A 57,671-nucleotide genomic window follows, 5' to 3' on the forward strand; every position below is an offset into this window, starting at 1 on the left:
TGAGTGCTGAGTGCTGAGTGCTGAGTGCTGAGTGCTGAGTGCTGAGTGCTGAGTGGGGGCGTTAGAGGGTGTTGGGATGGTTTGGGTGTGACGGCTTCGAAGATGGGGTGAAAGGCCGAAGCCTTCGGCTTCCGCGCTTTGCGCGTATTAGGCCGGCCTGTGGCCGGCCGTTGGGCGCCGCAGGCGCCCGGGTTGCCGCCTCACGCCTTACGCCTCACGCTCGAAGCCGCAACACCCCAAGCCACCCCGGCATCCTCTAACGCCCCTCCGATTCACACCCGGCCCCGCCGACCCGCACCCTCTCAGCACTCAAAACCAAAGCTTCTGAAGACAATAGGCACACACATACGCTAGACTGAGCTCATGAAGACGCTAGTCTGGAGCTCAGAGAAGAACCAGAAACTGATCAAGGAGCGGGGCGTCTCGTTTGAGGACGTCCTGTTCGCGCTCCAATCCGGCCGGTTGCTTGATGACCTGATTCACCCGAAGCAGGAACAGTATCCCGGGCAACGGCTGATGATTGTGGAAATCGATGACTACGCCTGGTTGGTGCCCTACGTCGAAAGTGAGAGTGAACTGTTCCTGAAGACAATCATTCCCAGTAGAAAAGCGACCCGGAAATACCTGGCAAAGAGGTCCCCATGAGCAAAAAACAGCTCGACAAAGAGGAACAGGCGCTGGTGGATGCCTTTGAGGCTGGAGAGTTCCAGTCGGAACTCACCGAAGCCCGTGTGAAAGAGCTCCAGGAGGCGGCGGACGCCACGGCCCGAAAAGACAAGCGCATCAATATCCGTATCTCCAGTCGAGACCTTGAACTGCTCAAGCGCCGGGCCTTGAAAGAGGGGCTGCCTTACCAGTCCCTGGTTGCCAGTATCCTGCACAAATACATCGCCGGAAGCCTGAAAGACATCGAGTCCGACAACAACCATCGCTGATCCCAGTCACTTGCGCGAGTAATTCGGAAGGCGCCTCTGTGGTAGCGGCGTCCGCCTCGATCAACGCTTGGCCAGAGCCGTTAGCGGGCAGGGAGGCACCGCACGTTCACCGGCTCCGAAGGTGAGGCGTAAGGCGTAAGGCGTGAGGTGAAAGGCCGAAGCCTTTGGCTTCCGCGCTGCGCGCGATCCGCCCGGCCGGCAGGCCGGCCGTTGGGCGCCGTAGGCGCCCGGGTTGCCGCCTCACGCCTTACGCCTTACGCCTTACGCCTTACGCCTTACGCCTCACGCTCGAAGCCGCAACACCCCAAGCCACCCCGGCATCCTCTACCGCCCCTCCAGTCCACGCCCGGCGCCAGCCGAATGCCCAGCCCCTCCGATCAACCCCGGCCCCTCCGACCCGCACCCTCTCAGCACTCAGAACTCAGCACTGAGAACTCCCTTCCCCCCCTTGCCCAGAACCACCCAAACCCGGCAATCTGGCGACATCCCCAACAAAGGCCGCATCCCCGAATGAAAGTCCTCCTCACCGGCGCCAATGGTTTTATCGGCCGCCATGTCCTTGAGCAGCTGCTGGCGGGCGGCCATCAGGTCCGTGCGCTCAGCCGTCGGCCGGTGCTTGGCGTGGGTGAAGAACGTGAGGGGCTCGAATGGCAGGTCATTGATGACATCGGGCCGGAGACGGACTGGACCGATGCCCTGCGGGGCGTCGAGGTGATCATTCACCTGGCCGGCCACGCCCATCGGGCGGAGGGCGGGGATGATGACACGGCCCATGAGCGGATCAATTTTCACGGTACCCGCCGACTGGCGGAGTCAGCGGCCGGTCATGTGCGTCGGCTGATCTTTCTCAGCTCCATTGCCGTCCATGGCCTGCGGGAAAGCGACGCCGCCATCGACGAAGAAACGCCGCTGCGGCCCGCCAGTGCCTATGCCGAATCAAAGGCGCGGGCGGAGGAACATCTGGCCAGTGTGCAGGAACGAGGCTGGATGGAGACACTGTGCTTGCGTGTTCCGCTGGTGGTGGGGCCGAATGCACCGGGCAATCTCGGCCGGCTACAGGCAGCGGTGGCCCGGGGCTGGCCCCTGCCCTTCGCCGGTGTCCGCAATCAGCGCAGTCTGCTCGGCGCGACGCACCTGGCGCGGGCGCTGTGCGGCTGCATCGAAACCCCCGCCTTCAGTCGCAATGCCTATGTCCTGGCGGACGCCGAACCTCTCGGCACCGCCGACATGATTCGGGCACTGGCCGAGGGACAGGGTGGTGCCCCCCGGCTGTGGGCGCTGTCACCGGCCCTGCTACGCCGAACGGCCGTCCTGCTGGGCGGCAGCACCATGGCCGAACAATTGCTGGGGTCGCTCACCGTGAACGCCTCAAGCTTTCGAAGGGAAGTCGGAGACTACCAGCAACAGAGCACCTTCGAGGCCCTGCGCGACAGCATGATCCACGGCTGAGGCTCAGGCCGGCTTGCGCATCCTCATGGTCACCAGCCAGCAGAACCACAGCCCCGGCCCGAGGCGGCGCGCGAAGCGCTCGTCCATGCGCAGGCCCCAACCCATCAACGGCGGAATCAGCAGGCCGATGCGGGAAAAGCCCCGATAGCCCTGAATGCGATCGATCTCGAAATGGCGCTGCAGGATGCGGAAGGTCTTGCGGCTGAAAGGCCATTCCCAGTCCCGGTCGGACTGGAACGGCCGATAAAGCAGGCGAGCCAGCCGGTTCAGTGGCTCGGTCTGGGTGGGATCCACGGAAACCACCACCCCGCCCGGCTTGAGGACCTGGCTCAGGCGCCGGCACAGCACGTCGACATCGGGGAAGTGATGCAGCACCGAATGGGCGTAGACCACGTCGAAACCGGCTTCCGGCAGATCGGCCAGAAGAAAGTCACCGGCGATGGCGCGGGCATGGGGCAGGCCCTCCAGCTTTTCGTTGAGGGCGGCAACGGCACTGGGTGAAAGATCAATGCCGGTGTAATCACCGGCCTGCTCGGCCAGCCACAGGGACAGCTCATTGCCCCTGAAACAGCCCAGATCCAGCACCGCGCGCCCCGACAGATCCCCCAGCCATTGCTTGTGCCAGGCGATCACCCGCTCGCGCAGGCCGTGCCGGCGCTCGGCCCGCTGCAGGCCGCGGCGCAGGGCGGTCCAGCGATTGGTGATCCAGTTCGCCGCGGATTCATCCTGCCCGCCCGCCTGGAAGCGGGATTCGTAATAGGCTTTCTGTCGCCGGTTATCCATGCAATGCCAAGCGCTCCGTCAGGGGAGGCAGCCTCGAGGCCGAAGGCTCTATACTACCGCCCCACGATGCGAGACTCACACCGGGACCAGAGGATGCCCATGCAATGAATGGCTCGATGGCCGCTGTCAGCCTGGCAGCAATCCTTCTCAGCGCCCTGGGCTGCGGACTGTGGCGACCTCTGGCCAGACGCCTCGGATTCGTGGACGAGCCCAATCATCGCTCCCTGCACGAGCGACCCATGGTGCGTTCCGGGGGCCTGCCCATGGCCCTGGCCCTGCTGTTGGTACTGCTGCCCGCCTTCACCTTCCAGGCCATGACCCTGCCCTGGCCGTTGCTGCTGGCCCTGATGCTCGCCGCCGGCCTGACCCTGGTCTCGGCACTGGACGATCGCATTCCCCTGCCGGTTCTGCCCCGGCTGGGCAGCCACCTGCTGGCCTGTGTCCTGTTCGTGGCCCTGGGGCCGGAATTGCCGGCCTGGCTGGACGCCTGGCCACTCCCCGCCCTGCTGCCGGTCGGCCTGCTGGCGGTGCTGGCGCTGGCCTGGCTGATCAATCTCTACAACTTCATGGACGGCTCCGACGGCCTGGCCGGGGGGCAGGGCGTGATCGGTTTTGCCGCCCTGGGCGGCCTGGCGCTCATGGCCGATGCCCCCGAAACCGCCCTGGTCGCCTTCGCCATCAGCGGCTGCTGCCTCGGCTTTCTGTTCTGGAATGCCCCGCCCGCCCGGCTCTTTCTCGGCGATGCCGGCGCCATTCCCCTGGGTTTCCTGGCCGGCGCCCTGAGCCTGCAGCTGTGGCTGAGCCACGCGGTTCCGCCGTGGCTGACGCTGCTGCCCTTCGCCCCTTTCTGGGCGGATGCCAGCATCACCCTGCTTCGGCGCCTGTGGCGGGGAGAACGAATAATGCAGGCCCACCGGGAGCACTACTACCAGCGGCTGGTTCAGTCGGGATGGGGACACGGGAAGACGGCCCTGCTGGGCTGGGGCCTGATGCTGTTTGCCGCTCTGGCCGCCCTGGCCGGCCAGTATCTGGACCATTACCTGGGCCAACAGCCGGGCCAGCCGGCCCAGGTCCTGCTGGGACAGGCCGCCCTGGTGACCCTGGTGCTTCTCAGTCTGCTGCTGACCGCTTTCTGGATCGCCCGACGCGCAGGCGATTGAAGCACCAGTCGGTCGGCTGCCGACCATGGCCTCCGAGATACAGGGCCATGGCCATCAGCAAGGCCACGCTCACCGCCACCAGATTCATGGACAGGCCGGCCTCGGTCAGGAAGGTGCCACACAGGGCCATCCAGGCGGCCGCAAAGGGCAGGCCGTCGTGGCCGCCGCGCTTCGGCTGCCCCGGCCCTGGCCGCAGGCTCACGTAGAGCAGGCCACCCAGAAGCAGCAGCAGGGCCAGAAAGCCGAGAATGCCCCGGGTGGCCAGGGCCTCGAAGTATTCACTGTGCGCATGGGAATAGGGGGTGATGCGATGGTCACCCAGGCCGGCCTCCGCCTGGGCGATCAGATAATTGCCGAAGGTGCCGGTGCCATGCCCCAGCAGCGGACGCTCCAGAAAGGCCTGCCAGGCCAGACGCCACATTTCCATGCGCCGGCCCATGGAGCGATAGACATGGGTGTAGCGGTACTCGCCCTTCCAGCGGGCAATGGGCGTGACGTCGATCCACCCGCCCGGAGCCAGTTCGATCTGGAGATTGCTGGTGGCAAAACGGCCGGCATCCAGCAGCAGCTCACCGGACTCGGCGGGCACGCTCTGCCACTCGCCACCGCGGGCCCGAATACGCGCACCCTCACCCCTCACCTGAACGCGCGCGGCCTGATCCTCCCGGCGCTCACTCAATGAACGCGGCAGCCGTGCTTCGGCCGGCGCCTCATCCGCCGCCCGCAGGTGAATGCGTGCCCCCTCGCCACAGGGCTTTCCCGCTTCGGCCTCCACCACCCGGGCCTCGTCCAGCCCCTGCTGGTGGAATCGTGGCCCGTCCAGCAGCACCGCCAGAATGCGGGCATCGTCCTGGCAACCCGTGCGGCTTTCCGCCCGGGGCGGCAGGCGGGCCTCAAGGGAAAAATACGCACGCACCTGATGCACGCCTTCGCCGAAACGCGCCCCGATGCCGTCCTGGGCCACCAGCAACGCCACCGCCAGCACCGCCATGGGGCCCAGCAGAAAAACCGCACCACCACGCCGATCACCATAGCGGAGCAGCAGAATGGCCAGGGTCAGGAAACCGGCGGCCACGCCCACCACGCCGGCCCGCACCCCGGTCATGAGCATGGCCAGCAGGGCCGCCGCCGCGCCCAGCCCCAGCAACAGGGCCAGCCACTCCGAACGATAGCGCCAGGCTCCCCCGGCCAGGCACACCGCCATGAGGCAACTGACGAGACCGAAACTCATCACATGGGCATCGCCCGAGACACGGTGATCCAGACCCTGACCGGACTGCCACACTTCCAGCCCGGCGGCGACACCGGTCACCAGCCCGCCCACCGCCAGGGCGGCCCACAGCAAGCGCACCGGAGGTTGCAGCCACAGCAGGCTGATCAGCCAGGGCAGGAAGAAGAGCAGGCGATTATGCCGATCCAGGCGGCCCAGACCTTCCATGCCGAAGCCATCCAGCGCCCAGGCCAGCAGCCCCACCATGAGAAACGCCCACACCAGCCAGAGCCAGCGCCGGGCGCCATTGTCAGCGAAGCGCAGAAAGCCGATGCGAAAGCCGAACCAGAGCCCCGGCAGCCCCGCCAGCAGCAGGGCCAGATTGCGGCCATCGCGGGAAACCAGCAGCAGGCAGGGGGCCAGCAGAAGGCAGAGGCCAAAGAAGCGCTGGGCACCACTCAAGCCTCGCCACCAGGCCAGTACATCGGATACAAGTCCGGCTTGCCGATCAGTCATGGGACGCTCCTTTTCCCCCTTGCACTCGCCGCCGGGCCGGGCGCAGGCGATTGCGCGACCAGTCCACGGCAGGTGGCGATCCTTGCCCGAAATACAAAGCCAGCGCCATCAGAAAGGCGATACTCACCGTGGGCAGATTGCTGGACAGGCTGGCCTCGGTGACAAAGATCACCGCCAGTGCCGTCCAGCTGGCCAGGAAGGGCAGCGCCTGCGGGCCACTGCGCAGACTGGCGTGCATGAGGGCGGCCAGCAGGGCGATCAGCATCAGCACTCCCGGCACCCCGCGGGTGGCCAGGGCCTCCAGGTATTCGCTGTGGGCATGATCGTAATGGGCCATCACATGAGGGGCGGCGCCGGCCTCGATGCGGACGCGGGCAATCTCGTTGAAGCTGCCGGTGCCATGCCCCAGCAGGGGACGTTCCGCGAAGGCCGCCAGGGCAATGCGCCACATCTCCAGGCGCTGGCTCATGGAGCCGAACACATGGGGGTAGCGGTACTCGCCCGGCCAGCGGGCCTCCGGCACCCATTCCAGCCAGCCGCCGGGCGCAATATCGATCTCGATGCGCGAACGATGGATGCGATCCGAGGCCAGGCTCAGCCGCGCCAGGCTGGCGTCCACCGTCTGCCATTCACCGTCGCGCAGGCGCAGGCGCGCACCCTCCCCCCGCGCCATGACCAGCCCATCCGCACGCCCGACATCGATGGGCAGCTGCCGGGGCAGGTAGAAGCGGGCATGACTCTCTCCCGCCCGCAGGCGAAAACGGGCGCCCTCGCCACAGGGGGCATCCGCCGCCCCCGGCAGCACCTCGACGGTCTCCAGACCCCGTTGCAGGGTATAGAAGGCCGACAGACTGGCCTGCAGCAGGCGGGGGTCATCCTGGCAGCCGGCCACGGCCTCCACCCGTGGGGGCATGCGCCCTTCCACGCTGAAGTAGTCGCGGGCCTGATCCAGGCCCGTGGCAAAACGGGCCTGCATGCCCTGCCCGACCACCAGCACCAGCAAGGGCAGGAAGAGCAGCGGCAGCACCAGGAAAAGCAGGGCCGCACGCCCGTCCCCCCGGCGCCAGAGCACAAGAGCGGCCACGGGCAGGGCCAGGGCCAGGGCCGGCAGGCCAATGCGCATTCCGCTCAGCACCAGCCCCAGGGCGGCCGCCAGCATGCCGGCCAGCAGCCACAGGGCCAGCAAGGGCTGCCCCCGATGCTGCCAGGCGGCCACCGCCAGGGCAGCGGCCAGCAGGGTACACAGCAGGCCAAAGACCAGCTCATTGGCATCACCGCCAACACGGTGGGCGAAACCCTGATCCGCCTGCAGCACTTCAAGACCGGCCGCCAGGCCAAAGCCGAGTCCGGCCAGACCCAGAACCGCCCACAGCCAATGCCGGGGCGGACGCAGCCAGAGCAGGGTGATCAGCAGGGGCAGGAAGATCAACAGGCGGTTGTGGCGGGCAAAACGATCAACACCACCCTCGACAAAACCATTGGCCGCCCAGCTCAGCAGGCCAACGGCAAGAAACAGCCAGACCAGCCAGAGCACACGGCGGCCGGCCCGGTCGGGGAAGGCCAGAAAGCCGATCCGGAATCCGTACCAGAGCCCGGGCAGGGCCAGCACAAGCAGGGTGAGATAGCGGGCTTCCCGCCACAGCAGCAGGCAGAGAGGGGCCAGCAGCAGGGTCACCGCCACCACCCGTGGCCATGCCCCCAGGCCACCCCACCAGTCACGCCATTCCCGGATCAGACCGGCCAGCCCGCCATCAACCATGCGGCGCGGCTCAGGAAGCCTGGCTCAAACTGTCACCGGCCAGGCGGCCGCGCAGACTGTTGGGCATGGCCTCGGTAATGACCACATCCACGAACTGGCCGATCAGATGCTCGGGGGCATCGAAGTTGACCCAGCGCATGTTCTCGGTGCGCCCGGCCAGCTGGCGGTCATCCTTCTTGGAGTGGCGCTCCACCAGCACCTTCTGGGTACTGCCCACCATGGATTCACTGATGGCGCGGGCCTGCTTGTTGAGCCGATCCTGCAGCAGTGCCAGGCGGCGCTTCTTCTCGTCCAGGCTGACATCGTCCTCGAAGGAGGCAGCCGGGGTACCGGGGCGGCGGCTGTAGATGAAGGAGAAGCTCTGGTCGAAACCCACGTCGGCGATCAGCTTCATGGTGTCGTTGAAATCCTTTTCGGTCTCGCCCGGGAAACCGATGATGAAATCCGAGGAGATGCTGATGTCGGGACGGGCCTCGCGCAGCCGGCGCAGCTTCTGCTTGTACTCCAGCACCATGTGGCCGCGCTTCATGGCGGCCAGGATGCGGTCGGAGCCGCTCTGCACCGGCAGGTGCAGGTAACTGGCCAGCTCGGGCACGTCGCGGTAGGCCTCGATCAGGTCATCGGTGAACTCCACCGGATGGGAGGTGGTGAAGCGGATGCGCTCGATGCCGTCGATCTTCGCGGCGTAGCGGATCAGCAGGCCCAGGGAGGCGGTGCCGCCGTCGGCCATGGGGCCCTGATAGGCATTGACGTTCTGGCCCAGGAAGGTGATCTCGCGCACGCCCTGCTGGGCCAGCTCCACCGTCTCGGCGATGACATCATCAAAGGGGCGGCTGATTTCCTCGCCGCGGGTGTAGGGCACCACGCAGAAAGTGCAGTACTTGGAGCAGCCTTCCATGACCGAAACAAAGGCCGTGGGGCCTTCGGCGCGGGGCTCGGGCAGATTGTCGAACTTCTCGATCTCGGGGAAGGAGACATCCACCACCGGCTTTCGGGTGGCGCGGGCCTGCTCGACCATGGCCGGCAGGCGGTGCACGGTCTGGGGGCCGAATACCATGTCCACGAAGCTGGCCCGCTCGGCAATGGCCTCCCCTTCCTGGCTGGCCACGCAACCACCCACGCCGATGACCAGGTTCTCGTTGGCGTCCTTCAGCTCCCGCCAGCGGCCCAGCTGGGAGAAAACCTTCTCCTGGGCCTTTTCCCGCACCGAGCAGGTATTGAGCAGGATCACATCGGCCTCGGCCGGATCCCTGGTCACTTCCATGCCATGGGCGTCCATGAGCACGTCCACCATCTTGGCGGAATCGTACTCGTTCATCTGGCATCCGTGGGTCTGGACAAAAAGCTTGCCGGGCATGGTGCTGCACCGCTGGTTTGCTGGAAATGACCGGACATTATAGCGCAGAGGGGGTGGAGGCTTGGAGGGGGGGCGGGATGAGAGTTCTGAGTTCTGAGTTCTGAGTTCTGAGTTCTGAGTTCTGAGTTCTGAGTTCTGAGTTCTGAGTTCTGAGTGCTGAGTGCTGAGTGCTGAGTGCTGAGTGCTGAGTGCTGAGTGGGTGCTGGTCGGAGGGGGCGGGGTTGATCGGAGGGATGGGGCTTTCGGTTGGCACCGGGCGTGAATCGGAAGGCGACCTGGGCCGAAGCCGTGCCACCTGCTGTGGGAGCGGCATTCCTGCCGCGATTGGGGTTTGCCGGAGCCGGGAAGCCGGCGGTGCCGCTCGCCCGCTAACGGCTCCGGCAAGGCGTTGATCGAGGCTAAAGCCTCTCCCACAGGCACGGCATCGATCGGGGCCGCCTTTTCGATTCACGATTCACTCAAAATGCCGATTACGACTACGACTACGATTACGACTACGAGGGCACTGCCCACTCAGCACTCAGCACTCAGCACTCAGCACTCAGCACTCAGCACTCAGCACTCAGCACTCAGAACTCAGCACTCAGAACTTCCTTTCCACCAATGAATCCGCTCCTACGGTGGCGGTCGAAGGGGGTAAACTACGCCCGTTTTCTGAACGAGGATTTCTCAGGTGCTGGATACGCTGATTGCGGGGCTTTACATCCTGGTATCGCCGCTGGGGCTGGTGATGCTGTTGCTGGTGCTGGGCGCGGGGTTTCTGATTCTGCGCTGGCGGCGGGCGGGTGTGGGCACGGTGACCGGTGCCCTGCTGCTGCTGTTCCTGTTTGCCAATGAGCCCTTCGGGCGTCTGTTGCTGACGCCGCTGGAAAGCCGCTATCCGGCGCTGGAATCCGTGCAGGGGCTGGAAGAAGTGCGCTGGGTGGTGGTGCTGGGCTCTCATGCCTCGGATGCCTCGGATCTTCCGGCCACCAACCGCTTGTCCGGTGTGGCGGCCCTGCGCCTGATGGAGGGCATCCGCCTGCACAACCGCCTGCCGGAAAGCACATTGATCCTGTCCGGGGGGGTGGCCTTTTCGGGCTCGCCCAGCGCCACGGTGATGAGCCGGGCGGCGCTGGAGCTGGGTGCCGATCCGGAGCGGGTAACGACCCACCCCGGGCCGCGCAATACCTATGAGGAAGCGGTGAAGCTGCGCGCGACCCTGGGCGAGGAGGCCTTCATTCTGGTGACCTCCGCTTCCCACATGCGCCGCGCCATGGCCCTGGCCGAGGCCCAGGGCCTGAACGCCATCCCGGCGCCGACGGTCTGGCGCACCCGCAGCGGCAAGGGCGACCCGCGCCGTTTCCTGCCCTCATCCACCGGCCTGGCCATGTCGGAGCGGGCCATGCATGAATACGTGGGGTTGCTCTGGGCACGGTTGCGGGGCGAGCTGTAGAAGGATCCGGGCGCCGGCCTACCACCAGCTGCCCATCTCGAAATCAAACGATTCGGGCCAGAAGCGGCCGCGGCCGGACTCGGGGTAGCAGGTGAGCTCCCCCACCAGAATGCGGCCATCCAGGTTGTAGAGATCCACGCGCAGAAAGTCGAAGCCGGCCGCCGCCGACTCGGCCAGCTCAATCATCGTCTCAAGGCCCGCGGGCTCGTCCAGGGTCGGCCCGTCCTCATAGACATAGCGCACATCCATCTTCCGCCAATCCGGGGTATAAAGACTGCGTCGGTGGCCAGTGAAACGCTCAAAGTCCACCTGGATGAGCTTCACCCGGCCGTGGAAGACGAAGAGCTTGTAGTCCAGCGGCAGCCGGCCTTCCCTGTCCTGCAACAATGGCTCCACCAGCACCCGTCGCGGCACCTGGCTGTACAGCCATTCGTGGTGGCGGTCACCAAAGCTGGGCCCGCCCAGCCACTCCCGAACGATGCGGATGAGCTCGTCGCCCTCCGGGTGCCGGCCCGGCTCAAGAACAAGCACCTTGCCGGAGGAATGCGCCGGCTTGAGCACGCAGGCTTCGGGCAGGCTGGCCGGGTCGAAGTCCTCGGCCCGGGCAATGACCTGCTCCACCGGCACCAGATGGGGCTCCACCCGCTCCCCCAATGTCTCGCGCAGGTACTCGCGCATGCAGAGCTTGCCGTTGACCCGTGGAAAGCGGGGGTCGTGGTCGAAAAGCTTGCGACAGAGGATCTTCTCATTGAAGGAACGCGGGTGACGAAGATTCGGACGGTAACCGACGTCGCGTCGAAAACGCCGGCACTCCTGACGATAGCCGAACAGACGGTCGAGCCGGGCCGAGATACCCCGCAGAAACTCGCTCGTTGTCATTCACGACACTCCAGCACCTGGCTCAAGCCCCCGGCCCCCACTTTCAGGCAGCAGACTAGCCCACCAGCTCTGAATTAGCCAATAGGAGCCCGATGACAGTTCGGGAAGCATTTCCCGTGGACTGCGGGTACACTGTTGCGCGGTTGACTTGGTGATATGTGCAGGAGCCTGCCAGATGAAGTCGCAAGAAGCCTCACGGGAACCGTTCATGACACTCGTTCGCGAATTGGTGCGAACCTATCAGGCCTTCGAGACCTTCGCCATTCCCGACATCCGTCATCACGGTTTCAACCCGGCGGAATTCGACGTACTGGTAACCCTGGGCAATACCCCGGGGATGACCCTCACCGAACTGGGCGACAGCACCCTGCTGTTCAAGACCACCCTGACCAGCGTGGTAGACCGCCTGCAGAAAAAGGGACTGGTAAACCGCGTGCCCTGCCAGGAAGACAAGCGCCGCACCTACGCCAGCCTCACCCCCGAGGGTGAAAGGATATTCGAAGCCATCTTCCCCGCCCATATCGAACACCTGAAAAGCCGCCTCGGCAAGATCCCGCCCCGCCAGCGCGACCGCCTGGTAAAGGCCATGCGGGAATTGCGCTCGCATTTGGAGGTTTGATGATTGGTGCTGAGTGCTGAGTGCTGAGTGCTGAGTGCTGAGTGCTGAGTGCTGAGTGCTGAGTGGGTGCCGGTCGGAGGGGCTGGCGGTTCTCGGAGGGACCGGGCTTCGAGGGGCTGGTGAGGCGTAAGGCGTAAGGCGTGAGGGGAAAGGCCGAAGCCTTCGGCTTCCGCGCTTTGCGCGTATCAGGCCGGCCTGCGGCCGGCCGTTGGGCGCCACAGGCGCCCGGATTGCCGCCTCACGCCTTACCCCTTACGCCTCACGCTCGAAGCCGCAACACCCCAAGCCACCCCGACCCCCCGCTAACGCCCCTCCGATTCACACCCGGTGCCAACCGATAGCCCGATCCCTCCGATCAACCCTGCCCCCTCCGACCAGCACCCACTCAGCACTCAGCACTCAGAACTCAGCACTCAGAACTCCCCTCATAAGTTACAATCCCCCCACACCGAATCATCCGCCAAACCTCAAGGAGCGCGCCATGAGCCGCAAAGTCCACTGCATCCTTCTGGGTACCGAGGCCGAGGGGCTGGATCGGGTGCCTTATCCCGGCGATCTCGGCAAGCGGATTTTCGAGAACGTTTCCAAGGCCGCCTGGCAGCAGTGGCTGAACCATCAGACCATGCTCATCAACGAATACCGCCTCTCGCCCATCGAGCCCAAGGCCCGCAAGTTCCTGGAAGAGGAAATGGAAAAGTTCTTCTTCAGTAACGACAAGGTAAGCAAGCCGGAAGGCTACGTACCGCCCGAACAGTCGTGAAAGCGCTTGCAGGGAGGCAGGCTGTTGCGATCCACTGATTCGCAAGCTCGTGCACACCCGCTCCGGAACCTGACTTGCAGTCTGGGCCTGGCACTGGCCCTCGGCCTGCCCATCCAGGCCCTGGGCAATGCCTTTACCGCGCTGGACGCCCGCTCACTGAGCCTGGGCGGTTCCGGCGTGGCAAGCACCCGGCCCTACAATGCCCCCTTCTTCAATCCGGCCCGCCTGGCAGGCAACCCGCAGGTAGAGGGCCGGCGCGATGAACTCACCTTCCTTCGGCCCTACGTCGGCGTTCGCCTGATTGATCGTGACGGCTTCCTGGATGCCCTGGATCAATACCAGGAGAACGACAACAGCAGCCGCCTGGATACGGCTCTGGACGAACTCGAGCAGAGCCTGCGTGATCTCGACCCCAATCGCGAGGATTTCCTTGCCGTGACCACCGCCGGCAACGCCCTGCTGGATGATTACCAGAACCTGTCCGACAAACCCCTGCGACTGGTGGGCTCGGGGGGGATGAATGTGGGCTACCCCTCGGAACGCTGGGGCTTTGGCGCCCACCAGCGCATCAACGGCGCCATCGGCATGGAGATCCGGGTCTCCGAGAGTGATATTGCCGCGGTTCGCGAGGTACTGGATTTCATCGACTTCCTGGTGGAACTGGTGGACGCCGATGAACTGCCCGACGACGTTGATCTCCCGGTCCTGCCGGATGATTTCCAGTCCGAATTCGCCCTGCAGGGCATGCTGGTGGAAGAAACCGGGCTCAGCCTGGCCGCCCAGATTCCCGGCATGAGGCGCACGTCCGTCGGGGTCACGTTGAAACAGCTGCGGGTGGAAACCCTGGACTGGCGCACCGAAGTGGACGATGCGGAAAGCGATAACTTCGATCGCGAGCAGCAGAGCCTCACCTACACCGACTCCAATATCGACATTGGCCTCACCCATGAGCTGGACGAACACTGGACGGCCGGCCTGATGGTGCGCAATGCCATTGCCCGGGATTACCTCACGGTGCTGGGAAATGAGGTGCGCCTGCGCCCCGTCGCCCGCGTCGGCCTGGCCTGGCAGAACGAGCAGTGGACCGTGGCCTGGGACATGGACCTGAACGAAACCGAAGCGGTGGGTTTCGACCCCAGGAAGCAGTTCATCGCCATGGGTGCGGAATACCGCCCCTGGCGCTGGCTCGCCCTGCGCGGCGGCTACCGCCATGAGCGGGTACTGGAGGAAGGGGAACTCTCCCTCGGCTTCGGCCTGGCCATGCGCCATGCCCACTTCGACCTGGGCGTGAGCACCGACGGCCGTGATTCCATGGCCGCCGCCCTGCAGTTCGGGGTTCGCTTCTGAAAGGCGAAAACCGTTTAGCCGCGAAATGCACGCGAAATGGACGCTAGATTTTGGGCCGTGCTGAGGGTGCCGCCGTGCTGCTTCGGAGGGGCCGTGCCTGCGGAGGGCACGAAAGATATTGACCACGAAATGAACACTAAATGGACACAAAATAAGGCCTGGCACCGCAGGTGCTGACTGCCCCCCCCCTGTGGGAGCGGATTTATCCGCGATCACAATCCCTCGGTTGCCACGCCAACTGTTTCCTGAGGGCTTGGTGCCGGAGCCAGGCTGGGTGATTGGACACGGAGACCACGGAGAACACGGAGCGGGGTGTTGTGTTGGCTTTGATAAAGGTCGCGTGTCGCTGAGGGTTGGGTAGCGTTAGTTGGTTTGATCGCGGCGGACGCCGCTCCCACAAGAAACACCCCCCAGAGCCGGCTTCGCCGGCAGGAGCAAGGAGCTAGGAGCAAGGAGCAAAAGGCACAACAGTTGCTGGTTGCTGTGGGAGAGGCTTTAGCCTCGATTAGTGCCTGCTGATGGCAGCAGTCGAGGCTAAAGCCTCTCCCACAGCAGAAAACTCCCGAGCCGGCTTTTTCCTTGCTCCTTGCTCCTTACTACTTGCTCCTACCCAACATCCCCAGCAACCGCTTAACCGGGGCCGCCAAACCCACCGTTGGCACCTCATCCAGGGGAAACCACGCCAGATTGTCGCTGTCGGCCACCCGATCCGGGCAGGTGGGCAACTGGGCATGGACGGGGCGGATGGCCAGTTCGAAATGGCTGAAGACATGCCGCAGCTCTGACCAGGGGGTGGTGTAGCTGGGTTTCACGCCAAGCTGGCGGCGGCACCAATCAGTGGGGTCGCCCTGCACTTCCGGAAAACCCCACAGGCCGCCCCAGATGCCGGTGGGTGGACGGCGCTGCAGCAGCACCTGGCCTTCGGCCACCGGCATGAGCATGGTGGTGTGGCGCAGGGGTTTTTCCTTCTTCGCTTTCTTGCCCGGCCAGCGTTCCGGTTCACCGCTGGCCCGGGCCAGGCAATCCGCATTCAAGGGGCAGGCCTCGCAAGACGGACGACTGCGGGCGCAGAGGGTGGCACCCAGATCCATCATGCCCTGGGTGTAGGCGCGCAGTTCCTCGTCGGGCAGATGCCATTCGGCCAGTTGCCAGAGACGGCGCGAGACCGCCGTGCGGCCGGGCCAGCCGTCCACGGCATGAAAGCGGGCCAGTACCCGCTTCACATTGCCGTCGAGTATGGGATGACGCTGGCCGCGGGACAGGGCGAGGATGGCTCCGGCGGTGGAACGGCCGATGCCCGGCAGGGCCTCGAGGGCGTCGATGTCCGCCGGCAGCTCGCCGCCGTGCTCGTCCCGGATCGCCCCGGCGGCCTTGTGGAGATTGCGCGCCCGGGCGTAATAGCCCAGCCCGCTCCAGAGATGCAGCACCTCGTCCACCGGCGCATCCGCCAGGGCGACCACATCCGGAAAACGTTTCATGAAACGTTCGAAATAGGGAATGACCGTGGTCACCTGGGTCTGCTGCAGCATGATCTCGGACACCCACACCCGGTAGGGCGTGGGGTTCTGCTGCCAGGGCAGGTCGTGGCGCCCGTGACGGTAATGCCAGTCCAGCACCCGGCGGGCCAGGTCCGAACCCGCCGCCTTCTTCGCCGCCCCGGCCGCCATCAACGCCTCCGCATATCCCGCAGGCGCTGGCGCAGCTCTTCCTCGGTCTCGCGGGCTTCCTCACGGGCCCGTTCGCGGGTGTCACGGGTGCGCTCCTCCGCCAGCTGACGCAGCAGGCGGTCCGTGTCGAAGGAAAAGCGCGGGGCCAGGGGCGTGCCGGTCATGCGCAGGGCCAGCTCCCGCCCCTGCAGCTGGCCATCGTCGGCCCCCATGCCCGCCCCGGCCTCGCCGCGCAGGCGGGCGCCGAGACGATAGTCCATGGACAGATCCACCAGGCTCAGCCAGCCGCCGCCGCTCAGCATCAGACCCTCGGTAATCAGGGCAAAGTCCTCGCTGACCAGGCGGCCCTCTTCCACCGTGCCGCTCAGGCCCAGGGCCGAGAAGGGTGTGCGGCCGCGATCCTCGCGCACGGAACGATCCTCGCGCAGGCTGCGGGTGGCGCGGGAGAACTCGTGCGCCAGGTCAGTGCCTTCCACCGCGCCTTCATCAAAGGCCAGGCGCATGTTGCCGTTCAGGGTGGGGCGCAGCTCGCCCACGGTACGGCCACGGCCGCTGAGCTCCATGTGGACATTGGCCAGGCCACTGAGCTGCTCGATGTTGAACAGATCCCCCAGCAGGCCGGCAATGCGCACGTCGCTGAGACGCTCGGTGAAACGAATCACGGGTTCATCCCCGCTGGCATCCACGAGCAGCTCACCGCTCTGGCGCCCGCCATAAAGGCGCGCATCAATGGGTGCCAGGCGCAGGCGGTCATCGGCGATGCGCACCCCGGCTTCCACCGATTCCAGATTCATGCCGGCCAGCTGCAGGCGGTCAATGCGCAGGCGCCCGTCCACGTCCTGGCCACGGATGGCGTCCACGGGAATCTCGATGGCATCCAGATCCAGGGGCTCCCCCTCCACCACCGGGGCGTCCTCGTCCGGCGCGGTGTAGCGATCCAGGTCGATGGCATCCAGACCCAGATCGAAACGCAGCGCCAGCGGTTCCAGGCTGGGCAGGCGCAGCTGCCCGGTGATGCGGCTGTCATCCAGGACGATGTCCATGTCTTCCAGGCTCAGGGACTCACCCTGCATGCCGAAGGCGGCGGTCAGGGAAAAGCGGGTAAGGACATCCGGATCCCGGGTTTCGGGCAGGAACTCATCGGCCAGACCGATGGCTTCCAGCAGCGCCCGGGGGGAAAATTCGGACAGCCGCAAGGTGGACTGGATGCGCTGCTCCTCGCTGCCCAGGGCCGTAATGCGGGTGGGAAACTCGACCCGACCATGGCCGAAATTCAGCCAGCCATCACCCAGCACCAGCTCTTCACTGCCCAGGTCCAGCTGCCCGGCCAGGCGCCAGGACAGCTCCCCGAGCCCTTGCAGGCGCAGGCCTTCGGGGGCGGCATCGTCCAGGAAGGGCGCCAGTGCCGTGGCCGGAAACTCGCCGGAGGCCAGACGGAAATCCACCGCCGGCGCCTCGGACAGGCGCGCCACCACTACTTCACCGCCGAAGGGCATGTCGCCCAGGCGACCCACAAGACCCTCAAGGGCCAGGCCATCCGCATCCATGTCCATCACCAGGCTGTCCCAGCCCAGGCGCATGGCCAGGGGCGAGTCCGGCAAATCCTCGCCTTCCAGGTCCAGGCGGAAGGCCATGTCATTCAGGTAAATGCGATTCTCGTCATTGAGCACGGCCAGCAGCAGACCCTCGCCCTCAAAGCGGCCGCTCATGGCCGGCTCATTGAGGCGAAAATCCAGGCCGGTGTCGAAATTGAGGGGATCACCCCAGCGAATCTCCCCCAGGCGCAGGGCCCAGTTGCTCGCCTCCGCCTGCAGGCCGGTGGTCTCATCCCGCCAGCTCAGGGCGGCATTCGACAGCCGCAAGCCGCCAACGGTGATGGCCTCCAGCGCCGCCAGATCCAGCTCACCCTCCTCCACCGGCGGTGCCTCGGCCGGCTCATCCACCTCGACAATCAGGTCTTCCCAGTTGCCCACCCCATCGGCATTCACCGCCAGATGCAGCTGCAAGCCATCCACCCGAATCTCGGCCACCTCCAGGCGACCCCGAATCAGGGGAATCAGGCGCAGGCGAACATCGGCCGCGTCCAGGCGGAAGAAATCCCCCTCGAACCCTTCCGCATTGCCCAGCACCACCCGGCCCGTTTCCACCCCCAGCCAGGGGAAGACCGACAGGGAAAGATCCTCCTCAATGCGAAGCTCGCGCCCGGTGGCATCGCGCACCGCCTGCTCGATGTCCTCGCGATAATCATTGGGATCGAACAGCAGACTGACCGCCACCACGGCGATGGCCAGCAGCGCCAGAAGAGCTGCAAGGAGAATACCGAGAACGATGGCTAGCTTGCGCATGGTGAAGGCTTCCTTGGCCCGGGGGTTGGAAGCATCCATTCTAGCGTTTGGAGGCGATGGGGTGTGAGGGGGAGTTCTGAGTTCTGAGTTCTGAGTTCTGAGTTCTGAGTTCTGAGTTCTGAGTGGGGGAGTGGGGGTTGTGGGCGTGAGTGTAGTGGTGATCGGGGTTTTGGGAACGAGTGAGGCGTAAGGCGTGAGGGAAGGGCCGAAGCCTTTGGCTTCCGCGCTTTGCGCGTGTCAGGCCGGCCTGCGGCCGGCCGTTGGGCTCCACAGGCGCCCGGTTTTTACCTCACGCCTTACGCCTTACGCCTCACTCGTTACTCCTCACGCCTTACGCCTCACTCGCACCAGCGCAGCCGGGAAAAAAACTGGAGCGGGTGATGGGAATCGAACCCACGTTCTCAGCTTGGGAAGCTGATGTTCTACCATTGAACTACACCCGCGTCGGGGCCAATTCTAACCGGCAGGTGGGTTGGTGGGAAGGAGTTCTGAGTTCTGAGTTCTGAGTTCTGAGTTCTGAGTTCTGAGTGCTGAGTGCTGAGTGCTGAGTGGGGTAGCTTTGGAGTTTGGGGGGCTTACGGGGGAGCGTCGGGGGGTGCGGCGGTTTGAGGATCTGGTTGCTTGGCAGAAGGCTCGTGCGTTGACTCGGGCGATTTATCAGCACACCAGTCGAGGGCAATTCGAGCGTGATCTTGGGCTGTGCGGCCAGATTCAGCGCGCGGCCGTTTCTGTCATGTCGAATCTGGCGGAAGGATTTGAGCGCGGATCGAGCCGCGATTTCCATCGTTTCCTCGTTATCGCAAAAGCTTCTTGCGCGGAACTCCGTTCGCAGCTCTACGTGGCGCTGGACAACGGCTACCTGACACAGTCGGAGTTTGAGGCGCTCAGCAAGATGAGCCTGGAAGTCTCAAAAGTCATAGGCGGCCTGCGAGCAGCCGTCTCCCGTCAAAGATAAACCCAGCGCCCGGAACTCAGCACTCAGCACTCAGAACTCAGCACTTCCCCATACAACCCCACCAACTTCGGCCCTTCCGTCTCCCACGACAGCCAGCGCCCATTGCGCCGGGCCGAGGCCGCGAAACGCGCCCTGAGCTCGGCATCGTCGCGCAGGCGAATCATGGCATCACGCACGGCGGTCGGGTCGGCGGGGTCCACCAGGAGGCCGAAGTCGGCTTCGGTGACGATCTTGCGGATTTCGGGGAAATCGCTGGCAATGACCGGCAGGCCGGCCATGCCGTATTCGAAGATCTTGTTGGAGTCGGTGGTGTAATGGTTCAGGCCGGCGTTTTCCAGCAGCTGCAGGCCCACATCCGCGGAGGCCGTCCACTCCGCCAGTTCCTGCCAGGGCACGGCGTCGAGGAAATGCACCCGCTCGCTCACGCCCAGGGCCCGGGCACGTTCACGCAGGGTCTCGCGCAGGATGCCGGGGCCGAGGAAGGCGAAATGCGCCTCCTCCACCTCCGGGACCCGGTCGATGATCATCTCCAGGCCACGTCGGGGCTGCAGCCCGCCCTGGTAGAGAAACAGCACCGCCTCGTCCGGAATGGCCACGGCCTCGCGCAGGCGGCGACCGGCCTTCACTTCCCGGTACAGGGGGCGGTTCTGGATCACCACCGGCTCGGGGATGTCATGCACGCGGGCGAAGTGCTCGGCGCGCAGGCGGGTGGTGGTGATCATCTTTGCCACGCGGCGGGCGAAGTAACGCTCGAAGCGGCCCACCACCGGCCCCATGCGGCCAAAACCGGTGCGGTCGGTGGTGATCTCGTGGGCATCGTAGATGACCGGCCGGCCGCGGGCGGAGCAATACACCCAGGGCAGGGCCTGGATGTCATGGGCGTGATAGACATCGGCGCGCAGGGAACGGATGGCGCGGGTAAAGCGCAAAAAGCCCGGCAGCACGCGCACGGCGCGCAAAAGAATGGCCACCGGGCCGGGGCGGTTCTTGTGCAGGGCCCAGGGCTCGGGCCGGCGAATGGTGAGCACGTCGAAGCCTTCCGGATGACGATGGCGCCCGATTTCTTCCGGATCCCAGCTCGCCGCCACCACCGTGACCCGGGCACCGCGGCGGGCAAGCTCCGCCGCCGAGCGCACCACGCGGGCATCGTGACGCAGGCTGCCCCAGACCGCCATCACCACATCGCGCCCCGCCAATCGCTCACCCCCGGCCGATTGCTCACCCCCGGCCGATTGCTCACCCAAGGGGCGCGCGCCCTGATTTTCCCCACTGCTCATGCCTGCTCCCGACGAGGATGAAAAACCGGCAGCAGTTTAGCAGGCTCCGGCGGCCCTGCCCCGCCAGCGCCCACAGCCCGGCTCTAGAGCAACCGTGCCAGCTGGCCGACGTAATCGTCCTCCACCGCCTCCCAGGTCAGCGAAGGGGCCGCCGCCCGGGCATTGGCCGCCAGTCGCCGGCGCAGCCCGGCATCACTGGCCAGATGCGACAGGGCCCCGGCAATGGCGTCCACGTCATGGGGGTTCACCAGCAAACCGAAGTCGTGCCGGCGCACGTAACGACGGATCTCGGGAAAATCACTGGCAATCACCGGCAGGCCCGAGAGGGCGTATTCGAACAGCTTGTTGGAATCGGTGCTGTAATGGTTGAAGCAGGTATTGCGCAAAAGCTGCAGGCCAATGTCCGCCGAGGCGGTGTAGGCGGCCAGCTCCTCCAGCGGCACCGCCCCGGGAAAATGCACCCGCCTGGCCACGCCCAGCTCATCGGCCAGCGCGGCCAATGAGGCCTGCTGGGCGCCGCCGCCCATGAAGACCAGTTCCACCCCCGGCACCCGGGCCACGGCCCGCACCATGTTGTGCAGTCCCCGCCCTTCCTGCAGCCCGCCCTGGTAGAGGGCAATCACCGCCTCCGGCCCCAGCCCCAGCTGCTCGCGCAGGCGATCACCCGCCTCCGCCACCACCCGGCGCGGGAAGTTCGCGAACACCAGCGGCGCGTCTTTCAGGCCATAGACCCGGCGAAAGTGACGGGCCCGCATGGCCGTGGTTGTGATGGTGAGATCACAGCGGGGCATCACGCAGCCCTCGATCACCCGGATCAGACCACGCAGTTTCTGGTAATAGCCTTCCCGGTCCAGGTTCACTTCATGGGCGTCATACACCAGGCGCGCGCCACACAGGCGCGCCCCCAGCCAACCCGTCAACAGGGTGTTCACATTGTGCGCCAGCACGATATCCGGCCGCGCCCGACGCAGCAGCGGCAGCATGCGCAGCAGAATCATGAAGCGGCGCAGCAGCACCATCATCAGGCGCGAACGCCCGGGCCGGTATGGCGCCGGGGCCGAACCACCCTGGCCCGCCCCGGCCCGGCGCTTCTCCTGCCGCCGACGCCGCCAGCGCCCCAGCCAGCCCTGGCGGGTACGCCGAATCTCGAAGCCATCCGGATGCCGCTCGTAAAGCGCGCTCTCCCCCGGCATCCCCGCACTCACCACCGTCACCCGCCAGCCGGCCCGCACCAGCGAGGCCGCCTGCTTCACCACCCGCGGATTGCGCAGCACACTGGTACGCACCAGCATGCAGACATGCCCCTGCTTGTTCCGGTCATCGCCGACCTTGCTCATCATGCGTCTCCGAGGGTCAGGTCTGATCATCCAGCAAGGCTTTACATTCCGCCCCGGGGGCAAGGCCCGCACTGGCGGGCACGGCAAGGGCATTCCGATAACGCCAGGCGAGATAGCGTTTCTTGCGCAGGCGATAGGACTCCCCGTCCCCGGACGATTCGGCGTTGGCCAGGTCAGGCAGGTACTCCACCAGCCAGCCCAGGCGTGAATACCAGGCGAAATCCGCCACATCCGTCACCAACACGGGCACACAATCCGGCACCGAAGCCAGCACCTTACGAAAGCCCGCACAGGCCCTGTGCAGCTCCTCACGCGCCATGCCTTCCGCCCAGATGAGCAGCACCCCGGCATCGACGGCGGCGTTGCCATGCTTCAATTCGGCGCGCCAGAATTCCTCCGGGCGCGGTGGACGATACAGACCGGTCAAGCGCAGGAGATTCCCCGCCAGCCCGCGCAGGGCAAAGTAAACACCCGCCGGGCGGGGCCGGCGCGGCAAGGCATAGGCACGGAAAGCCACCTCATCGTGCTCCTCCGCAAGCGCATCCAGAGCCAGCCGCAGGGCCAGGGTTTCATCCGTCAGCGTCATGGTTCCTTCCCCTCCCCCGTGAGCGCCAGGATTTCCCGGGCGGCCATCCCCGCACCGTCCATGGACAGTTTGCGCGGTGACGCCGGGGTCTCACTCAAGGCAAGCAGATCGTCGACAGCCGCTCGGCGCTGATCCGGCGTTTCGCAGTCGGAAACAACGGCTCGGGAATGGGCTGCCACCATGTGCGCACGGCGCGCCTGGTCATCCACCAGCTCCCGGTTCGGCACCAGCAAGGCCGGCACGCCTGACTGCACCACTTCACAGCTGCTGTTGTAGCCCGCTGCCGCCACCAGGTAATCGAAGGCATGCAGGTAACGCAGCAACGGGTAAAGGGAAACGGACATCACTCCCTCGGGCAGGGCAATATCACGGATCGAAATCGGCGCCCGTGCCCAGACCGGCTGTATGCCCTTGTCCAGGAAGGTGTCGATCAGGCCCAGCCCAATATCACTGACATCCTTGAGGTTGCCAGGCCCGAGGGAAAAGAGGGCATAGCGCTTCTCCGGCTCAAGCTCCAGATGTTTCCGGGCGGATTCCCGGTCAAGCAACTCCTCATCATCCAGCAAGGTCACCGGTGGCACCCGCACCTTGCGCCCGGCACCACTGTGGTTCAGTTCGGCAAAGCCATCACCCAGCTCGCCCGGCTCGATCACCAGATCAAAGAGGCCTTCGTCCACCGGCACCGGCTCCATGTCTGCCTTGTGCAGACCACGGTTGGACCACACCATCCGCCGCACACCATGGGCACGGCAGGCGGTGAGAAAGCCCTGAAAGGGCCAGGTGCCATCAAAGACCACCGTATCCGGCTGAACCTGTTCCAGCATGAGCCCGAAGCGAAACGCCAGCTCCTGATTCCAGGCATTGGATTCGGCCAGCGACCAGAAGGGAGAAACGAAATAATCCCCCTCAAAGCCCATGTCATGGATCATTTCCATGGCCGAACTGAGGGAAAAGAACACCGGCCGGGCCCGATCTTTCATACGGCGGGCATAGGCCAGACAACGATTCATGTGACCCAGGCCGGAGCCATTGATGTTGAAGAAGAGGACGGTCGGCCCGGCCGCACCCTTCCGGTTCATGTCACGCTGTTCATCACTCACCATGATGTGCTCCAGCTTGACCCATGCCCCGTCAGGATCGGGCCATGCCGTTGAGCCCCAGCAGATTCACCACATCAATCATGCGCGCCAGATCCAGCCGCCGACCGTTGAGGTCTTCCTGCAGTGCCGTATGCGCCACCAGGGCCACACTAAGATCGGCCTGCTCCAGGGCGTCATCAAGGCTAACCAGTCTCACATTGCTGCAGTCGGCAAGCTCCGGGGGCAGGGCATTCACATGAGGCTCCACCGCCAGCACCGTCAACCGCGAGTGCTCGGCCAGCAACTGGACCACCTGTACTGCGGGGCTGGAACGAAGGTCTTCCACATTGGGCTTGAAGGCCAGGCCGAGACAGGCAACGGTCACCTCACCGTCGGGCAAGGCCTGCATCACCTGTTGAGCCACGAAGACAGGCTTGTATTCATTCACCTCGCGCGCTGTTGTCATCAGGCGGGCGAGCTCCGGGGCCGAAGCAATCAGAAACCAGGGGTCCACGGCAATACAATGCCCCCCGACGCCAACCCCCGGCTGCAGGATATCCACGCGCGGATGACGGTTGGCGAGCTCAATCAACTCCCAGGGATCAATGCCGTGCTGCTCGCAGACCAGGGAAAGCTCATTGGCGAAGGCAATGTTCACATCCCGATAGGCATTCTCGGCCAGCTTGCACATCTCCGCCGTGCGCACATTCGTGCGAACAAGTTCGCCGCGCACGAAGCGCCGATACAGATCGCAGGCGGCATCGGCGCAGCGGCTGGTCATGCCCCCGATGATGCGGTCATTGCCCACCAGCTCCTGCAAGACCCGCCCCGGCAGCACCCGTTCCGGGCAGTGCGCCACCCGGATATCGGCTTCCTGCCCGGCCTTGTGCGGAAAACTGAGATCCGGACGTTCCTCGCCCAGCCAGGCACACAACTGCTCCGTGGTGCCCACCGGACAGGTGGATTCCAGGATCACCGTATTGCCGGCCTCCAGCAAAGGCGCCAGGCTCCGTGCCGCCGCTTCCACATGGCTGAGATCCGGCTGACGCGCCTCACCCAGCGGCGTAGGCACGGCAATGATGAACACATCGGCCGGCTGCGGCTCGACAAAACACCGCAACCGCCCGGCCTGAACCACACTCCGCACCACAATATCCAGATCCGGCTCGGCGAACTGGATCTCCCCGCGATTGATGGTATCCACCACCGAATCGACAATATCCACCCCAACGACCTCAAGCCCCCGCGAAGCCATCACCGCCGCCGTCGGCAGACCGATATAGCCCAAGCCCATTACGCAAACCCGGGTGGGTTTGGAGGACTGAGGACTGAGGACTGAGGACTTAGAGGACATCCTGCTTCTGCCTTATTAATCCGCCGAGAAGGGAAAAAACCGTATCAAGCTGGTCAGTCAGCTCGGCATCAGGCCGGCTAAAACCAAGCTCGTTGGCAATGATAACCTGAGTCTCCAATTCCGCGAGCGATCCCCTGGCCATAACCAGGAAACGAACCATGTCAGCCGATGTTGCCCGCGCTGCTCCCTCACTGATGTTACTGGGAACCGAAACGGCGGCCCGGCGCATCTGGCTCATGAGCCCGTATCGCTCGTCCGCTGGAAATTGCCCTGTGAAACGATAGACCAGTTTTACCAGGGTCACCGCTTCCTGCCATGCACGTAGTTTGTGGTGGGCGCGTGTCATTTGATTCTCCCCCCATTTTTTGGACGAGTGAGGCGTTAGGCGTTAGGGAAAACAGTTCGTTGCCCCACTGCCTTCCCGCCTTTCACCTCACGCCTTACCCCTTACGCCTCACTCGTAACAAAACGTCAACAATCCTCTCCGCCGCCTTCCCATCCCCATAAGGGTTATGTGCCCTCGCCATCGCCTCATAGGCCCCCTGATCACCCAGCAAGCGTTCCACCTCGCTCACGATCCGCTTCGTATCGGTACCGACCAACGCCACCGTGCCCGCCTCGATGGCCTCCGGACGCTCGGTACGTTCGCGCATCACCAGCACCGGCTTGCCCAGGGTGGGGGCTTCTTCCTGGATGCCGCCGGAATCGGTCAGGATCAGATGGGCACGGGACATGAGATAGACGAAGGGGAGATACCCCTGGGGCTCGATGAGGTGGACGTTGGGCAAATCTCCCAGATGCCTGTGAACAGGCCCGGCCACCTGGGGGTTGAGGTGGACCGGATACACGATCTGGAGATCAGGGCGTTCGGCCAGGGAGGCGATGGCCCGGCAGATGTTTTCGAAACCATTGCCGAGATTCTCGCGGCGATGGCCGGTCACCAGAAGAAGGCGACGGTCAGGATCGAGAAAATCGAAACCGGCGGCCAGTTCCGCTCCCAGCGCTTCATCGGCGGCAATGGAATCGCGAATCTGAACCAGGGCATCCACTACCGTATTGCCGGTGACATGCACCTGATCCGGGGCGATGCCCTCGGCCAGCAGGGCCTTTCTGGCGCCTTCGGTGGGGGTAAAGTGCATGTCTGCCATGGCGGAGGTGACTTTGCGGTTGGCCTCCTCCGGCCAGGGGGAAAAAATATCCCCGGTACGCAGACCGGCCTCCACATGCGCCACCGGCACCCGCGCATAATAGGCCGCCAGCGTAGCGGCCAGCGTGGTGGTGGTATCCCCATGCACCAGCACCCGATCCGGCTTCACCTCGGCCAGCACGTCCCGCAGGCCCACCAGCACCGCCGTGGTGATGTCGGTCAGATCCTGATCCTTGCGCATGATGCCCAGATCCAGATCCGGCGTGATGTTCATCAGCGACAGCACCTGATCCAGCATGGTGCGATGCTGCCCGGTTACGCAGACGCGGGATTCGACCCCGGCCCGTTCGGCAAGCACACGGACCACAGGCGCCATCTTGATCGCCTCCGGCCTCGTACCGAAGACCGACAGAATTCGCATCCCTGACTCCTACAAGAAATGTGCCGAGCACCAAGTTTACTTGCGCGATCCGTCGTGGGGGTAGAAGCTGTCACGTTCGGGACTTCAAGGCACTCAGATCACGACTCAAAAAACATTGCCTCTCGACTACCATCAATAGCAGCGCCATTCCCCGCGCCACATGCTGTTTTTCCGTGGAAATTACCCGCGAAGCCCGAAATCAGGGCATCAATTTGTCCGCGAAGACAAACTCGTAACCAGAAGCCTTCATCCATTTCACATACGTTCTAAAGCGGTCGATACAATCATCTTCCCAATGGTTGCCCGGATGAATCTGAACAATGAACGGGTGGCGGCGCCGGATGAAGGGACGGCTGAGCTTCATTGCCCTGTCCAGACCGAATTTTCGATCGGTATCAGGCACATCACAGGTGATATTGAGATAACTGGGCAGGGACTTTATATCCGGATGCCAGGGAATATCATACGTACCGGAGATGCCCGGAAACTTCTTCAGGGCGTCAATCGTATTGGCATCATAGAGATTGAACGGCGCCCCAAACCATTTAGGCCTGACACCAATCACCTTCCGGCAGGCTTTCTGGCAGGCCTTGATCGCCTTCACCTGATCCTCAACGGAGGGCCCCAGAAACTCGGCACTGTCTTCCTCTCGCCAATGTCTATCCCCATGATTCCACACTTCCACATTCGCCATATTCAGGCGATTCCGCACAGATCCCGAAATGCCTTTTTCGATAAGGTTCCGTGCTATGACCCCGACAGCGACCGGCACGTCCTCTTCCGCGCAAGCATCCAGGAAGGGCAGCCATTTCTTGGCGTTGTTGAAGCGAAAATCATCGGCTTTGATATGGACCTTACTCATGGGACAAGGCCTCCTGGTAGCGCTTCCACCAGCGACTGGCATCAATTCCAAGATGACGCTCCAGGCAATCGATGTCGACCTTCAGTTCCCTGGCGAAACGCCGATCATCGTCCCTGGAAAAGGAAAGGGAATCCGCCCCTGCATCCTTTCTTCTGGGGTTGGCATGTACCTCTTCAATTTCCAGGCGCCCCTTGTCCAGATCAAGAAAGTCACACACACGCTCAATGAATGCGGGTTGATCATTGATAAACTCTTCGAAAATACCGAGAAAGACCCGCGACTGACCAAATAGCTGTATATACGGGGCTATCTGCGTGAAATAGCGGCTGTAGCTGAGCATATTCCCGAGCTTTCCGGACCCCCGCCAATCATCTACCGTTATATTCTCCTTGCGGGCGATAGCATGGGCAACGTTTGACTCCAGCCTCTCTACCGGATCACGCATCATGTAGATGATTCGGGAGTCCGGGTTGAAGTCGAACAGTGTCTGCGGGATATGCTTGAAACCCGGGTACTTTGAATATTGGGTGGTTCCGTCCAGGCAGACCCGCGTATCAGGGCCGATTTCGAACAGATCGGCGTAGGGCTTGCGGTTATGCGGCTCCAGGAAGTAGTCGAGCTCTTTCTTCTTGGGCGTCGCTACGTGAGCATGCTTGGCAAGCGCTTTGTAAAGGGTGTTGGTGCCACATTTCATCGCACCAATCAGAAAAACGTTTCGCATAGAGGCAGTTCCGTCTTTCCAGTCACATTGCCCAGTGGTATTGGCAAGAAATAGCGTCGAGGAGAGCAGCCGTTCATCATACCGGGAATTTCGGCAGGCACCCAGCCTGGGGCGGCCGCCAACGCCGGCAATCGGACGTTCAGGGCCATCGGCCCGGAGGGCAACATCGCGTATAATTTGGCAGTTTGGGGCATACGCCTTTGACTAACAAGCCAAGGCGAAGATAACACACTGTTTTAAAAGCAAAAGGTCTCTCCCTGAAATGGCAATAGCGCGCTCATCCGCACGATTCCTGCTGCAGGTTGTTCCGAATCCGGTAAAACGTGGCCTGCGGGCCATGCTGCCTAAGGGCCTGTACGGCGTTTTCGTTCGCCTGACCCGTGGAGAACCCCTTTTTTGGCGACGCCCTCCCAAAACGGCCAGAGCTGCGGCATCCCAGGCCTCGGCATTGGACACAAAGCTTTGGGGGGGATTTTCCAAAATTGCCACGGACGAACTTGAGATCCTGCGTCTTTCACCTACCTCAACACCCGCCGAGGCGATTAACGCGGCTTTGAGCCTGGCACGATTCTATGCCGCCGACGATCAACATGAAAAAGCGCTGGATCGGCTTGCCATGGTTCGGGCCGCCAGCCCTTCTCTCGGCCGCCAGAATCGGGTCCGCCTGATCTCCGTTCACAGTCTGCTGGCGCTCGGCCGTATCCAAGAGGCCCGTCACCTGCTGGACCTGACCCTGACCCATGGAAAACCCAATGACGGCCATGCCTGCGCCGCCATGGCCTCCAGTTATGTAGTTGAGTCTCGCAACGGTGACCTGCCCGCCGAAGACGCACATCGCGCCTACCTGGACTGGATGAACCGCCCGCTGCGAGCCGCTGGTTTCGCGGGGATTGGCCTGCGTGACGCGGACAGGGGGCTGCGCCTGAACAATCTGGTAGCAGCCGACCCGGTTCCGCGTCCGGAAGATATGTCGGTCAAAGTCAGCGTCCTCATGGCAGCCTACAACGGTGAGGACAACCTCGGGATGGCTGCCCGCAGCATCCTTGAGCAGAGCTGGGAGAACCTGGAACTCGTGATTGTCGATGATGCCAGTACCGATGACACATGGCGCATCATCGAGTCCCTCATGGCCGAGGATTCCCGGGTCGTGGGCATAAGGCAGGAGCAGAACGGCGGCGCCTATGTTGCGCGCAATACCGCCCTGCAGCACGCAAGTGGCGATTATGTCGTCGTCAACGACGCTGATGACTGGGCCCATCCACAGAAAATCGAAACCCAGATGCTCACGCAGCTCGCAAAAGACGCTCCGCTCAGTAATATGAGCTTCCGCGTCCGCATTGACCCTGAGATGGTGGCCCAGCCCCGTCTGGACAGCCCTCACGTTCCGATCATTCACAACGACTATTCCGCTCTTATGCTCAAGCGCGAGCGTGCGCTGGAAATGGGCGGCTGGGACAGCGTCCGCTTTTCCGCGGACGCGGAGTTCGTCGAGCGTCTGAGAGCGCTGGAAGGGGCCCACGCGGTGAAGAAGATTCACACCAACGTCCCCTTGTCTTTCTCGCTCTTTGACGGCAACAACCTCACCGCTTCCTCGGCGACCAGCATCTGGACAAATCGCTTTGGCTCCCGCCACGAGTATGTCCGCCACTTCCGAGAATGGCATCGAAGTGGCGACGACCTGCGCAAGAGCCGCCGGTCGCAAACCGATCCGTTCCCGGTCCCCGGAATCTCCTACTATGGCCCGAACAGCCGCCAGTCATTCGACGTTATCCTGGTTTCCGATTTTCGGCTTCCGGGTGGAACCACGCACTGCAATCTGGAATATATGCGCGAATTCACGCGCATGGGCCTCAAGGTGGCAATCCTGCCCTGGTCACGCTATGAACTGACCTATGAGCATGCGGCCAACAACAAGATCACCCAGCTCTGCCGGGAGCTGGGGATCGTCACCCTGGCTCACGGGGAAACAGCGGACTGTCAACTCCTGCTGATCCACCACCCGCCGATAATGATGCATAAGCCGGACCGGATCCCGGAGGTCAATGCCGAGCGGATTGCCATTCTCGCCAACCAGTCCGCCCAGCGCGTCCGAAGCGGCCCCAATGAGATGTACGAGCCCAGCGCGGTCCAGGCCGCTGTCGGAGACGCCTTTGGAAAGCCGGGCACCTGGATACCGATCTCGCCCGTTATCCGCTCACTCCTGGAAGCCGACCCCGCCTGCGGCCCGATCGCGGAGGAAGACTGGATTCCCATGCTGAACCTGTCCCACCTCAAGCGGGAGCCGAAATGGCGCGGTGACAAGCGCCCGGCGCCCGTGGCGGGCCGGCATTGCCGGGATCAGTGGATCAAATGGCCTGCCACAGCGGAAGCCACCGCTGCAGCCTATTGCGCAGGCGGGAAAGTTAAGCTGCACCTGATGGGCGGCGCGACAACCGCGATCCGGCAGCTCGGGGAAAAGCCCGCCAATTGGCGTGTGGACGACTTCGACACAGTCCCGGTGTCGGAATATGTCTCAAATCTGGACTTCTTTCTGCATTACATCCACGAGGATGCGATTGAAGCCTTCGGCCGCAATATTGCCGAAGCCATGGCGGCTGGCGTGCCCGTGATTTGTTCGCCATCGTTCCGGGATTGCTTCGGGGATGCGGCAATCTGCGTCGAGCCGGAAGCTGTGGAGGACACCATCTTCGAGCTATGGAATGATCCGGATGCATACCGGATCCAGGCCGAGGCCGGCCAGCGCTTTGTCGATGAGACTTGCGCGCCTGCTCGCCTGCAAGCCCGGTTTGAAAGGTTCATGGACAAATAGTCTTTTAAATAGGGAGCATGACCGTGATAGGACCCGATTTTTTGTGCATTGGCGCCCAGAAGGCAGGCACCCGCTGGCTCTATGACCAGCTACAATGGCACCCCGACTTCTGGATGCCCCCGATCAAGGAACTGCATTTCTTTGACGGACGATTCACAAAACACTTCACACAGCATTATGAAAGAATCTACCGTAATGCACTCAATGACCTCTCCAAGGTCAATGAACGCAGAAAGAAACAGGCCGGCCGCCCATTGGACGAAAGGGACAAGGACTTTCTGATCCGTGCAAAACGACTTGCAGATTCTGAGTCCCAATCGCTAGATGACTACCTCCGCCTGTTTGAGATGTCAGGAACGAAGATCACTGGCGATATCACGCCGGCTTATTCGATTCTCCGGAAGAACGAAATCAAACAGATCAGATCAGCGCTTCCAGCGTTGAAGATTATTTTTATTGTACGGGACCCAATAAGCCGAGTATGGAGTCACTACTGCATGCTCGAGAAAGAAGACAAGACATTCCCTTTCTCAGAGCTTACAGCCGACCGCTTCATGGAGTTCCTGAAACGCGATAATGTGATGGCACGCTCCTTTCCCAGCAAGACCATTACTCGATGGAAAGAGTATTACCCTAATATGCTGACCTGGCTATTCGATGACATCCGGGATCATCCGGATAGTTCACGGCAAGAAATCCTAAAATATCTCGGCGCTACGCCAGCCGCTGAAAAGATACCGATCGACAGCGACTTTAACAGGAAATCCAAAGGCAAGAAGCGCGAAATGCCGGAAGACATCAGGGCAATACTTGAGGAGTATTTCAAGAAAGAGATCGAGTGGTGCAAGGCCAACATTGGCGGCGCAACAAGCAGCTGGTCGTGACTCTAGATTAACGGACTAATCTCGCCATGCAATCATTGCTCACAAAACTCTTTCCGTCTAATGGCAAAAAAGTTCCGGCCCCGATGAACACTGAGTTCTGGCGGGCTAGATCAACGCTCGGCAGAAAAGAGATCAAAGCCCTTAATGAGTTAAACAACTCATTCACCGGGGTTACAGACGAAGCCGAGGCATTCACTCGCAATCGAGCGGCGATCGAAGCCATCGAGTTTCTGACCTCTGTCGTCTCGCATACGAGTAACACCAAAGAACTCAAACAGGCGATAGACTGGAAGATGAAACTGCTCTATCGTAGTCGTCGCTGGAAGGAGATCACAGACGAACTTGATCTCACCTACAAGCACCACCCTCACCTCCTCGATTCGAATTCAGTTTTCTACATCGCACGCGCCTTCTGGGAACTCGGCCAGTTTCGAAAAGCAGAGAGGTTTTTTCAACGCGCCGAGATCCCATCAGATGGTCATAAGCAGCGAATTTATGAGCGGTTCCGCCATGCTTGGTGGGTATCGAAGTCAGGGGTGGATTCTGCTGAGCTGCGTGACCCTGAGCGAATTGAATGGCATACGCTGAAGAAAACCGCTCTTGAATGGTATGAGCGGCATGACTTGGTTTTGGATGAGAGCGAGGTCGAACAGCTCCTCAAGCATTCGGTGAAAACGATTGAAGCGGCATACCGGTTCCACAAAACACGGCTACGCTCACATGACTTCCCAACAACCGATCATGTAGATGCCAGCCGCCTCATATTTGTCTCTGGCTTCGGCTGGTCCGGATCGGGTGCCGTCACCGCCTTCCTGGAAGATCACGACGAAGTGGCTCGAGTTTCCGATAAGGAGCTGGTCTGGACTCAGGGACGAACCAAGATACCGATGACCTCACTCGCCCAGATTTGGCCGGATGGTATATTTTCTGCCCCGCGCTTTGCAGATTTCATACAAACCGGACTTCTCGGTCTCCTCGACAGCAATAACACCAAGGGAAAAAGTGAACGTGTCTATCCTGTGTCACTACTTGGTGAATGTAGCGCACGAGGGATCGAAAGTGCCGCACTGGTCGAAATGATTAGCTCGTCACTCAACACCATGTCCCAGCAGAATCATCTAGGGGGTATTCTGACTTGTTTATCTCGATTGGTGACTGATTTGTTGACTTGGCACCTCCATGGCAGGGAGCTTGGTCTTCTCGACAACGCCATAATGACACCGAAGATACATGTGCTAAATCTTTTTCCAGGTGCGAAATCAATTGTTGTCAAAAGGAATCTTCCAGATCAGTACGCTGCTAGACGATTGGAATCGAGAAGGAGAGAGACGCCCAAGGTATTTGAGAAACAGATTTGGAATACGGTCAAGCGGTTCAATGACCGCGGGCGTCAGATTGCAGATCGCTCGCGAATTCTGCCCATTTCTTTCGAGCATTTCCTGGAAGACGAAAAGCTTAGACGCTACATTCTCGAATGGATCGATACCAAAGATACTTCTCCACCGAGGCCGAAACGATTCAACCCATCTGTATCGATCAAGAACGTGGGCATCGCCAGAGAGTTCTCAGGAAAAGAGTGGTACAAACGTTTCTCGGCCATGGATGAAGAACTGCCCTACAACGAGGTCTTCCGATTCGATTCAAGCATAACACGTTCATGATACATCTTTGAGACACGGGTTCTTGATGATTCGCGCAGCTGCAGCCATGGCGGCGCGGTACTTCCCCTGACCAATCATCTTCTCCATGATCGAAGAATCATTGGCTAAATGAATGTGGTCCGCGGTAAACCAGTCCGGGATATCCGATCGCCTTCCCCGCATCCGTTCGATCAAGCCTTCAATGTCCGCACGCTTGGCGGTTCTCGGGACGGGGACGCCCACTGGCTCCAAGCTCCATTTTGTCCAGCTCATTACGTAATGCCCCCCATCGGATCGCTGGACGACAGCCCCCGGCTTGAGATCGGGGTTGAATATCTGCATGGGCAACTTCGACAGGAGCGTGCGGATTACGTCCAGATCCGCTATCAATGTCTTATAAATCTGCTCGTCTTCACTGGTATCAACAGCGACACTGATTCGCTGGACATAGTCATCATTGAGGCGCTGATGGAGCAACCGTTTGGAGGTGCGGAACGCCTCGGACAGCGCCTGCGGAGGCGATACCGACCAGATAGCCTCCCGCAGCTTTAGGTTGGCACTCCGGAAATCTTTTTGCTTCAACGGCTCACCGTTACCGTAATCACAGATCTGGGCCTGAAACGGCGGCATCTCGAAACGACTCAAAACAGGCGGGGAGTTCAGAGCTTCACGAGGCACATGCTTGAACAGAAAATCCTCGTTTTCCAGCTTGTGGGATTCTTTCTCAGGAAACACCTGCATCTGCAGCTGGCCGGGAAACTCGCCTGGCACATCCTCGACCAAAATCCGGAAAGTGTTGACCCTGGGGATGGAAGAATCCTCCCATTGCACGTCCGGCTCATGTAGCTCCGGCTCGATACGCTGCAACTCGTGGCTGACTCTGTCCTGCCGTTGCGATTTGTCGAACAACTCCCGCAGGCTTCGGCTCAGCTTCGCCTCCTGTTTCTCTAGCTGTTGATCCCTGAAGACCAGCGCATTGACCGTGAGCCTCTCCTCATGCAGAGAAATCGAATCTGAAACGGCACTCTGCAGGCTTGTCAGTGCTTGCCTTAGCAGCAAGAATGAAAGAAGAGAGAGAAGAATGTTGGGGCCATCTCCCACAAGATAAGGATACAGGATGACGGCGAAGCCCAGGAAGAACACCATCGCCGACAGAATCGTCAAATAGTTCTTCGAAAAATTAACGATATAGCCGGAAAGACCGCGTGGTCTTGAAGAATCAAGGAAGCGGAGAACAGCCGCAGTGAAGCCAAACTGAAGGGTTAGCAATGCGACAACCGCTGCAGCGACCCCCGGGATCAGTACACTGATCAGAGCCAGGAACAGCAGGCTAAAGCTTAGATTGGAGGCAACACCGCCAAATCGAGAGTAGTAATCTCGTGCGGCGTCTATATGTCGGCTAACGACCGCTATCTCGTTCGCCTCCTGGAGTATGTCGATACTTCCTTTCTCGGACAGGCGCTTAACGGCGACCTCCAGCACGTGGGTCATGAGGTAGAAGACCACGGCCGCGATCGATAGGCCGATAATCCACTCCATCCGAAGGTCAGGATCGACAAAGAAGCGAAAATAGCGCGGCACACCCGGTGAGCCCGCCAGCAGAATCACTTTCAGCGGAATAAAGAAGGCCAGAATGCTGCAAACCCGCGCCAGGCCATGAGCGCCTATCAGTGTCAGCGTTGTGGCCGGCCGGGCTTTGATGAATACACCCAGTACGTCCCCAAGCCATTTCAGAAACGCACGGACTGCTTCCAATAGCTTCATTACCGGGCTCTCCGGAGGAGCGTTACATCGAAACGGCCGCCATCGCGGGCTGCACCCGCCATGGCGGCCAACCACTCATTCCGTCATTTCACTTGAAGTACCCAAGATTTTCCAGCTTCAGCAGTACCCGGTTGGCCGCCTCGTCCGGCGAACAATCCGCGGTATCGATCCGCAGCTCCGGGTTCTCCGGTTCTTCGTAGGGATCGCTGATGCCAGTGAATTCCTTGATGATGCCCTTGCGCGCTTTGGCATAGAGACCCTTGCGATCCCGCTCTTCACAGACTTCCAGTGCCGTGGCGACGTGTACTTCCACGAAACCACCCAGGGGCTCGATCATCTCCCGCACCTGACGACGGGTCTGGGTGTAAGGTGCAATCGGCGCACAGATGGCAATACCGCCATTCTTGGTGATCTCGCTGGCCACATAACCGATCCGGCGGATATTGATGTCCCGGTGCTCCTTGGAGAAGCCGAGCTCGCTGGAAAGATGCTTTCTGACCAGATCACCGTCCAGCAAGGTCACACGACGCCCCCCCTGTTCCATGAGCTTCACCATCAGGGCATTGGCAATGGTGGACTTGCCGGAGCCAGACAGCCCCGTGAAGAAGACCGTCAGGCCCTGCTCGTGCTTGGGCGGATGAGTTTTTCTGAGCTCCTCCACCACTTCCGGATAGGAGAACCACTCCGGAATATCCAGCCCTTCCTGCAGCCGTCGGCGCACTTCCGTACCGGAAAGCTTGAGCGCCGTCTCGTCGTCCTTCACTTCGTCAATGGGCGCGTACTCAGCCCGTTCCTTGACGTACACCATCATCTGGAAAGGCACCATCTCGATGCCCAGCTCTTCGGCGTATTCCTCCACCATCTCCTGGGCGTCGTAAGGCCCGTAGAGATCCTCGCCATCGGAGCCCTTGCCGGGCCCGGCATGGTCACGGCCAACGATAAAGTGCGTGCAGCCGTGGTTCTTGCGGATGATGGCGTGCCACACCGCTTCACGCGGCCCACCCATTCGCATGGCCAGCGGCAGCAGGCTCATGTGGGTGGTCTGCTCCGGATATCGACGCAGGATATGCTCGTAGCAACGCACCCGGGTGTAGTGATCGATATCCCCGGGCTTGGTCATGCCCACCACCGGATGGATCAGCAGATTGGCCTCAAGCTGCCGCGCGGCCCGTAAAGTGATTTCCTGGTGCGCCCGATGCATGGGGTTGCGGGTCTGGAAGGCCACCACCTTGTTCCAGCCGGACTTGGCGAAACGCTCCCGCAGCTCCTTCGGCGTTTCACGCAGGTGTTTGAAGTCGTAATGCGTGGGCGCTTCCAGGCCCTCGACCCGGCCGCCGAGATACACCGGCTGGGTGTTCTCCAGCAAATGGGCTACCCCGGGATGGGCCTTGTCGGTGGTGCCGAAGACCTTCTCGGCCTCCTTCTCCCGATCCGCCTCCCAGGCGTCCTCGACATTCAGAATCGCAATGACCACGCCCTCGCCATCACGCAGGGCAATCCGCGTACCGGTCTTTACGCCTTCGGCAAAATCCCGGCTCACATCCAGCATGATGGGCATGGGCCAGACCGTTCCATCCGCCAGCCGCATCTTCTCCACCACACTGTCGTAATCCGCCTTGCGCAGGAAGCCATCCAGCGGCGAAAAGCCCCCGGTCAGCATCAACTCCAAATCACAAAGCTGCCTATCGGTGAGATCCAGAGAAGGCAAATCCACGGCTTCCTTCTTCAAAGCCTCGGCCTTGTCCTCACCGACAAACAAATCCATCAACTTGCCACCATGCGGCTCAATCAAATGCGACTCACTCACAATCCAACTCCTGGTTAAATGCAAAAAACATTTGGTCTCGCGCAGAGACGCGGAGACGCAGAGAAATTCAGTCTGTAGCTGTGACCCCTGGTTCTGGCAGTCGGTTTACGCAGCGGACGATGCCGCGCTTGAGAACTGGTGCGCCGAAGTTCAGCAAATAGCCCAGGCGATAACCCATCAGATTGATGTACGTCTGAACCTGCTTTCGATGGGTCAGCGTTATCGTCTCCACGGACTTCAGCTCAAGCAGAACCTTATCGTTCACTATCAAATCGGCGCGAAACGCCTGTTCCAGTTCAATCCCCCGATAAACGATCGGGACCGGCACCTGCCGCTTCACGGACAACCCGGCTTCTTCCAGTTCGAAAGCGAGAGCGGTCTCATACACACTCTCCATCAATCCAGGCCCCAATCCTTCATGCACCCTAATCGATGCCCCAATCACCTGAGTCCCAATGGCATTCTCATCCACAACCTCCCCCCTTCCTTACAATTCTTTTCCCCTCAGCGTCTCAGCGTCTCTGCGCGAGATATATTTGAATTTAGAACCCCCAAACCAACGGTATAACCCCCACCGCCACAAGCCCCGTCAGAAGGGTCATGGGCAACCCGGCCTTGATGTAATCGTTGAACTGGTACCCACCCGGCCCGTAGACCATCAGGTTGGTCTGGTAGCCCATGGGCGTCATGAAGCTTGCCGAGGCGGCCATCATGATGGTCACCGCATAGGGGATGAAGCTCACCTCCAGCGACTGCGCCGCTGACAGGGCAATGGGAATCATGAGCACGGCGGCGGCGTTGTTCGTGATCACTGCCGTGAACAGTGCCGTGACCACATAAACCGCCAGCAGCGCCCCCCAGGGGCTGCCGCCGGCCATGCCCACCACGGCCCCGGCCACCATCTGGGCCAGGCCGGTTTCCTGCAGGGCCGCGCCGATACCGAAGGCGGCCCCGATCACGATCAGAATCTGCCAATCCACCTGTCGGCGGGCCACGCTGGCCGTGGTGCAGCGCATCACCAGCATGGCCCCCGCGGCCAGCAGGGCCGCCTGGAAGATCGAGAGCAGGCCCGTGGTGGCCGCCGCCACCATGCCCAGCAGAATCAACGCCGCCGGCAGGGCGCGCTCATGGCGGGGCGGGCTGGAATCCTGAATCTGGCTGACCAGATAGAAATCCCGGGAGAAACCATACTTGTCGGCGAAACCCGGCCGGGTCTCCAGAAACAGGGCATCCCCCGGCCGCAGTCGGATATCGCCGGGCTTTTCCTTCAACCGCCGCCCGCCACGGGCAACCGCAATGACCACCGCGTCATAACGGTTGCGGAATCGGCCCTCGCGGATGGTCTTGCCCACCAGCGGGCAGGTCTCGGAGACCACCGCTTCGACCATGGTGCGGTGGGCCCGCGGCCCATCGAGCTTGAACACCTGGTCGGTGGCCGGCACCAGGCCACGAATCTTCTGCAGCTCCACCACCGCGTCCGGCACCCCCACGAAGACCAGGCGGTCATCCGCCTCCAGGCGCTCATCCGGCGCCACCGCCGGGATCAGATCCCCTCGCCGATCAATCTCCACCAGGTAGGAACCTGCCAGATGCCGCAGGCCGGCCTCTTCGACGGTCTTGCCGACCAGAGGTCCCTCGCCTTGAACCAGCATCTCCACGGCGTACTCACGCGCATCCCGAACCTGGCGCGACAGCGACTCGCGGGCGGGAAACAGCCAGCGCCCGGCAACGAGCATCAACACCAGCCCCGCCAGCGCCACCGGCAGCCCCACCCAGGCAATCTCGAAAAAGCCCAGGCCCTCGTGGACTTCGTCTCGCAGAAGATAGCCATTCACGATCAGGGTCGTGCTGGTGCCGATAATCGTGCAGCCCCCACCCAAAATCGCCGCATAACTGAGTGGCATGAGGAGCTTGGAGCGCTGCAGGCCGAATTTCCCTGCCCACTCGCTGATGGTGGGGATCATCATCGCCACCACTGGAGTATTGTTGAGAAAGGCCGAAAAACCGGCCACAGGCAAGGTCACCCGCGCCTGGGCCCCGGCCTCGCCCCGGGGCCGACCAAGCAAGCGGGCCGCCAGCCACTGGGTGGCGCCGGTATCCCGCAGGCCCGCGACCACCACATACAGCACCGCCACCGTGGCCAGACCCTCGTTGGAAAAGCCCGACAGGGCCTGATCCGCCGAAATCACGCCGGCCACCAGTAGCAGGGTAAGCGCGCCCACGAACACGGCATCCACCGGCAGGCGGGTGAACATCAAAAGGCCCATCAGGCCCAGCACCACCCCGGCGGTGAGAACGGCTTCCACTCCCATGGAACTCCCTGATTTACCGTGAAAAGGCAAGAAAATCGCCGTCAATGGCGATAAAGGCAGCCATTATACGCGCTGCGGGTATCTCAGGAAATCGGCCGGAGGATCACCTCCGCGTCCCCCGAGACCCACGGCTACCGCAGCCACGCGAGGCAGGCAGTGCTCGGGTACAATACGAGCTCAATTCACGTGCCGATTGGGCGGGCACATCGCAAAAGCAGCCTGCCAGCATCGGTTCACAGCCTGTTTTAGATCCCAACCATGCCAAAGCCAGTTATTCGCTTCCATCTGGGCGCCCACAAGACGGCAACCACCTATATCCAGTCCCGGCTGCGGAGAAACCGCTCTCGCCTCGCTCGGCACGGCATTCACTTTGTCGATCTCTGGGCGAACGAAAAAACCGCCCGGCGGATGCGGGGATGGATCCGGCAGGTGGCATGGGAGAACCGGAACGGCAATCGCAAGAAGCTCGTAACCGCACTCCGTGATCTCGTTGAACAACTCCCGAATGGCCTTGAAGCCAACAACAGAAAAAGCATTATCCTGTCCTACGAGAATATTTTGGGCACCTACAACCTGGCACAGACACCCAGGCTCTACGACGAGCTGGAGCGGGGCCTCTCCATCCTTGACGAGGCCTTCGGCATCGACAACATGGAGTTCTTCTTTTCCTACCGCTCGATGGATCGATTCATCGAATCCTGCTACCTGCAATGCATCCATACACAAAAAGAAACCCGCCATTTCGATGAATGGTTCGCAGACATCGACATCAACGCCCTTTCATGGCTAGACGTCCTCACTCGACTCAGTCAGAGCATTGGCAAGGAACGGCTGTCGATATGGCCCTACGACGCATTCCGCGACAGGGAAACAGCAATATGGCAAGCGCTGCTCGGCCGGGAGCGCCCGAATGAGCTCCTCATCCGCAACGCAAGCAACCTGAACCCGTCGTTGACCAAAGAGGCGGTTGAATGCCTGAGAGTTGCCAATGGACTCTTCAAGGGAACAGACGCAAGAAATCTCAGCCGCTTCCTCAAGGAAAACCTGTCACCCGACAAAGGCTACTCGCCCGCCCGTTATCTCGATGAAGAACAACGGGACTCAATTGTCCGAATCACGGCCTTCGACACCGGAAAACTCGAAAAGCTGGCCTCTCCATTAGGCTGAGAAGGATCAAGCCACCGTCATCCCGTCCGTTCCGCGGCATGTACAGTGCCCAGGGCATTCCGAGCCAAAACAGACCGGAAATCGGCATCATCCCGGGCGCGCAGGGCGAGCAGCCGTTCCAGCGCACCGCCGCTGGAATAGAGGTAGCCGTTCCAGCCCGGCACCACATAGGCGGGAATCGTGCCGAGTGTCGGGGCAATTACCGGCACGCTCAACGAGAAAGCCTGGAACAGGGAGCCGGAGGTGAGGATGGCGCGGTAGCAGAGAAACGCGTAGTCCGCCGCCTGGATGATGCCTGCCAGCTCTTTTTCGGGGATAAAACGGTCGTCAACGACAAGCTGCCCGGCCGGGAGATCCTTCAGTCGCCGGCGGGCAGCGCGGGAGGCGAGCTTGCCGGCAATCACCAGCTTGAAGCAGGGGTTTTGCTCCATCACCCGCTGGAACACGGGCAGGTACTGCTCCAGGCCCTTGTAATCCTTCATGCTGCCAAAGGCCGTAACCACGAAATCCTCGGGCGAAAGACCCAGGGACGCCCGCAGACGCAGGCGTTCGGTATCCGTGATGGTGCGCCGGGGGTAACTGGGGTGCTCCCAGAGCCACAGCGGGGCCTCCTCCGGCAACCAGTCCAGCAGCGACCGCGCCATGGGGTGATGCAGATAGACCCGGTCTGCCAGACGGGCCAGCTCCCGGCGCAGCGTCCGTTCCTGTTCCGGCCAGCGCCCGGCATGGCTCAAGGCATTGTGAACCGTCCACCAGATGGCGACACCGCGCGCCCGGGCGGCTTCAAGCCGCGCCAGAAAGCGGCGCGTGCTGGCCGCCACTGCCGCCGGATCATCGCCAGTCAGGACCGGGTGAATCCAGTGCAGGTGCAGCACACAAGCGCCGTCGGCGTCCGGACTGAGGGCGTCGATGGCCTCCATCGAATCCAGGCCCTCCACCACCGTCCCGGCCGCGACCATGTCGCGATAGAGCAGACGCTGATAGGGATTGGCCTCGGAAAAATCGGGCCAGAACCACAACCGCGCCGGAGCGGTCTCGGCCGTGTCCCACACACGCAGCCCGCTCTCGACCCGGGCGGTGACCTCATCCAGCGGCCGCTCGAATCGATACACATCCTGAAAACCCGACCAGAAGGCGCCTTCATCCACCGCGTGGGCGTGCCGCAACAGGCCGTTCTCGGCCGACGACCGTCCCTGGCGCCGCTTGAGCAGGCCCAAGCCAATCAACGCCCGCACATCCCCGCTCTGGCTGTACAGATCCACCAGGGCATCACGCAGGATGAGCGCCGCACCCTCGCGTTCCTCTCCTTCGTCCGGCGTGGTACGCCAGGCATGCAGCACATCCACCAGACACACCAGGACGCCGCCAAGGTCGCGAATCTTGGCCGCACTGTGACGGGGATCGTCCAGCAACCAGTCCACGAAACCGGCCATGCCCAGGTAACGCGCACCAAGCCCTTCCACCAGTTCCCGGGCAGCATCTCCGGCCCGGCCCCGCAGATAACGATGGCCGCCGTGAATCAAGCGGGTCACAAGCTCCAGACAGGCACCGGTCGCCGCCAGCGCTTCCAGCTCGCGCACCCACAGGGCCATCGGCCAGCCCGGCCCGGCAAGCGGCGGGCGATCACCCCGGCCCGCCAGGGCCCCATAACGGGCGACGATTCGCTGATCAAAGGCGCTGGCCTCCGGGTTGGCCCGCCAATAGGAATCCGGCCGTTTCAGGTACAGGCCCAACGGCGTGGTGTCATGGGTAAAGCACACACCCTCGGCCCCCGCCCGCAACCAGAACTCCCAGTCCGCCGACGGCCCGTATTGTCGCTCCCGGAAATAACCATGAAAGGCATGCAGACGCCGACGCCAGACCGGCAGGCAATGGGGGATATTGCGCGAGGCCAGCCCCCCCGATGTGGACTTGAACAACTCACCCACCGAATACGCGGCATCAATCCCCGAACCAAACCACACCGGCAGCCCCTCGGACGCCGCCCATTCCAGATTGGGCGTTTCGGTCACCCGCAGGGCCGCGCTGGCCACATCAACACCTAGATCCTGCTCCAGACGCGCGGCCAGGTGCGAGACCTGCTCGGGCGCCCGCCGGTCATCGATATTGGCATTGGAGAGCAGCGGCGCCGTCGCCAGGCGCGCACACAGATTCCAGGTCTCGTACAAGCCCGGGTCACGCGGCAGGTTGATATACACACTGGCCGGATGCCGCCGGGCATGGGCCAGCAGGGCCCCGTGTTCATGGCCCCGGGATCCGGCCCGCACCAGGAAATGCTCACAGTCCTCATAGCCCGCCATTGCGGCCGAGTTGGCCAGAAAGCCATCCAGAAATTCGTCGCCGTTAAAGATTGAACTCAACAAGGCGACTCGGGGCCGGGCCGGTCGAAGTCCGGCTATCCATGACGCCACCCGTTCACGGCCGCCCGACACCGACAAACGCTCACAGACGGCGGCCAGCCCATCAAACGAGCGCTCGCCACTCGTCAGCTCGAAATAAAGCACCGGATCGATCGCCACGGGCAATCCACGCGGGAAGAGATGAAAACGGGAAAATGCCCCCAGCAACTTGCCGGAAAGACGCCCGGCATCAGACACGGCCACGAATTCCGCCCCCACATCCGGGAGCCCACCACCGGAAACGCAGCGAATCTCCGGCAAGCACCGGGCGAGCGAAGGCATCTCAAGCGCCTCCCTCACCTCATCGGCCACGGACTCACGCTCGAGACAGACCACCCCGCGCAATCCGCGTGATTGAAACAACAGGAAGAGCATGGACAGCCAGGCCAACTGCCCAAAGGCATCCAGCGCGGCATCCGACTGCCCCATATCCAGCCAGACGGAACAATCCACCGAAAGAGCGGGCGAATCGTCTAGTGAGAATTCACGCGTCACGGCAAGCATTCCCGAGCAAGCACAAGATTGGCATTCTACCTACCCCCGGCATTGCCCAGGAAGAACCGCGAAAGCACTACCAGCGTTTACCCTTTTGCTGCTCCCAGGCCCAGGCATGACGAATAATCTCCTCCAGCTCGGCATGCTCGGGCCGCCAACCCAGTTCCTCACGCGCAAGCCGGCTATCCGCCACCAACACCGCCGGGTCCCCCGCCCGACGCGGCCCGGACTCCACCGGAAAATCGCGCCCCGTCACGCGCCGGGCCGTCTCGATCACTTCGCGGATGGAATAGCCATTGCCATTCCCCAGGTTGAACGCCGCGCTCCGGCCATGCGCTTCCAGGTACTCAAGCGCCAGCCAATGGGCCTGAGCCAGGTCCCGAACATGGATATAGTCCCGCACGCAGGTGCCATCTTCGGTGTCGTAATCCTCGCCGAAGATGGCAATACTCTCTCGCCGACCGGATGCCGCCTGCAAGACGATGGGGATCAGATGCGTCTCCGGCTCATGCCGCTCGCCCAGCTCTCCATCGGGATCGGCCCCCGCCGCATTGAAGTAACGAAGGCAGACACTCTGCAGCCCGTAGGCAGAGGCGTAGTCAGTCAACAATTGTTCAACCAGCCACTTACTGCGGCCGTAGGGATTGATCGGCGCCTTGGGGTGCGCCTCGTCAATGGGCGTGTACTCCGGATCACCGAAAATGGCGGCCGTTGAGGAAAACACAAGCTTCTTCACGCCATGGCGCACCATGGCATCAAGCAAGACCAGGGTATTGCCCAGGTTATTGCGGAAATAGCTGGAAGGGTCCTTCACCGAGGCACCCACCTCAATGAAGGAAGCAAAGTTCATGACGGCATCAATTCGGTGCTCGGTGAACACCTTGTCTAGAAGCCTGATATCGCCAATATTTCCCTCAATCAGGAGACGGTCGGGCACGGCGTCGCGAAAGCCACCAGACAGATCGTCCAGCACCAGCACATCATGGCCCCGCTCGAGCAGGTACTTTACATTGTGCGAGCCAATATAACCGGCGCCGCCGGTGACCAGGACAGTTCCCATCAGCGATCTTTCCTTTCGCGGTTTGCCGCCAGCGATTCAATATAAGCGCGTGTATAAGGATGGACATCCTTTGCCTCGAGGGCCTCCTGCCACGACCACCAACGGTAGCGAGAATGCTGGTCATCCGGCAATTCCATCGGCAGGGTATCGAGTTCCAGCTCGTGGGCCAGAACGACATAGTGGGTGCTCGGCTCAGCGCCGAACACGCTGTCTTCGTAGTGGTGCTCGAAAAGCCCGAGGAAGCGGGCCCGATCCCTGTCGCACGGCACGCCAAGCTCCTCGCCAGTCAGGCGGCGAAAGGCCTCATCCAAATGCTCGCCCTTCATGATCCGCCCGCCTGGCACGAACCAATACCCCCGGGCCGGGCGGTTGCTACGCATGCCCAGCAGAATCTCATCCCGCCGATTGCGCACCACCAGGTCCATGGATACCAGCGGCGTGCCAGCCACCACGCTGCGGAATGTGGCGGAGTCCAGATACATGCTCAGCTCCGAATGTTCCCCCGGTTTTCGAGGAACCACTGGTAGGCATCCCGCAGGCCTTCTTCCAGGCCAATCGATGCCTCCCAGCCCAGGGCCCTCAGGCGGGAGACATCCATCAGCTTCCGCGGTGTACCGTCGGGCTTGGTGGTATCCCAGGTGAGCCGGCCCTTGAAACCAGTCACCTTCGCCACGGTCTCGGCCAGCTCGCGAATCGTACAGTCCACGCCGGTGCCCACATTGATATGCGAAAGCATAGGGTCAGTGTGTGCTCGATAGGTTTCACCATCGAGTTCCATCACATGCACGCTGGCGGCAGCCATGTCGTCAACATGCAGGAATTCGCGCATGGGTTTGCCACTACCCCAGACCCCCACCTCGTCCGCATTGCTCTCCGCCGCCTCATGGAAGCGACGAATCAATGCGGGGATGACATGACTGTTTTCCGGATGGAAATTATCATTGGGCCCATACAGGTTCGTCGGCATGACACTGCGATAGTCCCGGCCATGCTGGCGATTATAGCTTTCACACAACTTGATGCCGGCGATCTTGGCTATCGCGTACGGCTCGTTGGTGGGCTCCAATGTCCCCGTCAGCAGCGCATCCTCACGCATGGGCTGGTCCGCATGCTTTGGATAAATGCATGACGACCCCAGAAAGAGCAACCTATCCACACCAGACTCATGCGCCGCGTGGATGATATTCGCCTCTATCATCAGATTCTGATAAATGAAGTCCGCCGGGTAGGTGTTATTCGCATGAATACCGCCAACTCTGGCGGCCGCGAGATAGACTTCATCGATTTCATTGGACTCTAAAAACGCCCGCACTACCCTCTGATCCAGCAAGTCCAGCTCATCTCTGGACCGAGTCAAGATATTCCCATAACCACGCCGCTCGAGCTCACGCACGATCGCCGAGCCAACCATGCCTCGGTGTCCGGCAACAAATATCCGCTTGTCACTGTCCACCATTACCGCTCAACCTTGATCGGCAGGTCATAGCCGTTTTCTTTCAGGAAGGCGTGGCGCTTTGCTTCATCCAAATCGTGTTGCACCATTTCCGCACACATCTCGTGAACCGAAATTTCCGGCACCCAACCCAGCTTCTCCTTCGCTTTCGTCGGATCGCCCAGCAGAGTCTCGACTTCCGCTGGACGGAAATACCGGGGATCGACGGAGACGATGACATCGCCTTCCTTGACCCCAGGCGCGTCATTTCCTGTAACGCTCTCCACAATTCCTTTCTCATCAACACCCGAGCCTTCAAACCTCAGGTTGATGCCAATTTCTGACGCTGACATCCGAATAAAGTCGCGCACCGAACACTGCTCTCCGGTGGCAATCACGAAATCCTCGGGCTCGTCCTGCTGAAGCATAAGCCACTGCATGCGCACATAATCCTTCGCATGACCCCAGTCCCTTAGCGCATCCAGATTGCCCATGTAAAGACAATCCTCCAAACCTTGCGCAATATTGGCCAGACCGCGAGTAATCTTTCGGGTCACAAATGTTTCGCCACGCCGTGGAGATTCGTGATTGAATAGAATCCCATTACAGGCATACATCCCGTATGCTTCCCGGTAATTTACCGTGATCCAGTATGCGTACAGCTTCGCAGCTGCGTAAGGACTACGCGGATAGAAAGGCGTAGTCTCTCGCTGTGGCGATTCTTGCACAAGCCCATACAACTCAGAAGTCGATGCCTGGTAGAATCGGGTCTTTTCCTCAAGCCCCAGAAGCCTGATTGCTTCCAACATACGCAACGCCCCAAGAGCATCCACATCGGCTGTGTATTCGGGTGATTCGAAGCTTACTGCAACATGGCTTTGCGCGCCAAGATTATAAATCTCATCTGGCTGCACCTGCTTAATTATTCGTGTAAGATTCGAAGAATCAGTTAAATCGCCATAGTGCAAGCTAAACCTTGGATCCACCTCATGCGGGTCTTGATATATATGATCCACACGATCTGTGTTAAATAATGATGCACGGCGCTTTATGCCGTGAACCTCATAACCTTTTGACAGAAGCCACTCTGCCAAATAAGACCCATCCTGACCAGTAACACCTGAGATTAACGCCACCTTCTTCACTTGCATCTCCATACTTCATCCACCCCATAGAAAGATTTACGTCCAACGATGAATCAGTCTAATATTTGTTAGAGCGGTTCACGCGAGCTCGCCCTCATCTGGGCGGCTTTTCTGACCCGTAACATCAACCCTCTGCAGCACGCATTCTACTTGCGTCGCAAACGGAATATCCGCTCGAGACGCACCGCCTCTAAATAGGGAGCAAACCAGAACACACCTAGTAGACCCTATCTTAGTTTCAACGAAACTCACCCGTTACATCCACAAGAACACTCGCGTTTTCCTTGCAGCTAACTCCGGACCAATTCGCAGCCTTTCTCCTTCTTTCGGGCGTAGTACCAACTATCCAAAATGTCTTCAACGACAATCTTCGGCGTACGATCCGATTGAAACTCTTCCAGGAAATCAGGCTCTTTTGGCTCGTCGGCCTTCAGATCTAAGCCATACACATCCTTCTCTTCCCCTCGATCAAAACCCTCATAAATTCCCTTAGTGTCACGACGACGGAGCTCTGACATTGGCGTCTTCAAATATACCTGAAAATAATTCGGCAGCTGAGACCGATTCCATTTATAAATCTCTTCAAACATTGCTATCGCCGATATCACAACAACGTGACCCTGCTCCGCCAATACCTCACATAACCCAGAATATTGATACGCCAATCGTAATCTAGCCGTCCTGTCATACCCTTTTGATCCAACAAAAATCCTCCTAAGCTCATCCCCATCCAAACGCACAACAGAATTACCACAAGACCGCAGGCGATCTGCGAGCAACCTACCAACAGTTGTTTTGCCAGAATCTGATAAGCCAGTGATCCAGATAACACCGGCATTGTTGCCATCATGACCGCTCATAAACCTTCCTCTTCTATAAGCCCGTATCGGCCCAGCTGGTCGCTTAGAATCTGCATCGCATGGGGACGACCAGCCGCAACCGCCCTTAACTCGTCGACAACCGGCGCATATCCTCGACGCGCGACAGCTTCACAGCATACGCCGAACGCAGCTTTCACGCGCTCCGTCCAAAACCCGCATTCGTAATTATGAAGAGCCAGCTTAATTGGACGCCCGATTACCGAAAAGGTTGAATGATCCCTTGAAAACGCATCGCTATAAATCCGCGCCATTTTCTCAAGCAGCCATTCCGGAGCTGGTCTATTCTGAGTTTTAAGCATATCGAGATAGCGGCCGGCGATATCTAGGGCATAGATATCTGAATTAACCCAGCCGGCACTCAACACGCTCTCAATCGACTCCTCATAACCTAATAACGTTGAAGGTGCGATATTTTCTGGAGGGATAGTGATCTCGTACCAATCTCCGTGAACGTCATTGCGAAGCGCAGCGAACGTATACTCTAAAAACGCATCATCGAATGACCTATGCCCGGAATAGAGCGACGAAAAAACGCCGTCTATCATTTCTTCTACGCCTGCGGCCTCAACAAGAAGTCGCTCAACCGCGGCAAGCAATTCTTCCACTGAATTGACTCTAAAGCATCCGACATCTCTTAGCGCTTCAATTCCAATGCCGTCAAAACCACCACCGAATGGGTACGAAATTGACGGCCTTCCTGTGCCAAGCGCAAATGTTTGCCCAGTTGATGATCGGTCCGTAATAAGAACGCAGCCTCGTGAATATGTTTCCACATAGTCGTCGCTTAAATCCAACGAGAATCTTCCGGTGCAACTATATCTGGACTGCAGCTCTTCGATCTCCCTGTTGGTCCGATCCTCCGGCCTTGGCCTCAAGACTACAGTGTGATCTGGAAAACGCTGAATCAATCCTTCAACAATCTCCCGACCATTCTCCTTCAAAAAATACTGTGGGAGATTGGATATTGAGGGACACACTAGAATGACGTTGCGGTCCCGGTCCGGCCGGCTTTTCGACAGCCTCCGCATACGTGTAAGCTTATTAGGAACCAATGGCAGCACATAACAAACCTTGCGCCCCCGAAGCAGGTCTTCTGGAATCTTAATCTCTGTCAATTCAAATTTTCGCGATCGAGTTTCAGGTATTTTGACTGGTGAAACAACATACTTGCCCCACTTCACCATGAGAGGAAGCTTATGGCGCTGACTGCTATTCTCTGGGTCAAAAAATGTCCTAGCGGTCCGATCGATATTGAGGACAGGAATCTCGGGGAAACCATCCTCACCAAGGCTCAACCAACGAGGTAGATTTGTACCCACACACAACTGAATGAAGCCACAATGCTTTAATATCGCCTTATTAACCGGAATAAAAGACGCAGGCGCCTTCGGGCCATCCGCCCAAAAAATGGGCAACACTTCAATCCCCGCTAAACGCATCGAACGTAAGGATTCTTCGCCTATCTGCGACCACGAATGCCGGTGATACACGACTGCAACAACAGGCTTACTCAGATCTAGCATACCGGCTAAAAAACGAGCACAAAGCTCATTAACGTCGGCAGCCCGATCTGAATTGACAGAGTCAAATAAACTTCTAGCGTCAGTCGACCGGCTTAGGCAGCGCACGACAAGTGTATATACAGAGCTTGAACAGGACTTGTATTCTGATAAAAGTTGTCGCACGTCTTCTTCAATTACTGTTTCTACGCCATTCATTAACTTCGCTCCCGGTTATGCGATTGCCGAAATCAACTCCCGAAACGCCTGTGGATAATTTTGGCTAGAAATCGTGCGACCAGATCTGCCTCCGGTTTCGACATATCTACTGAAAAGGATCGATATTGCACGCTCTCATCCGAGAATAGCCTATCCGAATTAAGATAGCGCTTAGCCACTTGGTGGTTACTATGTTCAAAATATTGCAAATATTCTTCGACAATCTCATCCGGGAGAACAGAACCAGTGCAGAAATCATCTACCGCTTCCAACTCCGACATCAAAAACCTGCGCTCTTTTTTGTCGTTCACGTACTTGTTAACTGCCGCTAACACATGAATTGCTTCCGGCGACAACCGTCTATTTTCTCCGAGGCGCCCAGGGACTATTTTATCTGCGGCAGCCTTTTCCCCAATTGCAAAAAGAAAATCTGAGACCACATCATTCTGATACAGTTGCGCCTTCTCGTAACTCCTTACAATGAGCGAGTCATAACCGAATACTTTCTCCCACCTTCCCAAGAGCTCGGAATAATCGAAATATGGCAGCTGGTAGGGCTTGCCATGCCTCATGTCTGACGGTCTTAAAATAGATGTATTCGAAGAGCCTGCTTTGACGCTCTCAGCAATCGAACCAAGCGCTAACTCCACTTGCGGACGAAGATATACAATTACCTTAAATTCGACTTCCTTCGGAAACATCTCTCGCAAATCAGAGATATCTCCTTCACATATAAGCCTTGATGATAAATGCTCCGACGAGATGACGAGTTGACTCAGCCCGCGCGAACGCGCCGTTTCAACTGCGCGCTCAATGCGATCAATGACTTTTGCCTTGTATTCGAGAAACGGGCGGCCACGATACCTCTCTATATCAGGACCTATAGATTCTTTCGCTGCTAAAGGAACGCATAAGTTATTCCCCTCTCCTAAACGACTGAATGCCAACGTTCTCCTGAGGGACGCTTGAGACGATTCGTCGCCTAAATATTTCTGAATACTGGTTGTACCAGTCTTCTCTGTTCCAATATGAAGGCATATAACAGGCCTCATCAAACTCACCCTCTCGGTCAGGCGCAGAACGCAAAAACCTTCGAGCGCGCCACAAGACGCACCGTGCGCGACTAAAAATCCTTCCCACTCATTTCTATTGACTTAAAATTCGGAGACAACCTCAATGCCAACTCAGAAAACGAACTCCAAGTGCTTCCGAGAAGCCTATTACAACGGCTGAGAAGAATTGCATCTGCCATTGCGAACTGAATCTGCCTGCGAGAGCGATCAAAGACGTCCCTGCGCAAAAACGCCACGCGACCTCCATACGCCGATTTAAATTCGGAGTATATCTCCGGTCGATCAGCCGCCAGAAAGATTGACGGAGCCCCTCCAATACCAGATATGTGCTTCATGAATCGCTCATAGTGGCTCATCCCCCGCCAATAGTGGAGTTGCGAATGACCCTCTTTAGTCCAGTTCATTGGCGAGTCATAGCTATTATGATCAAGACCCTCCCCCGCTTCCATTCGCACATGCACGCCTATTTCATTGGGCTGTTTCACACTATCGATCAATCCTTGCACTTCAGGCGTCGGGATCAATGATCGGAGAAACTCATTCTCTGCCCCCCATGAAGTTTCGGAGCAATTAAGCACGTATGCTGATCTAACGTAAATAGATCCGTCATAATCAAGATCAATGGGTTCATCCTTCTCTGCACCTGGCTCAATTTCCATATAATTATGAACTGCAATACCCATCCTTGGCGCCTGAGTGACAAAGCTCTCCTCTATCACAGGGCCTGAATACTCGGTTATGTCGTGAATGCGGCAATCACAATGATGATCCGGCTGCCAGATTACGACTAATTCTCTATCGGTATTCTTAGCAATCGCCGCAGCCGAAGCAATTGCTCGCAATCTATTTCCAAGCCCATGCTGCGCGTCAATGTACATCTTGGGCTTTGCGATCAGTAACTCAGGACCATTACGATTAAGCACATGCTGATCCACATTAGACAGCCGCTGTGCTATTTCCGCAGTCAATTTAACTATCAAGTTACCGCCACTTACTACACGCGAGGCAGCTGACTCCGCTTCCAGGTCTAATGTTTCTATATCATTAATTAGCGACTTAACCCAAGGATGAAGGACATGATCGACATGCGCGCTCAGTTTTGAGGCCATTTTCGTTGTTGCGAGCCCGATTACTGGTAAACGGGAGGCTTTAACGTATGCTCGAACCTGACGAAGCGCAGACTGAAATATTTCTGCATCGAGATCGAGACAATCCTCAGTAAACTCAATAAATAAGTATTGCGCAGAAAATCGAAACTCTCTCGGCACACCTGACAGCGCAAGCTCCACATCAAGCTTATTTAAACCATCCAGCTTTTTCGATTCCAATAGGACTCGCAATCCTCCCTTAGATAGATCGAATACTCTTGGGCCGAGCCTCCACGACAAGAGCTCCCTTGCGGCATAGATCTCTGCATCCGATCGAATATGATCTGGGACATAATGTATCGGATCTGACCCACGATGGGCTTTAATAAAATCGCGCCTATAACTTTCGATTCTAAAGGGTAGCCACCGCTTATTTTGAGTCCATAACGGCATGACATTGGCGGTAAATCGGTTTGCACGGATCTTAAACTTCGGGTCATCCAGGAGCTCCTCCCATGCGCACCGCTGTGCCGCGGGACTCACACCGAGACGCTGAACATCATCATGAGGCAAATGATAAATTGTCTCCGGATCCACGCACTCTCTGGTTAAACCGATACCCTCCAGCCGGGAGTAAATATCATCATCATCCCATCCGTAGGTTGTTATGTACTCGTTAAAACCCTTGACGGCTATCAGATCTTTCTTAAACGCATAGAAAAACCCATTTATATACGCTTGCCCTTCATTGGCCACTCGCCAGTCGCCGGCAATAAATCGCCCCATCTTTAGTTTGTTTTTTTGAAAGAAATCATCAGATATCACGATATCCGCATCAACTTTCAAGACCTTCTCGAAACGCGCCACCCTAAAACCCACGTTAAAGGCATAACTCAATATCCATCGTGACTCTCCGTCTATTCGAACCACGCGAATCCTTGGATCATCAAAACCCGCAGCATCAACACTCTCTTTCACGGCATGGTCAGATGACCAATCTACGACTACGATCTCAGATATCTCTGCCCTCGCCAGCCATGACGGCAAGGCTTTTAGTAAGTTCTCATTTCGATTCTTGCAACATGTGACGAGACTTATACCAGGCAGGCCTGGCCGGACTAAATCGTCTAGAAAATCAGGTGAGTGATCCAGGCAATCGCTCGGCGCATAGTCCAACTCACAACTGATCCCGTATGCTTCTGAAAACCGCTTGAGCATGACGAGACGTTTTACTGCCATCTCTGGTGAATCGGCACTTAATCCGGAAACGATGTCCTGAAGCAAGACGCCCGCATCAGCTTTCTTTCCACCTTTAGCCAGCTGCCTCGCATACTCCAGTTTCGACCAAAAGCTTTCAACTGGTCCTTGTTTGAGAATCCCTGTACTCATATATAAACCACCATTTCCCGGGTGCTTATCAGAAGTTTTCAGGCAAATGCCCCAAAAAAAAACAAAAGCTCATCTATCCGTAACCCAAGCGATGCCGAAGCAATTGGAAATTCTTTGAATTCGTCATGGAAGAACAAATCTCCTCAGGAATTTCCTGCCGAGGCCGAGCACAGATCTCTCGACCGCTTCTTCCGCTATCCCCCGACAAATCATAGACATTAAACACGTCCATAAAGCAGTCGTCATAAGGCATTTCCAGCTCATCAGCCATTTGCCTCATCACCATCTCAGGCCATTGGACAAACTCTTCATATCGAACAAGCTTGGCATGCTTGTAATCCTCCAAGAACTTCATATACCTAGCCGCATACTCGTCGACCGACCCAGGCTCGAAGTGGAGCCATTCATTCTTAACCAGTGAAACATAAGAATCGACAGGATCTCTGGTGGTAACAATTGAAATTGTCCGGCGCTCTCTCGCCACAATATCTGCGATCGTGGGTCGAGCCTTCACCTCCGAACCGGTGCAGTAGTGGCTGTGCGTATGATCTCGGATGATAAGACGGAGCCCGCGGTTAATTGCAGAGCGCGCGGTAACTCCTAGGCTTGCCATGAATATATCCTGCAAGAGATCCGCCGGAGCCTCTCTTGTGCTATTCCTAATCAGGTTAATAAAATCAGTGGGAGAAAAACGACCAGGAGGCTTGTACAGCTCGCTCAAAGGATCCACTTCACTTAGCAGCCATGCATTGGGCAACGAAGCCAAGCATTTCGATATGAGGGTTCCTCCAGTACAAGCAAAATGATGAACCATCCGTATTGGCTCAGGATGCTCACTTTCCACCTCTTGGCGCCATGCTTCACATTCCTCCAGCAGGCTCGGCAATGATTCCGATTCGGCCTGACGACGTGCCGCATCCGTACCATACTCGGCCTCAACCAACGCAAGTGATTCCTCGATTGCGTCGGAAACGGTTTTGGGTATTTGGTTCAGCTCTCGAGTCATGCCTAGTCACATTTCATGGCTTGCCGGATGATCACTCGGACTCACCTGACAGGGCTCTAAGCAGCTCCTGGGCCGCATCGCCATCTTTTTCCCGACTTGCACTGTCCGCACCCAACTGACGCAGGCTCTGTGCGGCAACGGACAATCGATGGTTAAGCTTACCGAGTAACTCGTCCTGCTGTTCTTTCCGTCTCACAAGGGCTGCGTAGCGTTCCTGGAGGTCCTTGAGGTCCCGGTCACGCTGAGTCTGCAGTCTAATTGCGACTGACAAATCACTACGGGAATCTCTCAACGCTTCCTCGATACGCGCCTTCTCTTCTTCCAACTTAAGCCTGGCTTCACGCTCCGTGGCTAGCTGCTCTCGCTCCTTGGCTGCTTCCTCTCTGGCCTGCGTGACCTGGCTCTCCAGCTCGGCTCGGGTTTCCTGCTCCTTCTTGAGTGCCGCAGCCTGCTCCTCCGCCTTCTGTTTGGACTGTTGCTGCTGCTCCGCGAGCTTCTCCTTGAGCGAATCACGTTCCTTGGCTAGCTGCTCTCGCTCCTTGGCTGCTTCCTCTCTGGCCTGCTTGAGCTGGCTCTCCAGCTCAGTTCGGGTTTCCTGCTCCTTCTTGAGTGCCGCAGCCTGCTCCTCCGCCTTCTGTTTGGACTCTTGCTGCTGCTCCGCGAGCTTCTCCTTGAGCAAATCACGTTCCTTGGCTAGCTGCTCTCGCTCCTTGGCTGCTTCCTCTCTGGCCTGCTTGAGCTGGCTCTCCAGCTCAGTTCGGGTTTCCTGCTCCTTCTTGAGTGCCGCAGCCTGCTCCTCCGCCTTCTGTTCGGACTCTTGCTGCTGCTCCGCGAGCTTCTCCTTGAGCGAATCACGTTCCTTGGCTAGCTGCTCTCGCTCCTTGGCTGCTTCCTCTCTGGCCTGCTTGAGCTGGCTCTCCAGCTCGGCTCGGGTTTCCTGCTCCTTTTTGAGCGCCGCAGCCTGCTCCCCCGCCTTCTGTTCGGACTGTTGCTGCTGCTCCGCGAGCTTCTCCTTGAGCGAATCACGCTCCGTGGCTAGCTGCTCTCGCTCCTTGGCCGCTTCCTCTCTGGCCTGATTGAGCTGATTTTCCAGCTTGGCTCGGGCTTCCCGCTCTTTGCTTAGTGCCTCGGCCTGGTGCTCTGTGGTGTTCTCCGCTTTTTGGACCTTCTCTTGGAGCTTGATCAGTTCCGCATTGAGACGTTCTATTTCCAGCCTTTCGATATTCTGCTTTAGGTGCCAGGTGGGACGATCAGGGTCGGCATCATCCACTTCGCCCTCGAGCTGATAGCCCTGTTCTTCCAGGAAGGCGAGCACTTCCTGGGCGGGGGCTACGCCCTCGTAGAGGGATTCCTGGCCGCAGCGGAGCACGATATTAGCAATGCGCGAGAGGGTGTTTTCTTGCTGCAGAGAGCGGAGGATGGCCTCTTCTTCGCCCGGGGTATCGACGATCAGGCAGATTGACTGGGCATTGGCGAGCTGGGCTTCATCCAGCAATTCGACCGGTGTGACTGCCTCGACGGCCACTTCGCGGACCAGCCGCAGCCCGGGGAAGAGGTCTTTCAGGCCAGTGGCCGGGCGAAGACTGCTGACTTCCGGCAGGTTGTAGGTATGCAGAACACGCTCGCCGGGTTCGTCGGAGACGGCATAGGGCAATACAGTGATGTTTGCGTTGTCGCTGGTTCGGCGTTCTAGTGTTTTGGCCAGGGCCGGATTTGCTTCCACCAGTACAACCGAGGTGCTGGCTGGCAGGGCCTGATAGGCCGCAAGCTCCTGACAGCGGCCAGCGCCGAGGTGGACGATGGCATCGGCATTGTTGAGAGCAATCTGTAGTTGCGGGGTCACGCTCATCTCAGACTGCTCCCGCCTTGCGTGGCTTTCTCATGGTGAGCCGGCGGATGGCCCGCAGCGGCTTGGTGACCTTCCAGGATAGGGAGTTCTGAATCGCAGTATTTTTCTCCCGAATGCGCGTGAGTTCTCTATCCAGGCGTTTTTTCTGGGCCAGCATGCCCTGGTATTTCTCTTCCTTTTTGTCGATGGCCCAGTTCTTGTTCTTGATGGTCTGGTCGCGGGCGGCGAGCTTTTCTTCCTGGGCCTTGCGCTTACCCACTTCATCCTGGAGTTCCAGGTAGTAGCTTTCGAGTTCTTCCTGGACCTGGTGTAGCTGCAGCAACAGGAGTTCGTTCTCTTCCTTCAGTTCTTTTTCTCGGATACTGACCGCATCCTGACCCTGCTTGACGGACTCCAGCTCAGCCTTTAGGCGATCACATTCTGTCTCGGCTTCCTGGCGGCTTTTCGCTTCCTTTTGAAGATCCAGGTAGTACTTTTCCAGTTCTTCTTGAAGCTGGTGCGTTTGAAGCAGGATAAGTTCGTTCTCTTCTTTGAGCTCACTGCTCTGCGTGGTCGTCTGGTCCTTCAATTTCTCGAACTGGGTTTCGGAAGCGGTCAGTTCTTCGTAGATGGCCTGGCAGTCCAGTTGCGGGGCCTGGCTTTCCTCCGCTAGCGGGATGGAGCTGGCCTCCAGCTCGGCGAGCAGGGGCTGGATGTCTTCGGCCTGGGCAACCATCTGGGCGGCGAGCAGGCGATAGACGGACTGGAGCTGTCCGTCATTGCTCGCGGGCGGCTGGATGTCGGCTTCACTCAGACCGAGATGCTCCTGACAGGCGTGGGCGAAGGCTTCGGGGGCCTGGAGGGCCGTGTCGGCGTTGATCAGGCGGATGCTACGGCGGTTTCGGCGGTAGGCCTGCAGGAAGGCCTCCACGGCCTGGCGCCAGGCATCGAGTTCTTCCGTGGGGTTCTTGCCGGCCTGCATGGCGCGGGCCAGGGCGGTTTCGGGCCGGGTGTGCAGCAGCAGGGCTCTGGCGTCTTTTGTCTTGGCCAGTTGTTGGGCCAGATCCATGTCTGTGATGGCTTCGCCCACTGGCAGGAGCGAGACGGTGTCGGCACTGGATGAGGCCGGGCCGATGCGCCCGGCCGGGTTCGCCCGCCAGCGGGCCACGGCATTGCCGTCCAGCGCCGTGGCACCGAGCTGTTCCAGCATCGGGATCACGGCCTGCCAATTACTTCCCGGGGTTGCCCCAAGTATCAGATACATCTGCCTGCTTCTCCGGTGGTGTGTCGTCAGGCCCGTCCGTAGGTGTCTTCGAATCGAACGATGTCGTCCTCGCCCAGGTAGGCGCCGGACTGGACTTCGATGAACTCCAGCGGGATCGCTCCCGGGTTTTCAATCCGATGTTTCTCGCCCAGCGGAATGTAGGTGGACTGGTTCTCGGTGAGGATGAAGCTCTCCTCGCCGCGAGTCACCCTGGCCGTTCCGCTGACGATAATCCAATGTTCGGCACGGTGGTGGTGCATCTGCAGCGACAGTCGCCCGCCGGGTTTCACGGTTATGCGCTTGACCTGGTAGCGCTCGCCATCGTCCACGGTCTCGTAGGTGCCCCAGGGACGGTGGACTTTGGCATGGGTGTCCGCCTCATCCCGGCCCTGCTCATTGAGCGCGCCGAGCAGGTGTTTCACATTCTGCGCCTCGGAGACCGGCATCACCAGCACCGCGTCACCGGTTTCGATCACGGCCACATCCTTGAGGCCGACGGCCGAAACCAGGCGTTTTCTCGAGACAAGCAGGCTATTGTCGCAGTCTACGG

Annotated in this window: 46 protein-coding genes and 1 tRNA gene (1 of these 47 running past the window's edge); 13 read left to right on the forward strand and 34 right to left on the reverse strand. The window is 60.1% G+C overall.

All coding sequences use genetic code 11. The features are described 5' to 3' along the window. Positions 1–363: 363 nt before the first annotated feature. From RBH19_RS09485 to RBH19_RS09495, 3 genes are all read left to right on the forward strand, one after another. Positions 364–645 (forward strand): BrnT family toxin, encoded by a 282-nt coding sequence (locus RBH19_RS09485; RefSeq protein WP_306728608.1) that lies wholly within the window; start codon positions 364–366, stop codon positions 643–645. Next, complete coding sequence (locus tag RBH19_RS09490) at positions 642–935, forward strand: CopG family antitoxin (RefSeq protein ID WP_306728609.1); 294 nt, start codon at positions 642–644, stop codon at positions 933–935. The genes RBH19_RS09485 and RBH19_RS09490 overlap by 4 nt, the downstream gene beginning before the upstream one ends. 510 nt (positions 936–1,445) lie before the next feature. Beyond that, positions 1,446–2,384 (forward strand): NAD-dependent epimerase/dehydratase family protein, encoded by a 939-nt coding sequence (locus tag RBH19_RS09495; protein WP_306728610.1) that lies wholly within the window; start codon positions 1,446–1,448, stop codon positions 2,382–2,384. A 3-nt stretch (positions 2,385–2,387) separates the two neighbouring features. Here the strand turns inward: RBH19_RS09495 and RBH19_RS09500 are convergent, their stop codons facing one another. After that, positions 2,388–3,167 carry a class I SAM-dependent methyltransferase gene (locus RBH19_RS09500; protein WP_306728611.1) on the reverse strand — a complete coding sequence of 260 codons (780 nt, stop codon included), beginning with the start codon at positions 3,165–3,167 and terminating at the stop codon, positions 2,388–2,390. Positions 3,168–3,271: 104 nt separating this feature from the next. On the opposite strand from RBH19_RS09500, the gene RBH19_RS09505 reads away from it, so the two are divergent. Further along, positions 3,272–4,327, forward strand: a complete 1,056-nt coding sequence (locus RBH19_RS09505; RefSeq protein WP_306728612.1) for an MraY family glycosyltransferase — start codon at positions 3,272–3,274, stop codon at positions 4,325–4,327. Here RBH19_RS09505 and RBH19_RS09510 read toward each other — a convergent pair. From RBH19_RS09510 to miaB, 3 genes are read right to left on the reverse strand one after another with little or no spacing between them, the layout of a single operon-like run. After that, positions 4,278–6,053: an O-antigen ligase family protein gene (locus RBH19_RS09510; RefSeq protein WP_306728613.1), complete on the reverse strand. Its 1,776-nt coding sequence runs from the start codon at positions 6,051–6,053 to the stop codon at positions 4,278–4,280. The two genes, RBH19_RS09505 and RBH19_RS09510, sit on opposite strands and share 50 nt — an antisense overlap. Next, complete coding sequence (locus tag RBH19_RS09515; protein WP_306728614.1) at positions 6,046–7,812, reverse strand: O-antigen ligase family protein; 1,767 nt, start codon at positions 7,810–7,812, stop codon at positions 6,046–6,048. The genes RBH19_RS09510 and RBH19_RS09515 overlap by 8 nt, the downstream gene beginning before the upstream one ends. A 10-nt stretch (positions 7,813–7,822) precedes the next feature. Then, on the reverse strand, positions 7,823–9,169 hold the full coding sequence (gene miaB, locus RBH19_RS09520; RefSeq protein WP_306728615.1) for a tRNA (N6-isopentenyl adenosine(37)-C2)-methylthiotransferase MiaB: 1,347 nt from the start codon (positions 9,167–9,169) through the stop codon (positions 7,823–7,825). Between the two features lie 673 nt (positions 9,170–9,842). On the opposite strand from miaB, the gene RBH19_RS09525 reads away from it, so the two are divergent. Next, the gene (locus tag RBH19_RS09525) at positions 9,843–10,604 is read left to right on the forward strand and encodes a YdcF family protein (protein ID WP_306728616.1); all 762 of its coding nucleotides are present in this window, start codon (positions 9,843–9,845) and stop codon (positions 10,602–10,604) included. Positions 10,605–10,622: 18 nt separating this feature from the next. Here the strand turns inward: RBH19_RS09525 and RBH19_RS09530 are convergent, their stop codons facing one another. Continuing rightward, positions 10,623–11,483 carry an ATP-grasp fold amidoligase family protein gene (locus RBH19_RS09530; RefSeq protein WP_306728617.1) on the reverse strand — a complete coding sequence of 287 codons (861 nt, stop codon included), beginning with the start codon at positions 11,481–11,483 and terminating at the stop codon, positions 10,623–10,625. Positions 11,484–11,691: 208 nt separating this feature from the next. Here RBH19_RS09530 and RBH19_RS09535 point away from each other — a divergent pair, with 208 nt between their 5' ends. The 3 genes from RBH19_RS09535 (at position 11,692) to traF (ending at position 14,209) form a co-directional block, all read left to right on the forward strand. Continuing rightward, a complete protein-coding gene (locus RBH19_RS09535) occupies positions 11,692–12,102 on the forward strand; it encodes a MarR family winged helix-turn-helix transcriptional regulator (protein WP_306728618.1) in 411 nt (136 codons plus the stop codon). Positions 12,103–12,583: 481 nt separating this feature from the next. Further along, a complete protein-coding gene (locus RBH19_RS09540; RefSeq protein ID WP_306728619.1) occupies positions 12,584–12,862 on the forward strand; it encodes an oxidative damage protection protein in 279 nt (92 codons plus the stop codon). Between the two features lie 24 nt (positions 12,863–12,886). Beyond that, positions 12,887–14,209: a conjugal transfer protein TraF gene (gene traF, locus RBH19_RS09545; protein WP_306728620.1), complete on the forward strand. Its 1,323-nt coding sequence runs from the start codon at positions 12,887–12,889 to the stop codon at positions 14,207–14,209. Between the two features lie 596 nt (positions 14,210–14,805). Here traF and mutY read toward each other — a convergent pair. The 3 genes from mutY to RBH19_RS09560 all read right to left on the reverse strand — a co-directional run bounded on the left by mutY (position 14,806) and on the right by RBH19_RS09560 (position 18,664). After that, on the reverse strand, positions 14,806–15,876 hold the full coding sequence (mutY, locus tag RBH19_RS09550; RefSeq protein WP_306728621.1) for an A/G-specific adenine glycosylase: 1,071 nt from the start codon (positions 15,874–15,876) through the stop codon (positions 14,806–14,808). Further along, the gene (locus tag RBH19_RS09555; RefSeq protein WP_445353974.1) at positions 15,876–18,260 is read right to left on the reverse strand and encodes an AsmA family protein; all 2,385 of its coding nucleotides are present in this window, start codon (positions 18,258–18,260) and stop codon (positions 15,876–15,878) included. Before RBH19_RS09555 ends, mutY begins: the two co-directional genes overlap by 1 nt. 330 nt (positions 18,261–18,590) lie before the next feature. Beyond that, positions 18,591–18,664: transfer RNA gene (locus tag RBH19_RS09560), tRNA-Gly, on the reverse strand. Positions 18,665–18,816: 152 nt separating this feature from the next. Between RBH19_RS09560 and RBH19_RS09565 the strand changes: the two genes are divergently transcribed. After that, the gene (locus RBH19_RS09565) at positions 18,817–19,176 is read left to right on the forward strand and encodes a four helix bundle protein (protein ID WP_306728623.1); all 360 of its coding nucleotides are present in this window, start codon (positions 18,817–18,819) and stop codon (positions 19,174–19,176) included. A 23-nt stretch (positions 19,177–19,199) separates the two neighbouring features. On the opposite strand, the gene RBH19_RS09570 is transcribed toward RBH19_RS09565, so the two are convergent. From RBH19_RS09570 to RBH19_RS09610, 9 genes are all read right to left on the reverse strand, one after another. Next, the gene (locus RBH19_RS09570; RefSeq protein ID WP_306728624.1) at positions 19,200–20,453 is read right to left on the reverse strand and encodes a glycosyltransferase family 4 protein; all 1,254 of its coding nucleotides are present in this window, start codon (positions 20,451–20,453) and stop codon (positions 19,200–19,202) included. Positions 20,454–20,536: 83 nt separating this feature from the next. Next, positions 20,537–21,790 (reverse strand): glycosyltransferase, encoded by a 1,254-nt coding sequence (locus RBH19_RS09575; RefSeq protein ID WP_306728625.1) that lies wholly within the window; start codon positions 21,788–21,790, stop codon positions 20,537–20,539. Positions 21,791–21,806: 16 nt separating this feature from the next. After that, positions 21,807–22,376, reverse strand: coding sequence for a hypothetical protein (locus tag RBH19_RS09580; RefSeq protein ID WP_306728626.1), 570 nt, complete (start codon positions 22,374–22,376; stop codon positions 21,807–21,809). Further along, a complete protein-coding gene (locus RBH19_RS09585) occupies positions 22,373–23,479 on the reverse strand; it encodes a hypothetical protein (RefSeq protein ID WP_306728627.1) in 1,107 nt (368 codons plus the stop codon). The genes RBH19_RS09580 and RBH19_RS09585 overlap by 4 nt, the downstream gene beginning before the upstream one ends. Positions 23,480–23,507: 28 nt before the next feature. Continuing rightward, positions 23,508–24,809, reverse strand: a complete 1,302-nt coding sequence (gene wecC, locus RBH19_RS09590; RefSeq protein WP_306728628.1) for a UDP-N-acetyl-D-mannosamine dehydrogenase — start codon at positions 24,807–24,809, stop codon at positions 23,508–23,510. Further along, entirely contained in the window at positions 24,799–25,155 is a 357-nt protein-coding gene (locus tag RBH19_RS09595) for a four helix bundle protein (RefSeq protein WP_306728629.1), read from the reverse strand. Before RBH19_RS09595 ends, wecC begins: the two co-directional genes overlap by 11 nt. A gap of 94 nt (positions 25,156–25,249) precedes the next feature. Beyond that, positions 25,250–26,377, reverse strand: coding sequence for a non-hydrolyzing UDP-N-acetylglucosamine 2-epimerase (wecB, locus tag RBH19_RS09600; RefSeq protein WP_306728630.1), 1,128 nt, complete (start codon positions 26,375–26,377; stop codon positions 25,250–25,252). 199 nt (positions 26,378–26,576) lie between these two features. Continuing rightward, complete coding sequence (locus RBH19_RS09605) at positions 26,577–27,239, reverse strand: polysaccharide deacetylase family protein (protein ID WP_306728631.1); 663 nt, start codon at positions 27,237–27,239, stop codon at positions 26,577–26,579. Beyond that, positions 27,232–27,960 carry a sulfotransferase family protein gene (locus tag RBH19_RS09610; RefSeq protein ID WP_306728632.1) on the reverse strand — a complete coding sequence of 243 codons (729 nt, stop codon included), beginning with the start codon at positions 27,958–27,960 and terminating at the stop codon, positions 27,232–27,234. Before RBH19_RS09610 ends, RBH19_RS09605 begins: the two co-directional genes overlap by 8 nt. A gap of 262 nt (positions 27,961–28,222) precedes the next feature. Here RBH19_RS09610 and RBH19_RS09615 point away from each other — a divergent pair, with 262 nt between their 5' ends. The 3 genes from RBH19_RS09615 to RBH19_RS09625 are packed head-to-tail and all read left to right on the forward strand — an operon-like array spanning position 28,223 to position 33,314. Beyond that, positions 28,223–30,769: a glycosyltransferase gene (locus tag RBH19_RS09615; protein ID WP_306728633.1), complete on the forward strand. Its 2,547-nt coding sequence runs from the start codon at positions 28,223–28,225 to the stop codon at positions 30,767–30,769. Positions 30,770–30,792: 23 nt separating this feature from the next. Beyond that, the gene (locus RBH19_RS09620; RefSeq protein ID WP_306728634.1) at positions 30,793–31,653 is read left to right on the forward strand and encodes a sulfotransferase; all 861 of its coding nucleotides are present in this window, start codon (positions 30,793–30,795) and stop codon (positions 31,651–31,653) included. A gap of 26 nt (positions 31,654–31,679) precedes the next feature. Then, a complete protein-coding gene (locus RBH19_RS09625; RefSeq protein ID WP_306728635.1) occupies positions 31,680–33,314 on the forward strand; it encodes a tetratricopeptide repeat protein in 1,635 nt (544 codons plus the stop codon). On the opposite strand, the gene RBH19_RS09630 is transcribed toward RBH19_RS09625, so the two are convergent. The 4 genes from RBH19_RS09630 to RBH19_RS09645 all read right to left on the reverse strand — a co-directional run bounded on the left by RBH19_RS09630 (position 33,309) and on the right by RBH19_RS09645 (position 39,176). Beyond that, positions 33,309–35,057, reverse strand: coding sequence for a hypothetical protein (locus tag RBH19_RS09630; protein WP_306728636.1), 1,749 nt, complete (start codon positions 35,055–35,057; stop codon positions 33,309–33,311). The two genes, RBH19_RS09625 and RBH19_RS09630, sit on opposite strands and share 6 nt — an antisense overlap. Positions 35,058–35,145: 88 nt before the next feature. Next, the gene (locus RBH19_RS09635) at positions 35,146–36,864 is read right to left on the reverse strand and encodes a bifunctional sulfate adenylyltransferase/adenylylsulfate kinase (protein WP_306728637.1); all 1,719 of its coding nucleotides are present in this window, start codon (positions 36,862–36,864) and stop codon (positions 35,146–35,148) included. A 67-nt stretch (positions 36,865–36,931) separates the two neighbouring features. Next, entirely contained in the window at positions 36,932–37,336 is a 405-nt protein-coding gene (locus RBH19_RS09640) for a GxxExxY protein (protein WP_306728638.1), read from the reverse strand. A gap of 70 nt (positions 37,337–37,406) precedes the next feature. Further along, positions 37,407–39,176, reverse strand: a complete 1,770-nt coding sequence (locus RBH19_RS09645; protein ID WP_306728639.1) for an SLC13 family permease — start codon at positions 39,174–39,176, stop codon at positions 37,407–37,409. Positions 39,177–39,434: 258 nt separating this feature from the next. Between RBH19_RS09645 and RBH19_RS09650 the strand changes: the two genes are divergently transcribed. After that, entirely contained in the window at positions 39,435–40,343 is a 909-nt protein-coding gene (locus tag RBH19_RS09650) for a hypothetical protein (protein ID WP_306728640.1), read from the forward strand. A 17-nt stretch (positions 40,344–40,360) separates the two neighbouring features. Here the strand turns inward: RBH19_RS09650 and RBH19_RS09655 are convergent, their stop codons facing one another. The 13 genes from RBH19_RS09655 to RBH19_RS09715 all read right to left on the reverse strand — a co-directional run. Beyond that, positions 40,361–43,237 carry a glycosyltransferase gene (locus tag RBH19_RS09655; RefSeq protein ID WP_306728641.1) on the reverse strand — a complete coding sequence of 959 codons (2,877 nt, stop codon included), beginning with the start codon at positions 43,235–43,237 and terminating at the stop codon, positions 40,361–40,363. Positions 43,238–43,313: 76 nt separating this feature from the next. Continuing rightward, complete coding sequence (galE, locus tag RBH19_RS09660; protein WP_306728642.1) at positions 43,314–44,297, reverse strand: UDP-glucose 4-epimerase GalE; 984 nt, start codon at positions 44,295–44,297, stop codon at positions 43,314–43,316. After that, on the reverse strand, positions 44,297–44,779 hold the full coding sequence (locus RBH19_RS09665; RefSeq protein WP_306728643.1) for a GDP-mannose mannosyl hydrolase: 483 nt from the start codon (positions 44,777–44,779) through the stop codon (positions 44,297–44,299). Before RBH19_RS09665 ends, galE begins: the two co-directional genes overlap by 1 nt. Before the next feature lie 2 nt (positions 44,780–44,781). Next, positions 44,782–45,753: a GDP-L-fucose synthase gene (gene fcl, locus RBH19_RS09670; protein WP_374728970.1), complete on the reverse strand. Its 972-nt coding sequence runs from the start codon at positions 45,751–45,753 to the stop codon at positions 44,782–44,784. After that, a complete protein-coding gene (gene gmd / locus RBH19_RS09675; protein ID WP_306728794.1) occupies positions 45,753–46,874 on the reverse strand; it encodes a GDP-mannose 4,6-dehydratase in 1,122 nt (373 codons plus the stop codon). Before gmd ends, fcl begins: the two co-directional genes overlap by 1 nt. Positions 46,875–47,164: 290 nt before the next feature. Then, complete coding sequence (locus RBH19_RS09680; protein ID WP_306728644.1) at positions 47,165–47,734, reverse strand: adenylyl-sulfate kinase; 570 nt, start codon at positions 47,732–47,734, stop codon at positions 47,165–47,167. Continuing rightward, entirely contained in the window at positions 47,731–49,473 is a 1,743-nt protein-coding gene (locus RBH19_RS09685; RefSeq protein ID WP_306728645.1) for a hypothetical protein, read from the reverse strand. The genes RBH19_RS09680 and RBH19_RS09685 overlap by 4 nt, the downstream gene beginning before the upstream one ends. Positions 49,474–49,505: 32 nt before the next feature. After that, positions 49,506–50,420 (reverse strand): hypothetical protein, encoded by a 915-nt coding sequence (locus RBH19_RS09690; protein ID WP_306728646.1) that lies wholly within the window; start codon positions 50,418–50,420, stop codon positions 49,506–49,508. 176 nt (positions 50,421–50,596) lie between these two features. Beyond that, complete coding sequence (locus tag RBH19_RS09695) at positions 50,597–53,023, reverse strand: galactosyltransferase-related protein (protein ID WP_306728647.1); 2,427 nt, start codon at positions 53,021–53,023, stop codon at positions 50,597–50,599. A gap of 73 nt (positions 53,024–53,096) precedes the next feature. Continuing rightward, complete coding sequence (locus RBH19_RS09700; RefSeq protein ID WP_306728648.1) at positions 53,097–54,029, reverse strand: sulfotransferase family protein; 933 nt, start codon at positions 54,027–54,029, stop codon at positions 53,097–53,099. A gap of 31 nt (positions 54,030–54,060) precedes the next feature. Next, a complete protein-coding gene (locus RBH19_RS09705) occupies positions 54,061–55,878 on the reverse strand; it encodes an FkbM family methyltransferase (RefSeq protein WP_306728649.1) in 1,818 nt (605 codons plus the stop codon). Between the two features lies 1 nt (position 55,879). Continuing rightward, positions 55,880–57,121 (reverse strand): coiled-coil domain-containing protein, encoded by a 1,242-nt coding sequence (locus tag RBH19_RS09710; RefSeq protein ID WP_306728650.1) that lies wholly within the window; start codon positions 57,119–57,121, stop codon positions 55,880–55,882. A gap of 26 nt (positions 57,122–57,147) precedes the next feature. Beyond that, a protein-coding gene (locus RBH19_RS09715; protein ID WP_306728651.1) for a mannose-1-phosphate guanylyltransferase/mannose-6-phosphate isomerase crosses the window boundary here: on the reverse strand, positions 57,148–57,671 show its 3' end. 907 nt of this gene lie beyond the right edge of the window; 524 of the gene's 1,431 nt are visible here — the last part of the coding sequence; its start codon lies beyond the right edge, outside the window; it ends in the stop codon at positions 57,148–57,150.

The organism is Natronospira bacteriovora (genome assembly GCF_030848495.1).
Lineage (GTDB): Bacteria > Pseudomonadota > Gammaproteobacteria > Natronospirales > Natronospiraceae > Natronospira > Natronospira bacteriovora.

Coding starts and splice junctions, on each gene's coding strand:
- RBH19_RS09650 (WP_306728640.1), top strand. CDS start 39,435: ATGCCAAAGCCAGTTATTCGCTTCCATCTGGGCGCCCACAAGACGGCA.
- RBH19_RS09645 (WP_306728639.1), bottom strand. CDS start 39,176: ATGGGAGTGGAAGCCGTTCTCACCGCCGGGGTGGTGCTGGGCCTGATG.
- RBH19_RS09610 (WP_306728632.1), bottom strand. CDS start 27,960: ATGCGAAACGTTTTTCTGATTGGTGCGATGAAATGTGGCACCAACACC.
- mutY (WP_306728621.1), bottom strand. CDS start 15,876: ATGGCGGCCGGGGCGGCGAAGAAGGCGGCGGGTTCGGACCTGGCCCGC.
- RBH19_RS09630 (WP_306728636.1), bottom strand. CDS start 35,057: ATGAAGCTATTGGAAGCAGTCCGTGCGTTTCTGAAATGGCTTGGGGAC.
- RBH19_RS09695 (WP_306728647.1), bottom strand. CDS start 53,023: ATGAGTACAGGGATTCTCAAACAAGGACCAGTTGAAAGCTTTTGGTCG.
- RBH19_RS09555 (WP_445353974.1), bottom strand. CDS start 18,260: ATGGATGCTTCCAACCCCCGGGCCAAGGAAGCCTTCACCATGCGCAAG.
- RBH19_RS09510 (WP_306728613.1), bottom strand. CDS start 6,053: ATGACTGATCGGCAAGCCGGACTTGTATCCGATGTACTGGCCTGGTGG.
- RBH19_RS09580 (WP_306728626.1), bottom strand. CDS start 22,376: ATGACGCTGACGGATGAAACCCTGGCCCTGCGGCTGGCTCTGGATGCG.
- RBH19_RS09705 (WP_306728649.1), bottom strand. CDS start 55,878: ATGAGCGTGACCCCGCAACTACAGATTGCTCTCAACAATGCCGATGCC.
- fcl (WP_374728970.1), bottom strand. CDS start 45,753: ATGGTGGACAGTGACAAGCGGATATTTGTTGCCGGACACCGAGGCATG.
- RBH19_RS09625 (WP_306728635.1), top strand. CDS start 31,680: ATGCAATCATTGCTCACAAAACTCTTTCCGTCTAATGGCAAAAAAGTT.
- RBH19_RS09665 (WP_306728643.1), bottom strand. CDS start 44,779: ATGTATCTGGACTCCGCCACATTCCGCAGCGTGGTGGCTGGCACGCCG.
- RBH19_RS09500 (WP_306728611.1), bottom strand. CDS start 3,167: ATGGATAACCGGCGACAGAAAGCCTATTACGAATCCCGCTTCCAGGCG.
- RBH19_RS09485 (WP_306728608.1), top strand. CDS start 364: ATGAAGACGCTAGTCTGGAGCTCAGAGAAGAACCAGAAACTGATCAAG.
- miaB (WP_306728615.1), bottom strand. CDS start 9,169: ATGCCCGGCAAGCTTTTTGTCCAGACCCACGGATGCCAGATGAACGAG.
- RBH19_RS09535 (WP_306728618.1), top strand. CDS start 11,692: ATGACACTCGTTCGCGAATTGGTGCGAACCTATCAGGCCTTCGAGACC.
- RBH19_RS09595 (WP_306728629.1), bottom strand. CDS start 25,155: ATGACACGCGCCCACCACAAACTACGTGCATGGCAGGAAGCGGTGACC.
- wecC (WP_306728628.1), bottom strand. CDS start 24,809: ATGTCCTCTAAGTCCTCAGTCCTCAGTCCTCAGTCCTCCAAACCCACC.
- RBH19_RS09490 (WP_306728609.1), top strand. CDS start 642: ATGAGCAAAAAACAGCTCGACAAAGAGGAACAGGCGCTGGTGGATGCC.
- galE (WP_306728642.1), bottom strand. CDS start 44,297: ATGGGAACTGTCCTGGTCACCGGCGGCGCCGGTTATATTGGCTCGCAC.
- RBH19_RS09700 (WP_306728648.1), bottom strand. CDS start 54,029: ATGACTCGAGAGCTGAACCAAATACCCAAAACCGTTTCCGACGCAATC.
- RBH19_RS09680 (WP_306728644.1), bottom strand. CDS start 47,734: ATGAGCGGTCATGATGGCAACAATGCCGGTGTTATCTGGATCACTGGC.
- RBH19_RS09505 (WP_306728612.1), top strand. CDS start 3,272: ATGAATGGCTCGATGGCCGCTGTCAGCCTGGCAGCAATCCTTCTCAGC.
- RBH19_RS09575 (WP_306728625.1), bottom strand. CDS start 21,790: ATGAGCAAGGTCGGCGATGACCGGAACAAGCAGGGGCATGTCTGCATG.
- RBH19_RS09515 (WP_306728614.1), bottom strand. CDS start 7,812: ATGGTTGATGGCGGGCTGGCCGGTCTGATCCGGGAATGGCGTGACTGG.
- wecB (WP_306728630.1), bottom strand. CDS start 26,377: ATGCGAATTCTGTCGGTCTTCGGTACGAGGCCGGAGGCGATCAAGATG.
- RBH19_RS09495 (WP_306728610.1), top strand. CDS start 1,446: ATGAAAGTCCTCCTCACCGGCGCCAATGGTTTTATCGGCCGCCATGTC.
- RBH19_RS09710 (WP_306728650.1), bottom strand. CDS start 57,121: ATGTATCTGATACTTGGGGCAACCCCGGGAAGTAATTGGCAGGCCGTG.
- RBH19_RS09530 (WP_306728617.1), bottom strand. CDS start 11,483: ATGACAACGAGCGAGTTTCTGCGGGGTATCTCGGCCCGGCTCGACCGT.
- RBH19_RS09585 (WP_306728627.1), bottom strand. CDS start 23,479: ATGGTGAGTGATGAACAGCGTGACATGAACCGGAAGGGTGCGGCCGGG.
- RBH19_RS09685 (WP_306728645.1), bottom strand. CDS start 49,473: ATGAATGGCGTAGAAACAGTAATTGAAGAAGACGTGCGACAACTTTTA.
- RBH19_RS09605 (WP_306728631.1), bottom strand. CDS start 27,239: ATGAGTAAGGTCCATATCAAAGCCGATGATTTTCGCTTCAACAACGCC.
- RBH19_RS09540 (WP_306728619.1), top strand. CDS start 12,584: ATGAGCCGCAAAGTCCACTGCATCCTTCTGGGTACCGAGGCCGAGGGG.
- RBH19_RS09570 (WP_306728624.1), bottom strand. CDS start 20,453: ATGAGCAGTGGGGAAAATCAGGGCGCGCGCCCCTTGGGTGAGCAATCG.
- RBH19_RS09615 (WP_306728633.1), top strand. CDS start 28,223: ATGGCAATAGCGCGCTCATCCGCACGATTCCTGCTGCAGGTTGTTCCG.